Consider the following 53818-nt stretch of genomic DNA (forward strand, 5'->3'; position numbering starts at 1 on the left):
GAGGGTTTCCGGCAGATAGTCATGGGTCATGGCAACGCTCCTGGAGAACCGGGCTGCAGCCTGACCGACAGGACGTGCGCACACCGTGGTCGGGTGGCCGACCGGCGGTCTCCAGATGTCAATGCGGCGGCCGCTACAGCATTGGGTTGCCTCTCAGTCCATCTGGCCGAGAATGTGCCCACTGTCGCAGTCAGGCGGCAGCCACTGTCGCTCCGGCGACGTGTTCGATGGTTGACCGAGACGTCCGCATGTCCCAGCTTTCCTCCGCCGACCCGGCATCCGCGCAACTCGCCGTCGACGCGGCGCTTGCCCGGCTCGAGGCCGAGATGCAGGACCTGCAGCATCGCCACCGCGACCTGTTCGCCTATGCCAACGCCTGGGCGGAGCGCCATGACGCGGTGCTGGCGATGACGCCGGCGCACCTGCGTGCCGACGTGGAAGCGCGCCTGCGCCGCATCGGCGTGCGCTGGGGGCTGGTGGACGGCGTACGTACCACCACCCAGTTCCCGGCGCTGAAGCTGCCGCGCTGAGGGATCAGGGGCGCTCGACGCCCAGCAGCTCGACATCGAACACCAGCGACGCGCCCGGCGGGATCGCCCGGCCGGCACCGCGCTGGCCATAGCCGAGTCCGGCCGGAATGCGCAGCTCGCGCTGGCCGCCCACCCGCATTCCGGCCACGCCCTCGTCCCAGCCGCGGATCACCTGGCCGGCGCCGAGGGTGAATTCGAAGGGTTCGCCGCGCTCGCGCGAACTGTCGAAGGCCGCGCCGCGGCGGTCGACGGCATTCCCGTCGTACAGCCAGCCGCTGTAGTGCACGGTCACCGTGTCGCCGGCACGTGCGGTCTCGCCGTCGCCGGGGCGCAGGTCGATGCGTTCAAGGCTCGCCACGTCGCCACCGGTGTAGGGCGGCGGACCGCCGCAGGCGGCCAGCACGGCCAGGCAGCCGGCGACGAGCGCGGCGCGGAACGGGAAGACGGTCATGACGGGCTCCGGATGCGGCGCCAGAGCATGCCATGCCAGCAGTCATTCGCCCCCGAGCGCGCTGCCGGCGGCGTGCGCGCAGGCCCACGCCCACTGGAAGTTGTAGCCGCCCAGCCAGCCGGTGACATCGAGCACCTCGCCGATGAAATACAGCCCGGGCACGCGGCGCGATTCGAACGTGGCCGACGACACCTCGCGGGTATCCACGCCACCCAGCGTGACCTCCGCGGTGCGGTAGCCCTCCGTGCCACTGGCCACCAGCGGCCAGGCACGCAGCAGCGTGGCCACCTCGCGCAGCTGCGGTGCGCTGTACTGGCGCATCGGCCGGCTCGGCAGCCACACCTCGGCCAGGCGCTGGGCGAAGCGGCGCGGCAGCACCTCGGCCAGCAGCGTGCGCAGCTCGGCATCCGGGCGGTCCTGTCGCCAGCCCTGCAGCAATGCATCGATGTCGTGGTCGGGCAGCAGGTCGATGCGCAGCTCATCGCCGGGCTGCCAGTACGAGGAGATCTGCAGGATCGCCGGGCCACTGACGCCGCGATGGGTGACCAGCATGGCGTTGCGGAACGACTGGCCGTTGCAGTGGGCCTCGATGGGAAACGCCACCCCGGCCAGCCCGTCCATGCGTTCCTGGTGCTTGCCGCTGAGCGTCAGCGGCACCAGGCCGGCGCGGGTAGGCAGCAGCGCATGGCCGAACTGTGCGGCCAGCCGGTAACCGAATCCGCTGGCACCCAGGCTCGGGATCGACAGCCCGCCGCTGGCCACCACCAGCCGCGCGGCGTGCACGCGCCCGAGCCGGCAGTCGAGTTCGAAGCGCCCGTCCTCGCCGACTGCCACGATGTCGATCGCCGCCTGCGTTTCCACCCGCACGCCCGCCTGCGCGCACTCGTCGAGCAGCATGCGCACGATGAGCTTCGACGACTCGTCGCAGAACAGCTGGCCGAGCTCCTTCTCGTGCCAGGCGATGCGGTGGCGCTCGACCAGTTCGAGGAAATGCCACGGCGTGTAGCGCGCCAGCGCCGACTTCACGAAGTGCGGGTTGGCCGACAGGTAGTTGCCTGGCCCGGTCCCGGTGTTGGTGAAATTGCAGCGGCCGCCGCCCGACATGAGGATCTTCTTGCCGACCCGGTTGGATCCCTCCAGCACCAGCACGCGCAGCCCGCGCGCGCCCGCGGTCATCGCGCACATCAGCCCGGCGGCGCCGCCACCGATCACCACGACATCGGCTTCGAGCCGGCTCACGGGCGCCGGTGCGAACGGAAGGAGTGCGGCATGGCTCGGCTCGGGGACTGCGGGCCGCGCATTCTAGGCCGTGGCGGCGCCGACCACGGGCGCGCTGGCGCTTCACGCGGGCTCGCCGCGGCGCTGTCGATACTGGATTCCACACGCCAACGTGAAAGGGATTGCCATGTCCGCATGCATGAAGTCCGGTTCCGCCCTCGCCCTGCTGTTGCTGCTCACGGCCTGCCAGGACCGTGCCACCGACAGGGACACCGCGAACACCCAGGCACGTGGCGACACCGCCGCCGACACCACGATGCCCGGCGGCACCATGCCGGCGGAAGGGGCGTCGGCGGGCGCAGCGGGCGGCGCCGGTGATCGCCCACTGCTGTCGATCGCCGGCGACGGTACCGGGCCGGGCTACCTCACCGACGCCGCCGGACAGTCGCTGTACGTACTCGAAGGCAACACCGCCGGCGAGCGCTGCGATGCCGCGTGCGAGGAAGTCTGGCCGCCGGCCCTGACCGACAACGCCACCACGCCGCGGACCGACCCGCGCATCGGCCCGGGCGGCGCCGGCGTGATCCCGCGCACCGACGGCAGCCACCACGTGACCTACAGCGGCGAGCCGCTCTACCGCTACGCCGCCGATGCCGGCGCCGGCCGGACCACGGGCGATGGCGTGCAGGACCAGTGGGGCCTGTGGAAGCTCGTGCGGGTCGACGGTGCACCGCAGGGCACCAACACCGGCAACAACTGAGTCGGCCTGTGGCGGTGCGCCTTCACGGCGCACCGCCGCGCCGGACTCCTTCGCGCAGCCGGTAGGCGCCTGCCGCCGCTGGCGCAACGGCGCGGCCTCAATCGGCCAGCGAGTCCGCGCCGATCACATGCCGCCCCGGGTGCGGCGCAAGCGTGGCGTCGACCAGCGCCGCGGCGATCCGCGTGGCCGGACTGATCCGCCAGCGACGTGGCAAGACCGGCCCGAGCACGCGCAGCACCACCGACGCTGCCGCCTCGCCGGTGCGGTGCTCCTCGCGCTCGCCGCCGATCAGGCCCGGGCGCACCAGCACCAGCGACTCGAACCCCAGCGCCTCGAGGTCGCGCTCGAGTTCCCCCTTGACCCGGCTGTAGAACACCCGCGATCGCTGGTCGGCACCGGCCGCCGAGTTCAGCGCGTACACGCGCGCACCCGCCGCCTGCGCATGGCGCGCCACCTGCAGCGGGTAAGCGTGGTCGACGCGGCGGAACGCCTCGCGCGAACCCGCCTGGCGCAGCGTGGTGCCAAGCGTGCAGATCACCGCATCGACCTTCCACCAGTCGGCGGTCGCCGGCAGGGTATCGAAATCGACCACCGGGTTGACGAGCTTCGGATGCGCGACCGCAAGCGGCCGCCGCGTCGGCGCCACCACCCGGGTGGCGCGCGGATCGGCGAGCAGCCGTGCAAGGACGTCGCGGCCGACCAGCCCGGTGGCACCCACATGCAGCACGCTGGTGATGTTCATCCCCGGATCGTCGCGTGTCGGGCGTGAGCGGTCAGTCGCGCAGTGCCCGCGGCCACGGCTGCAGAGATGGTTGCACCAGCGCTTCCGACACCTGCCATAGACGCGCGGCCATCGCGCGGTCGGTCTGCGCCGCGCCCTGTGGCGCCTCGCGGAAGTCGCTCAGGTAGGCACCGTTGATGCCGGCCATTGCCGGGTGCGCGGCGGCATAGCACGGCGTCGCCGCGCCCTGGGCAGGCGTGCGTGCGTTGTCGGCATACCCCAGACCGGTGGAGCGCAGGATGTTGGTGCGGGTATGGCCGGGCGTGACGCAGTTCGAGGTCGCGCCGGTGCCGGCCAGCCGTCGCGCAAGCTCGAACGAGAACAGCCCGTTGGCAAGCTTGGAATGCGAGTAGCCGCGCCGGTACCAGCCGGCGCCGGACAGGTCGTCGAACTGGATGCCGCCCTCGGGTGCATCGCGGTGGTTGCCGCTGCCCACCACCACCACGCGGCCGCGTGCCGCCAGCATCGGCGCCAGCAGCCGGTTGACCAGCAGGAAGTGGCCGAGGTGGTTCACCGCGAACTGCTTCTCCAGCGCGCCGAGCTGCTCGTGGGTATCGAGCACGATGCCGGCATTGCAGACCAGCGCATCGATGCGTGGCGCCAGCGTCGTCACCTGCCGCGCGCACGCGACGATCGATTCCGGCTCGGTGAGTTCCAGCACGACCGGCGTCGCCCTGCCGCGTACGGAGCCGCAGGCCGCCCTGCCCCTGGCCTCGTCGCGTGCGGTACCGATCACGTGTGCGCCATTGGCGGCGAGCACGCGCATGGCCTCCAGCCCGATGCCCGAGTTGCAGCCGGTCACCACGATCGTCCGGCCTGCCAGATCGACGCCCTGCATCACCTCGTCGGCGGTGGCGCCCGCACGCGGGTGCGACCCCGGGGCGGCGCCACCCGCACGTGCCGCGCCGCGCGCTTCGTCCGCCAGCCAGGGCACCAGCAGTGCGGGCAGTGCAGCGAGCAACGTACGCCGGTTTCGGGATATGGACATGCATGCGCTCGCAGGACGGGAACACGTGATGCTAGCGGACCCGGTGTACCGGGCTGACATCGGCCGGACGCCCCGCCGCGCTGCACCGCAACGTTGTCCGCGCGTCGGCGCGGTGGAAGAATCCGGGCACCTCCCGCAAGGATCCCGCCATGACCACCTCCATCCGCGATCCGCAGCGCCGCCGCCTGCTGCAGGGGATCGCCCTGTCCACCGCCGCGCTGGCACTGCCCGCCTGGGCACGCGCCGCCACGGCGGCCGCAACGGATGCGCCGATCCTGCGTGCGATCCCCTCCAGCGGCGAGCGCATCCCGGTGGTCGGGCTGGGCACCAATGCCTACGGCGTGCAGACGGCCGAGGAGAAGGCGCCACTGCGCGAGGTGCTGCGGCGACTGGCGGAGGTCGGGAACAGCGTGATCGACACCGCACCGGCGTACCGCAATTCCGAAGCGGTCCTCGGCGAACTGATCGACGAGCTGGGCCTGCGCGACCGCTTCTTCCTGGCCACCAAGGTGACCGCGCCCGATGGCGATGTCGCCGCGGGAATCGCGCAGATGGAAGCCTCGCTGCGCAACCTGCGCACCGACACCATCGACCTGATGATGGTGCACAACCTCAACGGTGCCGAAGCGATCATCCCCACGCTGCTGGAGTGGAAGCAGGCCGGGCGCCTGCGCCATATCGGCATCACCACCTCGAACGACGGACAGCATGCCGAAGCCGCGGCGCTGATCCGCGCGCATCCGCTCGACGTGGTGCAGGTCAACTATTCACTGGGCAACCGGATCGCCGAGGACACCGTGTTCCCCGCGGCGCAGGAGCGTGGCACCGCGGTTCTGCTCAACGTGCCGCTGGGTGGCCGCCGCGGCAGCCTGTTCGGGCGGGTCAGGGACGTGCCGCTGCCGGAGTGGGCCACGGAGTTCGGCGCCACCAGCTGGGCGCAGCTGTTCCTGAAGTACAACCTCGGCCATCCCGCGGTCACCGCGGTGCTGCCCGGCACCACGCGACTGAAGAACCTTGAGGACAACCTCGCCGCCGGCCGCGGCGCGCTGCCGGACGCGTCCCAGCGCCGCCGCATCGAGGCGTTCTGGGACGCGCTGCCGGAGCAGTCCTGATAGAGATGGTTCCTCCCCTGGGAGAGAGTTCCATCCAGGCGCAGAGCATCGAGCCCGGAAGCCCGTAAGACCGGAGTCAAGCCAGTGCCAGAGCACGGGCCCGGGAGGGGCGCGGACAGCCCGCCGCGGCCACAGGGGGATGCCCAGCCGGATATCTCCGCGTCCTGCTCCCACATCCGGCCGCCGGCCATCCATGGCCGGCTCTGGACATCCCCCTGCGTCCACGGCGAGCCCCGACCGTCGTCGCGTCCCGAAGGTCAACGGCGAAGAACGTAGGCCGTCGGGGCAGTCGCCGACTTCCGGCTGCCGCTGTTGACCTCCATGCCGGAACTGCCGAACAAGCGTGGTCGTTGCAGGCGACGCCGTCAGCAACCGCCGCTTTTGGCTCCGTGCCCGGAATCGCCCCAACACACGGGAGTGGTCGTTGCGGGTCAGCCGCGCGCAATGCTCCTGCTCTGCGTACCGCAGCCGCCGATGCACGGACCCGTCGCGTGCACCGGGGGGTGTGCTCCCAGCCGGCCATGGATGGCCGGCGGCCGGCCGTGGTAGCTGGACGCGGACTCCGGCCGGGGGAGCACACCCCCCGGTGCGCGCGACGGGCGGCGCGCCTCCAAATGAAGCACTCCATCAACGCGTCCCGCACTCCGGCTTTCGCGCGAACGGAGCCACTTCAGCCATACGACATGGCCCGGAGTTGGAAGAGCGGCGCTGCTCCGGAGACGGCCGATCAACCGGGTGCCTGCAGCCACACTTGGCCGGGAGCATGCCGAATGCCGAATGCGCGTTGTCACCGCAACATGGATCGCAGCACCTGCCCCGCACGCCCCGTGCGTTCGCCCTGCTCGAACACCGGCACGCCGGCGAGGACGACGAGGTCGAAACCCTGCGCATGCGCGAATGGATCGATGTAGTCCGAACGCGCCTGCACGCGCGCCGGGTCGAACAGCACGAGATCGGCGACCGCGCCGACGCGCACGATGCCGCGGTCGGCCAGTCGCAGGATCGAGGCGGGCAACGCGGTGGCCTTGCGCACCGCTTCCTCGAGCGGGACCCCGCCGCTGGTGACGGTCCGTTCGATCCAGCGTGCGAAGGTGCCGGTGGCGCGCGGATGCCGCATGCCCGGCCCACCGTCGCTGGCGATCGCCACGTGCGGATCCTCCAGCAGCCGCACCTGCAGGCCCTCGTCCATCACGAAATGCGCGGCGCTGCCACCGCGGGGCCCGATCTCCAGCAGGGCATCGGCGAACGCCAGGCCCATCGCGTCGGCCACCTGCGCCAGCGTGCGTCCCGCATGCGGACCGCTGCCGAACAGCAGTGCCTGCGGGCCGCCGCGGCGGGTCATGCGTTCGACCAGTGCGCCGCGCAGTTCGTCGCGCCGCGTGGCCAGCACCCGGGCGTAATCGTGCGGCGGCAACGCCCAGTCCGGAAACAGGATGCCGACGCCGGTGTAGCTGGCGACATAGGGATAGGCGTCGGCGGTGAGGTCCACGCCGCCGCGCCGATGCGCGTCGAGCGCCGCCAGCAGCCGCTCCGCGCGCGACTCCCCCTGCCCGTACACGACCTTCAGGTGCGACACGTGCGTGCGTGCCGGGCGGCTGGCCTCGATGTGCTCGCTCAGCGAGGCCTCCACGCGGTCGTCGTCCTCCGAACGCATGTGGCTCATCGCAACGCAATCGCGCGCGGCCACCGCGCTGGCGAGCGCCGACAGTTCCGCGGCGCCGGCGTACATACCGGGCACGTATTCCAGCCCTGTGGACATCCCGAAGGCACCCGCATCGAGGTCGGCGACGAGCAGTTCGCGCATCCGCGCGATGCTGGCGGCATCGGGGTCGCGCCTGTCATCGGCGATGCCGGCCTGCCGGCGCAGCGTGCCATGGCCGGCGAGCGCGGCCACGTTGATGTCCGGCCCCGCGCGCTCGACCGCATCGAACCATCCGCGCAACCCGCCGGCAGCGGCGCCGGCCGGGCTGCTGCCGTCCTGGCCCAGCACCACGGTGGTCACGCCCATGGCGAGGAAGCTGGCGTACGAGGCTTCCAGCGGATTCCCATGCACGTGCAGGTCGATGAAGCCCGGTGTGAGTACGCGGCCGCCGCCGTCCACCACCCGGGCGCCGCGCGGTGCACGCGCAGCTGCACGGCCGACCTGCGCGATGCGGCCGTCGCGTACCAGCACATCGGTGGCGCGCGCCGGTGCACCCGTGCCATCGACCAGCCTTACATCGCGCAGCAGCAATGCCTGCGGCGTACCCGCACGCACCGACGGCAGCAGCGCGCAGGTCCCCACGGCGCCGAGCGCTGCAAGCAGTTGGCGACGTGACCAGCCGGATCCAGCCATGCGGTGCTTCCTGTCGAAGGGCTCCGCGCAGTATGTCGCCGGGGTGGCGGCGGCTCCAGCGTTCATTCCACCTGCCCGCGCACCCACTTCAGTGCACCGGGCGCCATGCCGTGGAACTTCGGTGCGTCCGCCAGCGGCGCCACCAGCAGGCGATGAGGCCGCCAGCGGTGCTTGACCGCGTGGTACAGCCGCGAGCGCGTGTCCCAGCTGCTCACCACGTACAGCCCCCGCGCCAGCTCGAACCCATGCGCAACCGTCTCGCCGTCCGGCGGCGGTGGGTCGAGGTGGACCAGGTACAGCGTCGGCGCTTCCATGCGCACGACCTTCGCGAAGCCCGATTCACGATCGGGTGAATCCGGTCGCACGGGTCGCGGGGGCTATCATGATGCGCTCCCAGTCCCGTCCCCGCCTTCGCGATGCATACCCTCCTCACGCCCGTGTCCATCGGCGAACTCGTCGACAAGATCACCATCCTCGAGCTCAAGGCCGAGCGCATCGACGACGAGGCCAAGCGCCGCAACGTGCGCGCCGAACTCGATGGGCTGGTGCCGCTGTGGGACGCGCAGCAATCGCGGCAGCCGGTGCTCGGCGAACTGAAGGCCCGGCTGCATGCGATCAACGCCCGCATGTGGGAGATCCAGGACGCGCTGCGCGAGTGCGAAGCCGCGCAGCGTTTCGACGACCGCTTCATCCAGCTTGCGCGCAGCGTCTACGCCACCAACGGCGAACGGGTGCAGGTCAAGAACGAGATCAACCGCGTCGCCGGCTCGGCCCTGGTCGAGGAAAAGCAGTACCAGGGCGAGTAGGCCGCGAGCGGTCGCGCGACGTGCGGTGCCTCAGGGCAGTTGCCGATCCGCCACCCGCATGCCGCCGGGTGTCGACACCACATCCAGCAGCGCGGCGGTTTCCGCATCCGGCTCGCCGGCGATGTCGGCCGGGCGGTACTTCATCTGGAACGTGCTGATCACGTCGCGCGTCGGGGCGTCGAGCTCGCCACTGTTCGGTACCCGGTAACCCACCGCCGCCAGCCGCTGCTGGAACCAGTCGATGTCCGGCACCGGCTGCACGCGGGAATCGGCCAGCCGTTGCGCCAGCTGCCGCGGGTCAGGCCACGGCACGAGGCCGGCGTCGGCCAGCTGTTTCCAAGGGAACATCGGGCCCGGATCCTGCTTGCGTCCCGGCGCGATGTCGGCATGGCCGAGCACCCGCGACGGGGCGATGTCGTGGCGGGCGACGATGTCGCGCACCAGCGTGATCACCGCATCCACCTGCGCCTGGGGGAAGGGCGCGTAGACCCGGCCATCAGGCGTGTCCACCCAGCCCGGATTGACGATCTCGATGCCGATCGACGATGCATTGAGTGCGGTCGCACCGTTCCAGTAGCTCTCGCCCGCGTGCCGCGCCATCCGTTCTTCCGGTACCAGCCGGTAGATGCGCACCGGATCGTTGCGCACCAGGTAGTGCGCCGACACGCCGCGCTCGTGGCCGGTCAGGATGTCGAGTGATTCCTCGAAGTCGGCGACCGTGTAGTGCAGCACCAGGTGCTGTACGCGGCTGGCCTGCACCGCGGCCGGATGGCTGTCGTCGATGCGCAGCGTGCCGCCGGCGCAGGCGGCAAGCAGCAATGGCAGCACAAGGGCCGGAAGGATGTACTGCGTGCGCATGGCGACACCGGGGATGCGGCAGCGCAGGGTAGCCCACGTCCGCGGGCATGGCCCAGCGCCCAACTGTTGCATGACAGCAGCTCTTCCCGCGGGGCTCCTCCACACTGTCGCCCCGGCCGCAACCGCATCATCGCCGCGGCGTCGCCACTGCATCGAGGACCTGCCATGACCCCATCCGACGAAACACCTGCCACCCGGGAGCGCTTCGCGCACGTGCTGTGGCCGGTGTTCCTGCCGTCGGCCGGTCTGGTGATCGCACTGGTGCTGCTCTCCTTCGTCATCCCCACGCGCATGGAGGCCGTGTTCCAGGGCGCGCAGGACTGGGTGGCCAACGATGCCGGCTGGTTCACCATCGCCGCGGTCGCGGGCTTCCTGGTGTTCGTGATCGCGCTTGGGATCAGCGGCTTCGGCACGCTGCGGCTCGGCCCGGAACACAGCCGGCCGGACTACAGCTACCGCACCTGGTTCGCGATGCTGTTCGCCGCGGGGATGGGCATCGGCCTCATGTTCTTCGGGGTGGCCGAGCCGATCATGCATTACGCCGATCCGCCGGTCGGCGACGAGCGCACCATCGCCGCGGCACGCAGTGCGATGCGCATCACCTTCTTCCATTGGGGCATCCACGCGTGGGCGGTCTATGCGGTGGTCGCGCTGTCGCTGGCCTATTTCGCCTACCGCCATGGCCTGCCGCTGCGCATCCGCTCGGCGCTGTACCCCATCATCGGCGAACGCATCCACGGGCCCATCGGCCACGCGGTCGACACCTTCGCCGTACTCGGCACGATGTGCGGCTTGGCGACCTCGCTCGGCTTCGGCGTCATCCAGATCAACTCCGGCCTGGCCTACCTGTTCGGGATGGAGGTCAACGTGGTGATGCAGGTCGTACTGATCGCGGTGATCACGCTCATTGCGACGGTCTCGGTGATGACCGGACTCGACCGCGGCGTGCGCCGGCTGTCGGAACTCAACATGCTGATGGCGGTGACGCTGCTTGCATTCGTGCTGCTGGCAGGGCCGACCGTGCACCTGCTGCAGGCGTACGTGCAGAACACCGGCATGTACATCTCCAACCTGTTCGCGATGACGTTCAACCTCTATGCCTACGAGCCCACCAGCTGGATCGGCGGCTGGACCCTGTTCTACTGGGGCTGGTGGATCGCCTGGTCGCCGTTCGTGGGGATGTTCATCGCGCGCATCTCGCGCGGGCGAACGGTGCGCGAGTTCGTACTCGGCGTGCTGCTGGTGCCGCTGGGGTTCACCTTCCTGTGGATGACCATCTACGGCAACACCGCGCTGCACCTGGTGATCGTCGAGGGCGTCACGGATCTGGCCAACGCGGTGCAGGCGGATACCTCGGTCGCCCTGTTCCGCTTCCTGGAGGAATTCCCGCTGGCGTCGCTGACGTCCGGCCTCGCGGTGCTGATCGTGGTGGTGTTCTTCGTGACATCGGCCGACTCGGGCTCACTGGTGATCGACATGCTGACCAGCCGCGGCGAGGAGCAGTCCCCGACGTGGCAGCGCGTGTTCTGGGCATTGCTGGTCGGGGCGGTGGCGATCGCGCTGCTGATCGCCGGCGGACTGGCGGCGTTGCAGTCCGCTGCGATCGCCAGCGCCCTGCCCTTCACCGTGGTGATGATTCTGATGTGCTGGGGCCTGCTGCGGGCGATGCAGTTGGAGATGGTGAAGCAGCGCAGCACCCGCGACGCCCGGCTGCTGCCGGCGGGCCTGGGCGGCGAGAACTGGAAGGCGCGCCTGCAGGCGCTGGTGCGCCACCCCACCCTGGCCGAGGTGCGCGCCTTCATCGATTCACAGGTACGCCCGGCGATGGAGGAAGTCGCGCAGGAACTGCGCCGGCAGGGCCTCGATGCCCGCGTGGAAACCGGTGACGACGGCCGCGTCTGGGTGGAAGTCGGCCACGGCGAGGAGATGGATTTCTTCTACTCGGTGCGCCCGCAGGCCTACGAACCGCCGAGCTTCATACTGTCCGACCCGCGCCGCCAGCAACGCGACACCGACGATGTCGACTACCGCGCCGAGGTGCACCTGCGCGAGGGCGGACAGGGATATGACGTGATGGGCTGGCGCCGCGAGGCACTGATCCACGACGTCCTCGACCAGTACCAGCGCCATCTGCACTTCCTGCAGCTGGTGCGGTAGCGCGCGCGCCGAGCCATTGCCGCCCCGCTTGCGGACGGGGCGACGGGTTCAGCCCTTGCCGAGCAGCAGGTCGTGGAGCCGCTGGAGCCAGGCGCGCCAGGTGGCGCCGTCCTCCGTGGGATCGTATTCGCAACCCATGTCGCGTGCGATGGCGCCCAGCGCGGCCTCGTCGTGGTCGTGTGACAACAGCCGTGCGATGTCTTCGGCCGCCGCCTCGACCTGCGCGGGCGACTCCGACTCACGGTAGTAGTCGATCACCCCTTCCGGCTTGCCGTGTTCGGTCTGCCAGTCCTGGTGGAAGTACGCGGCAAGGAAGTTCTCGAGGTGCGGGTAATCGCTCATCGGCTCGGCGCTCAGGGCGGTGTCGGATAACCGGTGACGATTCTATAGCCGATGTCCAGACGGTCCGACCGCTCCAGCACCAGCCGCACCGAATGGACATCGGTAGCGTCGCTGTCGCCACGTTTCACCGAGATGCCGGTGCTCGCATCGAAGCGTGCATCCACCACCAGACGGTTGCCGCCCTGTCCATCGAGCCAGGCATCGATACGGTCCTGATGCTCGTCGAGGGTGGCCGACACGAAGTGCTCGGCGGCAGGCAGGTCGACGAAGCTGGAGGCGGCACTGATGTTCTCGCGGCGCACGCGGTCCACCAGCCACTGCTCGCTCTTGCCGACGTGGCGCTCGATCAGATGCCCACCGACATCCTCGTGCGCCTCGAGGCCACCGCCCGGTACCCGGCCGGTACCATCGGGCGCGTCGGGGCCTTCGGCGCCGAGGTGTTCGCCCAGTCGCTCGATAGTGCCCTCCAGCGTCTCGCGCGTGGCGGCGTCGAGCCCGCGCGTGGACATGCCTTCGAGCGCGGCCTGGATGCGACCAAGCAGCGGATCGAGCTGTTCACCGAACACCGGCGACTGCACGGCAAGCGCAATGGCGTCATCGACCTGGCCGAGGAAGTCCGGCAGCGCGCCGCTGTCGGCAAGGTCGGCAAGATGGCGTTCGAGATCGAGACCCGACGCCGCGGCATCGAGTGCGGACATCGGCTTCATGGCCTGGAAAGGGTGCAGCGGCGACTGCGCCAGCGGATTGATCGCGTCGAGCATCGGAAGGCTCCGGATGGACGCGCAGCAGACTAGGCATCCGCGCCCGATGCCGAAACTGGGGCGGACCCGAGGTGGATCCCGGCGCACCGAACGCGCATGCGCTCCTGTGTCCAGCTGCGTCGGCGTGGCCGTGGGGAACGCGAACCGTCCCGCGCAGAACAGGACATATGTCAATGCGCTGTCACACATCCCCATGATGATTGCCGCCGACGCATCCGAGAGGGAAGGGTGCGTCGGGGCACAGGGTGGCGAGGCACGCCGCCCGCTTGGCGACGTACGCAGTCCAGGACGGGTCGCGCTTCTCCGGAGCGCAGTAGTGCGAAGCGCGCGGTTGCAGCCCCTGCGTCGCTCCCGTCCTCCAGCAACCGAGATCAGCCCCATGTCCGCACTGATGAAGACCGCGCTGTCGAGCGCGGTTATGGCCGTCCTTTGTGCATCTCCCGAGGCCTTCGCGAACGAACGCGAGCCGGTACGCGTGCAGTCCGAAGCCGGCACCGCGGCCACGACCGGCACGATCCTCGGCCGCGTATTCGATCCCGCGACCGGCGAATACCTGCGCAATGCACGCGTGCGGATCGATGGCCGCCAGACGGCACTGTCGGGCGACCGTGGCGAGTTCCGCATCGCGGGCGTGCCGTCGGGCATCAGGCGCCTGACGGTGGAGTTCACCGGCTTCGGCACGGTCGAACAAGCGGTGGAAGTCCGCGCCGGCGAGACCAGCGAACCGGTCATCGAGATGTTCAGCACCGCCACCGGCGGAAACCAAGCCGTTTCGCTGGACACGGTGCAGGTGGTCGGCGCGCGCGAAGGCGATGCGCGCGCGATCATGGAGCAGCGCGCCTCGATGAACATCACCAACACGCTGTCCGCCGACAGCTTCGGGGAGATCGCCGACGGCAACCCCGGGGAATTCCTCAAGTACATGCCGGGTGTGGACTTCGATGTGGTCGCGGACGATGCACCTCGCAACATCTCGTTGCGCGGTCTGCCCGCCAAGTACACCGGCGTGACCCTGAATGGAATCAGCCTGCCGGGCATCGATGCGAACTCGTCGAGCTCTCGCACCTTCAGCTTCGAGCAGTCCGCGCTTGCAGGCGTCGACTCCATCAACATCTACAAGACCACCAGCGCGGACATGGACGCCAACGCCCCGGCCGGCACCATCGACATCCGCACCAGGCGCGCGTTCGATGCCAGGGGACGCCGCATCACCGTGGCGGTCGGCGGCAATACCCACGCCGGCCTGTGGGACAGCAAGAACACCGGCTGGATGGAGGGCGGCTACGACAGGAAGTTCCTGCCCGCGACCACCATCAACTACGCCGACGTGTTCATGGACAACCGCCTCGGCATCGCCGCCGGCATCAGCAGCGTGACCAACCTGGTCGAGCAGGCGCAGATCACCTCGGGGCGCAACTACGTGGCCACCCCAGCCAGCCCGTATCCGTATGCGGTGACTTCGATCGCCGGCGCCGGCTACGACCGCGAGTACAACCGCCGCGTCGCCCAGCTGGCGGTGGACTTCAAGGCGACCGACGAACTGATCCTGTCGCTGGCTGCGAATGTCAGCCGCGGGGACATCGATCCGAGCACGATAACGCCGACGTTCTCGAATTCGCGCGCGTCCAGCGGCGACCCGTCGCTGGACTGGACCACGAACTATCCGGCGACTACCAACACCCTCAATACCAACTACACCTATACCTACAAGCTCGGTTACTCGCGCAACTTCGTGCCGAGCTTCGTGTGGCAGAACGAGCGGTTCAAGTTCGACGGCAACATGTTCTCCGCGCAGTCCGAAAGCCGCTACGACTCCGGCAAGAAGGGCCAGGTGTCGGACGTGCTGAACAACATCACCTCGACCGGCAACTACAGCGCGTCCCGCAGCGACTGGATGCACCAGGACTGGCAGATCCGGCAGATCAGCGGGCCGGACTGGTCGCTGCCCGACAGCTACAGCATCGGCTCGTATGCCGGCGCCCTGGGCAACTCGACGCGTCCGTCGATCCGGACCACCAGCGGCAGCCGCGCCGACCTCGATTACCGCGGCGGAAGCCTGAACTTCGAGTTCTACCAGGACATCGGCGACGTGGCGGTCACCTGGAAGACCGGTGCGAAGTCCACGCGCGGCGAGTACGAGTTCGGCAACACCTCCGACGCCAACATCTGGACCTACAACGGTCCGTTGACGAACACCGAATTCCTGCGCGCGATCCAGAGTGCCAACGACTGGCACAGCGGCGAGTCGGGCATGAACGTCACGACGCTGGGCGGGGGCGACCTGTACGTGTACAGCCTCGCCAAGATCTACGACATGATGAAGGCCGACCCGGGCCAATGGGTGCACAGCCTGACGCCGGCGCAGTGGTACAACGCCAACGTGGCCAACGCCAACGCCATGGACGAGCAGATCAACGCGCTCTACTTCATGGGCACGGCCGAGCTGACCGAAAAGCTGACGGTGCGGGGCGGCCTGCGCTGGGAGCAGACCAGGACCACCAGCCACGATTTCGACCCGCTGGGACCGGACCAGCTCGCCGCCGCGGGTTACGCCGTCAACCCCACGACCGGGCGCGCGACCACGGTCGAGGGCCTGGAGTACCAGTACTTCACCAATCCCCGCATGTCCCGGAAGGCAAGCTACGACGACCTCTTCCCCAGCGCGTCGTTCAAGTACAGCTTCAGCGACGGCTTCGACCTCCAGGCCGGATACAGCAGGACCATCCTGCGCCCCGAGGTGGGAGACCTGGCAGGCGTGTGGTCGGTCAACTACGGCGGTGACGACGGCAACGTGCTGAGCGCGCCGAACATCAACCTGTTGCCCGAGTACTCGGACAATCTTTCGCTGCGGCTGGTGAAGTACTTCGAGCCGGTCGGACTGGTCGCCTTCGGCGTGTTCCACAACACGATCAAGGACCTGATCCGCGACGTCACCATGACCCGCGAGGAGTTCGGCTACGACGGCGACGAACCGGTCGACCTGGTGTCCACCCGCGCCAACCTGCCCGATGACATCAGCGTCAACGGTTACGAGTTCGAGTTCAATCACGCCATGGACTATCTGCCCGGCGCGCTGGCCGGCCTGACCGTGCGGGGTTCCTATACGCATACCAACCCGTCGGTGGTCATGCCGCGCGTCGCCCAGCAAGTGGCCAACCTCGGCCTGGCGTGGCGCCATGGCCGCGGACGCCTGAACCTCAATACCGTGTGGAGCGACGAAAAAGATCGCGGCCTCACCGGCAACATCACCAACGCCTTCGGCGTGGTCATGAACCAGAAGCAGCCATTCGACGACTACCTGGAAGTGAACATGTCCGGCGCCTTCACCATCATTCCGAGGACGCAGGGCAACTGGCTGGGCCTGGAAGCCTATTTCAGCGTCAACAACCTCTTCGACCAGAACCGTCACACCGTCTATTCCAACGGCGAAACGGGCCTGAGCGAGAAGGGTCACCACAGCCAGATCTACATCACCAGCGGCCGCAGGGGCTCGATCGGCCTGCGCGCCCGGTTCTGAACCTGCCGGCATCTCTCGGGTGCGCCGTCTCGGCGCGCCCGGCGACCGCCTGCCTGAGAAGTGAGCGCGCATGATGAAAACCGTATCCCTCGATCGCCGGAAGTTCCTGTCGGGCGCAGGCGCGATGGCGCTGTTCGCCGGCCTCGGCCCCGTGGGCAGGTTGTGGGCCTCGCCCGCCTTCCACAGCGACCCGTTCGCCCTGGGCGTGGCCTCGGGCGATCCCCTGCCCGGCGGCTTCGTGATCTGGACGCGGCTCGCGCCCGAGCCGCTGGCGGAAAACGCCGGGATGCCAATGGTCGCCGTCCCGGTGTTGTGGGAGGTGGCCGAGGACGACCGGTTCGAGAAGATCGTGCTCCGCGGCGATGCCATTGCGCGCCCCGAGCTTGGCCACAGCGTGCACGTCGAGGTGGATGGCCTGCGGCCGCAGCGGCCGTACTGGTACCGCTTCCGCGTCGGCAGCGAGGCCATGAGCCGGGCGGGCGTGGCACGTACCGCACCGGCGGCCGGCGCCGAGGTGGACCGGCTGCGCATCGGCGTGGCGGGCTGCCAGCACTGGGAGGCCGGCTACTACACCGCCTACCACCACCTCAGCCGGGAGCCGGAACTGGACGCCGTATTCCATTACGGCGACTACATCTACGAAGGCGCGGGCAAGCCCGGCAAGTCGGTGACCGATGCCGCGGGAAACCGCGTTCCCCGGCAGCACGTCGGTGATGAGATCTACACGCTTCACGACTATCGCCGCCGCTACGCCCAGTACAAGACCGACCCGGACCTGCAGGCCGCGCATGCTGCAGCCGCCTTCCTGTGCACCTGGGACGACCACGAGATCGACAACAACTGGACGGGCGTCTACGACCAGGACGGCGTGCCGCCGGAGGTGTTCGCGCTGCGCCGCCATGTCGCGATGCAGGCGTGGTACGAGAACATGCCGGTGCGCCGCGCGCAGTTTCCCCGCACCGATGGCCTGACGATGCATCGCCGCCTCGACTACGGAAGCCTGCTGCGCGTGCATCTCCTGGATACCCGCCAGTACCGCACCAAGCAGCGCTGCGACCCCGCGCTCCTGGAGAAGAAACGGCCCTGCCGCGGGCAGGACGAAGTCGGCGAGGAGGTCATCGGCGAGGCGCAGGAGCGCTGGCTGGCACAGGGCCTGGACGGCGGATCACGGTGGCACCTGCTGGCGCAGCAGGTGATGATGATGCCGTACCGCTATCCGCAGAGCCGGCCGGCCGGGCCACTCAACACCGATTCGTGGAGCGGATACCCGCAGGCAAGGCAGCGGCTGATCGACATGATCGCGCAGCGCCGCCTGGGCAATGTCGTGGTCGCCACGGGCGACGTCCACAAGCACCACGCCGGCGTGGTTCCCTCCGATCCGGACGACCTGCTCAGCACGCCCATCGCCACCGAGTACGTCACCACCTCGATCGCCTCGGGCGGCGACGGGACCGACATACCGGACAGCTGGAAGGACACGCTGTCGGACAACCCCCACACCACGCTGGTCAACGACAGGCGGGGTTACCAGTTGTTCGAGATCGACGGCGACCGCTGGCGCACCGACGTGGTCGCGATCGACCGGGTATCCGTCGCCGGCGGGCAGAAGCACGTCGTCGCCCGGCTGGTGACCGAACATGGTCGGCCCGGAGTGGAACGGGCATGAGACCCGCGGCGCGGACAGCGCGCCGCGCGTGGAGGCGGTGCCCGCTACCCGCGCTGCTGGCGTGCGCGCTGGCGCTGCACGCGTCAGCCTCGGCGCCGGCGACGGCGGAAGGGCCGGGCCAGGCCTCCGGGTGCCCGGTGGGCGAACCCTTGCCGGCGTGGTCCCACGGCGAGCTCGACATCCACCACGTCAACACCGGTCGCGGCGACGCGCTGTTCTTCGTGTTCCCGGACGGCACCACCCTGCTCAAGGATGCCAGCGGGAAGACCGTGGAGCAGGCGCCGTTCTCGCTGCCGACCCGGCCCGACGACTCGCGTCCGCCGGGCGAATGGGTGGCCCGCTACGTCGGGCGGCTGTTGCCACCGGGCGCGGAGGGCATCGACTACGCGCTGGTCTCGCACTTCCACGGCGACCACATGGGCGCCATCGTTGCCGACTCGCCGCTGACGACGTCGGGCGGCGGCTACCGGCTCAGCGGGTTCACCCAGGTGGCCGAACTGCTGCCGATCGCGCGGTTCATCGATCGCGGCTGGCCGGACTACGACTACCCGGCGCCGATCCGCAACCCCACGGTGGACAACTACCGTCGCTTCCTCGACTGGCAGGTCCGTCATCGCGATCTGCAGGTGGAACGGTTCGAGCCGGGCCGCAATGACCAGATCCGCCTCCTGCGCGATCCCGCAGCGTACCCGCAGTTCGAGCTTCGCAACCTGTACGCCAACGGCTCGGTCTGGACCGGCGTGGGTAGCGAAACGCGCGCGCTGTTCCCGCCGATCGAAGGCCTCGCGCCCGACGAACGGCCTACCGAGAACAAGCTCAGCACCGCGTTCCGGATCAGCTACGGCAGGTTCGACTACTTCTCCGGCGGCGACCTGTCCTCAATCGACGAAACCATCGCGTCCCACCCCGCGCCCTGGCTGGACGTGGAACCGCCTGTCGCCCGGGCGAGCGGCCCGGTCGACGTGATGAAGGCCAACCACCACGGCAGCTGGGACGCGAACGGCGTCCCTTTCCTCGCGACGCTGCGGCCGCGCGTGATCGTGGTGACCTCGCGGGCCGACGGCCATCCCTCGGTGAACACCTACCGGCGCATGACGTCGGAGCGGATCTGGCCGGGCGAACGCGACATCTTCATCACCAACGTCTCGCCGGCGACCGCCAGCACGACCTACGGCATCGGCAGCGCCAGCAGCACCCAGGGCCACGTGGTGGTGCGCGTCGAGCGCGGCGGCGCGCGGTACCGTGTCTACGTCCTCGACGACGACAACGAGGACATGCGGGTCCGCGCCGTGTTCGGTCCGTACGCGTCGCGGTAGCGGCCGATGCCCACGCCTGCGCGTGGCGACCGGTGTCTGCCCGGCAGTGGGGTCCCGCGCGTCCGCCCGCCGACGACACCGCCACGCGCATGCACGGTTGAAGCAGCGGCGCGTTCACCTCGGCCGGCATAGCATCGGGCAACTTCGAGGAGGACCGGCCCATGTCCAGCAGAACCGCAATGCTTGCCCTTGCCGTGGCCCTGGCCGTCGCTGCCCCGGCCGCACTCGCCGATCCGCCGCCGCATGCGCGTGGCAAGGGGCCGCCGGCGCACGCGGGCGGGCCGCACGGCGCGCCGCCCGGCTGGGTGAAGAATGCCTGGCGCGAGGGGGAGCGCCTGCCGCTCGTGGAGCTCGACGGCTACTGGGTGAGCGATTACGAGCGCTACCACCTGCACGCACCCCCGCCAGGCCACCGCTGGGTCCGCCAGGACGACGACCGCTACCTCCTGGTGGCCGCAGCCACCGGCATCATCGTCGACATCCTGACGCGCTGACCGCCACCAGCTCCGACGCGACCCGGCCAGCGAATCCTTCGCGGTCCGGCTGGTTACAGCCTGTTGACCCGGAACTTCCGTCCCTTGATCTTCCCCTGGCGCAGGGCCGACAGCGCGTTGTCAGCCTGGCGGCGCGCGATGGCGACATAGCTGCGGGTCGCGAACACGTCGATCTTTCCGATCGCATCCTTGTGCAGCTTCGCCTCGCCGGTCAGTGCACCGACGATATCGCCGGCGCGCAGCTTGTCGGTGCGGCCGGCATCGATGCGCAGCGTGGCCATGGCCGCCGGCGGCACGTTGGCGGCCCTGCCCGACAGCGGCTGCAGCGTTTCCCACCTCAACGGCTGGCCCTGCGCGTCCTCGATCATCGTCGCGCGCGGCAGCTCGCGCGGCGTGCACAGGCTCAGCGCAAGGCCGTCGCGGCCGGCGCGCCCGGTGCGGCCGATGCGGTGCAGGTAGGTGTCGGCATCGGTGGGCAGTTCGTAGTTCATCACCGCGCCGATGTCCTCGACATCCAGCCCGCGCGCGGCGACGTCGCTGGCCACCAGCACGCTGCAGCTGCGGTTGGCGAACTGCACCAGCACCTCGTCGCGGTCGCGCTGTTCCATGTCGCCATGCAGGGCCAGCGCGGTGAAGCCGTAATGGGTGAGCGAACCGACCACCTCCACGGTGTCGGCGCGGGTGTTGCAGAACACCACCGTCGATTCCGGCTGGAAGCGCAGCAGCAGCGCCGCAAGGGCGGGCGCACGGCGCGCCGGGTCGATCTCGAAGAACAGCTGGGCAATCGTTGCAGGCTGCGCGCCGCCATCGACGCTGATCTCCGCCGCGTCGCGCAGCATCGCGTTGGCCAGGGCGCGGATCGCCTCGGGAAACGTCGCCGAGAACAGCAGGCCCTGGCGATCCTTCGGCACGCGTCTGGCGATGTCGCGGATCGCGTCCTCGAAGCCCATGTCGAGCATGCGGTCGGCCTCGTCGAGCACCAGCGTGCGCACGCCATCCAGATGCAACGCCTTCTTCTTCACCAGCTCCTGGATGCGCCCCGGCGTGCCGACCACCACATGCGGATCGTGCGTCAGCGATGCCAGCTGCGGCCCCAGTGGAATCCCACCGCACAGGATCGACACCTTGAGGTTGGGGATGCCGACCGCGAGCCTGCGCAGCTGCTTGCCGACCTGATCGGCGAGCTCGCGCGTGGGGCACAGCACCAGCGCCTGGGTCTTGATGCGTGCGGGATCCAGCCGCGTCAGCAGCCCCAGGCCGAACGCGGCGGTCTTGCCGCTGCCGGTCGGCGCCTGCGCGATCACGTCGCGCCCCTCGAGGATCGCGGGCAGCGCCTGCGCCTGCACCGGCGTCATCGAGGTGTACCCCAGCGCATCCACGCCCTGCAGCAGGGCTGGCGACAGCGCGAGTTGGTTGAACGGAAGCGATTCGGTCATGCGCGCATGATCGCAGGTTGCGAGGCCCGGCCGTGCACAATCACGGGCCCGGACACCCGAAGCCACCATGCGCGACCAGCTCACCATTGCCGTCAGCGAGCTCTACACCGGCATCCGCCACGAACACTGGCACGGCCGGACGTTCCGCCAGTTCTGGGAGTGGTTCAACGCACGCTGCATCCATATCGTCGCGGTGGCGGAGGCCGATGAACTCGGTGAGCTGGAAGTGCAGCTGCTCGACGTGCGCGCCGCCGTGGAAGCGGGCGGATATATGGTGCCGTCGGATCGGCTGGACGCGGTGATCGAGCCGGAGATGTAGGAGCGTGCACAGAGATGCGCGTTGCCGGGTGCTGGTCGCGCAGAGGAAGGCGTACGCGGCGCAGCGGCATGTCGCGGGTCGGCGGGCGCCCACCCACGTTCCGGGCTGGCACGTTCCGGCCAGTGATTGCCCGTCGTCACCACGATGAACCTGAAGACGCACCCGGAATCGCCCCGCAAACAAATTCCACCCACCGGCACGGAAGTGCGCTAAGGTGCACCCACTGTTCAAAGCGGGATCACGGTACATCGTGGCTCCGATGCGGTAGATCACAGGTTCCAGGGTCGCGAAAGCGGCCTTTCCAGACGATCCGCTCCATCGCTTCGCGTTACCCCTTGCTCGATACAGTCCGGCACCGCACACCGCGGGCCGTGCATCCTCAACTGATCCAAGGAGTAACACCATGTCTGATCGTCAAACCGGTACCGTCAAGTGGTTCAATGACGCCAAGGGCTTCGGCTTCATCACCCCGCAGAGCGGCGACGACCTGTTCGTCCACTTCCGTTCGATCCAGGGCAGCGGCTTCAAGTCGCTCCAGGAAGGCCAGAAGGTCTCGTTCAAGGTTGCGCAGGGCCAGAAGGGCCTGCAGGCCGAAGAAGTCCAGGCCGAGTAAGTTCCACTCGACCTCTACCGCGCAAGCGGTGACGAAAACCCCGGGCGAAAGCCCGGGGTTTTTTGTTGCCCCGTCGATGACCCCGGCCGCGGCATCTGCCAGACTGCGCGCCTTTCGCCACCGCCACGCCAACGCACTCCATGCGCCTGAACAAGCACATCAGCGACACCGGCTACTGCTCGCGGCGCGAGGCCGACCGGCTGATCGCCGAGGGCCGGGTCACGGTGAACGGCCAGCGTGGCCGTGTCGGTTCGGAGGTGGGCGAAGGCGACACCGTGATGATCGACGGCCAGCCGCTGCAGCAGCGCACGGCCGCACCCGGCAAGCGCCGGCACGTCTACATCGCGCTGCACAAGCCGGTGGGCATCACCTGCACCACCGAGTCATCGGTGAAGGGCAACATCGTCGACTTCGTCGACCACCGCGAACGCATCTTCCCGATCGGCCGGCTCGACAAGGATTCCGAAGGGTTGATCCTGATGACCAGCAACGGCGACATCGTCAACGCCATCCTGCGTGCCGAGAACAAGCTGGAAAAGGAATACCTGGTGACCGTGAACCATCCGGTCACCCCCGAGATCCTGCGCGGCATGGCCCGCGGCGTGCCGGTGCACGGGCAGACCACGCTGCCGTGCCGCACCGGCCCGCTGGGGAAGTTCGGCTTCCGCATCACCCTCGTGCAGGGGCTCAACCGCCAGGTGCGGCTGATGGCCGCGCATTTCGGCCTGCGGGTGAAGCAACTGGTGCGGGTGCGCATCGGGCCGGTGAAGCTGGCACACCTGAAACCCGGGCAATGGCGCAACCTCACCGACGCCGAGTTGCGCGCACTGCTGCCGGGACAGGCGGAGTTCTGAGCATCGCGGGCGTAGGTTCGCGCCCTCGCTCACCGCGGTCAGTGACCGCCCTGGCGCTTCTGCGACCTGTCGCCCTCGCCCGGGTTCGACAGCTTCCCCGCATCCTGCTCGCGCGGGGTGCGCGCCGGGGCCTTTTCCTGCTGCGACTTCTTCATGCTGTCGCGTGTCTGTGGCGTGGTCATCGCGGGTCTCCGTTGCGGCGGCTGGTCCACCGCGCACCAGCCTGCACCGCACCCGGTCACGCGGCCGTGCAGGTCAGCGGCGACGCAGCCACCACGGGGTGAAGCCGCGCGACACGCCGATGAACATCGACACGCTGCCGTCGGTGCCGGGATCGACCAGTGGGCTGTCGGTGATCGCATCCGGCAGATGGCTGTAGCGCAGCGAGCCGACCAGCGACCAGGTGGTCCCCAGCGGCCGGAAGAACGACACCCCGGCATGCGGGATGGTCACCGCGCCCGGCCGGTAGTCGACCACCCCACGCGCCACTTCCTCGCGCAACGTGCCGTAGTAGTAGTCGGCCAGGTCGCCGGACCACCAGGTCGCACCCGCGATCGGCGTCAGCACGCCACCGCCCATGCGCAGCGGATAGCCTTACTGCAGCGAGGCCTCCTGGCCGCCGCTGCGGTCGGTGGCATCGGTCAGCAGCTCCAGCTGCAGCTCGCCGGCGCGGCCGCTCCATTCCATGCCCACGCCCACATCGAGCCCGCGGTCGCGGTCCTCCAGCAGGTCGGCATCGATGCCATTGCGCGCCAGCTGCCCGCGGTCGAGGTCGTCATCGACATCGAAACCGTCGAAACGCGCCTTCGCCAGCGCCGAGAACTCGAACGTCGGCGTAACGACGAACCGCCAGCCCGCCGTCACCCCGCGGAAGTAGAACCGCTCGCCCTCGTAGGACAGCAGCGGAATCGGGATGACCCGCGTGCCCTCGCCCGCGTACGGGCTGTCGGACACCGCCGCCGCCACGCCGATGCCCCATGGCGAGCGCTCGGGCGGGGCCGCGAGCGGCGCCTGCGCCAGCGTGTCGAAGGCGAGCGCGGACAACAACACGGGCAGCAGCAGCTTGATCATGGTGGCCTGGGCGTGGGGGCAAGCGGCGACCTTACTGCAGCGCGGACGGGGCGCATGCGAAGACCACCCGTGCGCGCACGGCCCCGATCCGCAACGCGTGACCCACCGGCAGCGCGGCCCGGGAACCGTTGTCGTCCTTGCCGGTCCGCTGTGCGCACGACGATCGGTACTGCCGTGAAGCGGCCGTAGCCAGGACGTATCCTGTCCGCCACACAGGAGAGTCGCCATGGCATGGAGCTGGAGCTGGAGCTGGAGCTGGGAACTGGATCGAAGCGCAGGCAAGGCGTCGCCGGCGACGGGAACACGAGGGCAGCCGGTGAGCTTCCGGGGTGGCGTGGGTATCGCGCTGCTGGTGCTGGCAACCGCCTGCGGCACGTCGGCGCCGCATGACATCGCCTACGACGTCGAGTGGTTCGAGGAGCCGCAGTCAGCGCCCGTGTCGCGCGAAGCCATCGGATCGCTGATGGCCGAGCCGTGGGTCGACGATATCGAGGTCCGCATCGAAGCACCGGGCGAGGACCGCATGCATGCCACGCTCGGGTCCTGCAGCGACTACTTCGCGGTCGCGGACCAGCGGCCGCGCCCCATCCATGGCGCAACCACCCATGTGATCTTCCAGGCGCGCGCCCTGCACTGCCAGGCCGCGAGGCTGGCCATGGCCGCGCAGCCGGCCACGATCTCCCACCTGCGCACGCTTGCCTTCGATGAAGGTCTGCCGGATCACCTGCCCTGGCAGGTCGCGATGATCATGTCCAGCTCCGAACACCAGCAGATCGCCAGGGAACGCCCCAAGGCAACGTGGAGGGAAGCGCTGTTCTCTCCGCTGACCACGTTCTCGCCATGTGGCACGCACTGCGGCGTGTATGCCGAACCCGGGCAGACACAGTCCGTCTGGCTGCTGGCGCGCGGCGATTTCGACGGTGACGGCATCGAGGACGTGCTGCTGCAATCGTCCGATGCCGCCATCGGAGGCAGCTACCAGGCGGTACGCATGTTCGTGCTGACCCGCCGCCAGCCCGGCGCAAGGAGCGAACTGGTCCAGGAATTCGATTACTAGGCGACGCGGTTCAGACGCACTGCCTGGAGGGTGCATCGCGCCCTTGATCGACCGGTTCCGATCGGCAGCGTCGCCATCCTGGCCCGGAGCCGGACACCAGTTGCGCTGCAGCTTCCAGCCCGCCTCAGCGGCGGTGCGGGCAGCTCAGATCACCTTCCTGGCAGTCGTCCAGAGCTTCCAGCTCAGCGGCGCGCAATCTCGTTTTCGCTGCCAGACACTGACCGAGCACCATGCGATATGCGCTGCCGCCCAGGACGCCGCTGGTCTCGAATTCGCACGCGGCATCCCGGTACCGTCGCCAATGGAGCTGCATGGCCTCGAACAGCTCGCGCTGTTCCGGATCCAGTCTTTCGGCATACGCATTCCCGGCCTCGCTCTGGGCACTCTCCGCGGCCTCGAGCTCCGCGCCGGCACAGCGGTTGAGTGCCGCCTGCGTAGCGGCGTTCGCGAAACACGCATCAGCGCCGATTACCGGGACCGTGGCGAGCAGGGACAACGGGAGAATCAATGCCATGGGCAGCCTCCGCGCGATCGCTCGCCCCCCGTCAGGCCGCACCCGATCGCTCCCTGCGCGGCGACACCCACATGGTGATCAGCGCCGTGAACACCGACTCGTCGTCACGATCGCGCACGTCCACGTCGACCAGGAACTCGCCGGTCGCGGAGACGTCGAGCGGTGCGCGTGGCGTGGCCACCGCGACGAGGTCCGACTTCGCGAGCTTCAGGTACTCCACCGTCATTCCTTTCGGGATCCAGCGGTGGGTCGCCGGCACGGTCACCTCGGTCATCGTGCCGCCGGCAAGCTCGGCCATGTTGCACATGGCGATCGCATGCACCGACCCGATGTGGTTCTGCACCGCGCGCCGCCTGCGTATCGACACCCGGCACAGGCCGGGCCGCAGCTCCTCGAAGCGCGGACGGATGCTGCCGAAGTACGGCGCCTTCAGGCACAGCAGCCGGGAGAACGCCCATCTGCCGCCGGGCCAGCGCGCGAAGGACGTCCAGATATCGAGGGTGCGACGGCTCAAGACGCGCTCCGGATGCCAAGGCCGACCATCCTCGGCGCGGGACGGGCCGCGAGGCAAGCCCATTCCGGCGCCGGCGGGCGTGGGGATCGGGCCCGACAACCGCCCTGGCGCCGACGATCGGGCAATCCGCTGCAGCCGGTCCGGCTCAGCGCACACGCGGCACCACGCCGGCTTCGCGCAGGTCCTCGTGCAGGATGCGGCGGATCTCGAGGATCGCCGGTGCGGTCTCCTGCACGCTGTGCCCGGAGGTGATGATCTTTTCCGACAGCGCGCCCTCGAGGTGCGCGCTGGGATAGGGGACCAGACCGTCGTCGGACTCCGCCAGCGGCGTCTCCGCCCTGCGCCGGGCGATGATCGAGTGATAGCGCACGCGTGGCGAGATCGGCAGCTGCGCGGCCGCCTGCACGAACGGGTCGCTGCGGCTGAGGTTGTCGATGCTGTTGGGCAGCCGCGGTGGGCCGGTCGCCGGCCCGGGCTCGGCGAGGTCCTGGAGCACGTCGCCGATGCCTTCCAGCACCGTCAGCGGCAGGCGGATGAGCCCCGCCACCCAGCGCCCGAGCCGGTTGCCGGCCACCTCGGTGCCACGATGCGGCGCGGCGATGAAGATCGCGCGCTCGATCGCCGGCACCGGCTCGAAGCGCAGCACCGGCCCCAGCCGCCGCTCCACGCGCTGCCGGCGGCCATCGTCGAGGTCGCGCGCGCCGATCAGGCCATCCCACAGCGCGTCGCCGGACGAGGACACCATCAGCCGCCCGATCACCCCGCCCATGCTGTGGCCGATCAGCACCATGTCGCGCGAGGCGATGGCGGTGCCCTCGGGATCGAAATGGCGCAGGGCCTCGTCCAGGATCCTGCGGATGGCGAAGTGGTTCAGCGCGATCGGTGCATTGGTCGGGTAGTAGACCTGCCAGACCTGGAAGTTGCGCCGCAGCGTGGCGTCGCCCATGACCTCGTTGGCCACGTTGACCCAGGCCTCCGGGCTGCTGGCCAGGCCGTGGACCATCAGGATGATCCGGCGGTCGGGCTCGTAGGGCTGCATCAGGTAGAGGTGCGGGCGATCGATGCCGCCTTCCCGGCCCAGCAGGGTCCGCAGCGATTGCCGGGCGAAGCCGGAACGCGCCAGCCACAGGCCGTAGCCGGCGGTGAAGTTGGCGGCCAGCGGCACCTGCTGGCCATGCAGTTCGACGCCGGTGTCGCGGTAGGGGTCGTGCGCGCTGACCTGCACCTCGCGGGTGGACAGGATGCCGGCCAGGTCCTCGCCCGGGAACCGGAACAGCAGGGTCATGCCGGGCGAAGGCATCTCGCTCCAGCCCGGCGGACGCTGGCGACGCGCGCGGGCCCCGTCACCGGCCTGCGCGTCGGCCTGCGTGCCCAATGGCGCGTCCGACGGCGCCACCGCCGCCAGCGCGTCGTCCATGATCGCCACCATCTCCGCGCCGAAGCCCTCGCGCCGATAGGTGCTGCGAAGCCCGTCGAACGACAGCGACGTGGCCGGCACCAGCGCCTTCGGGAAGTCCACGCCCTCCGGCAGGCGCACCCCGCCCAGGTCCACGTGGATGGCCCAGCCGTCGTGCTCCAGCGTGGTGGGCGTTGGTGCACCGGTGTCGCGGCGGCGTGCCGCCAGCACCTCGAACAGCCCGATGCCGGCCTGCTGGGTGGCGTAGTTGTAGTAGTCGCGGACCTGGGTCTGGCGGTCCTCGAAGGCGCGCTCGCCGGGGCTGCGCTCGCTGAAGAACAGGTAGGCATAGGCGTGACGCGCCGTCTCCAGCCACGGATCGATGCGCGCGGGCCCGGCAGGCGCGGACGGCGCAGCCATCGCCTGCTGCAGCCACAGCTCGGAGAGCGCGGCCAGCCGGCGCTCCTGGCTGATGCCGGGCAGCGCGGCGAGCGCCGCGATGCATTCCTGCCCGGGCGCGCTGCACGCCGATGCCTCGAGTCCCGCCACGCGGATGGTCTCGGCGGTGGCGGCGCTCGGCCTGCCGGTGGTGAGCATGTCGCCGCGGCGCGAGGCGATGTATTCGCCGGCGTCCTGCGACCTGACCTCGACCATCGCGCAGCCGCCGAGGCCGAGCGTGGCCAGCGCCAGCAGCATCATGGCGACATGGCGCAGGCGGCTACTCCCCATGGGTCTGGTCGTCCTCCGATATGCCCGGCACGCCGCGCCTGATCGCGCGGGAGAACGCCAGAGGGTCATCGGCAGCGGCGTCGCTGGCAATGGCGCGCTGGTTGATATGGCCCAGCGCCTGCAGTTCCGCGTAGTCATGACCCGGGACCAGCCCGCCCTGGTCGTGGACATACCGGGCGAAATAGCCCGACAGCAGCAGGCGGTAGTCGAGCGGCAGCGTGGGCGCGATATGCCGCGCCAACCGGAAGATGATCGTGGTGCAGTTGCTGGTCAGCGTGTTGTAGAACTGCGGCGCGCGGCGCAGGTCCGCGCTGCTGTCGATGTAGCCCAGCAGCAGCGTGCGCAGCTGCTCCGGCGCCATGCGCAAACGGTACAGATACACATCCTCGCCGCGGACATTGCTGCGCGTGCGCACGATGTCGCGCTCGTCGGCGGCGATCATCACCTGCTCGAACTTCCGGAAGAAGCCACCGATCGCCGAAAAGCGCTCGTGGCGTTCCTTGCGGATCTCGAGCGAGAACACCAGCTGCTCGCCGTCGTCGAAGCCGAACGACACCAGCGTGTGCGCGATCTGCGGGCCCATCCAGTACGACAGGATCAGGTCGGCCGACTGCAGCCGGTCGAGGTCATAGCTGCGGGTTTCCCAGCGCGGCGTGTAGTCGGTTTCGCTGTGCCACTCGAAATTGCGCACGTTGTGCAGGGTTACGCGGCTGCCATCGACCTCGGCTTCGAGCAGGCGGGCGACGTCGTCGGCCCAGTCGCGCTGGTGCGATGGCGCAAGCGTGCTCCACCACCCGAGCAGCACGACGAAGGCCACTGCGAAGACCACGCCCGGCACCCGGCGGCCAGCGCGTGCAGGCCGCACGATGGCAAGCAGGCCGAGCGCACACCAGGCGGTGATTGCCAGTGCACGCAGCGGCCACGGCCAGGGCAGCTGGAACCACAACGCCAGCGCGCCCCACCCGGCCACGGCGGCGATGAGGATCGCGCGCAGCACACGCCAGAAACGTCCAACAGCTGTTGCTTTCAGTCCTGCTCTCCCGTCTGCATCCGCAAGCCTCACATCTCCTGCGTGGCCGCGGTGCGATGTTCAGGCCGGGCCGCCTGGCCGGCCAACGCACCGCCACACCATCCGCGGAGTTCAACGATGACGCCACTCGACAGACCCCTGCGCCGCGAACTGACCATCGGCGAGGACACCTACACCCTCACCATCACCCCCGAAGCCATGAAGCTGGTGCCCAAGGGCAAGCGCAAGGGGCTGGAACTGGCATGGGCGGACCTGGTCAGCGGCGATGCCGCGATCGCGAAGGCGTTGCAGGCGTCGCTGCAGGGCTGAAGGGCTGCCTACGCATCGTCCTGCGCCAGCACGTGCGCGTGGCCGGCGCCGTCGGTGTCCACCTCCAGCACCACGGTGATTGGCCGGCAGCAGACGTGGCAGTCCTCGATATAGCGCTGCGAGCCGGCGCTGCTGTCCAGCGTGAGGCTGATCACCTCGCCGCAGTACGGGCATTCGATGTCCTGGAGATCGAGCATGTGGGTCCCGGCGCTGGAAAAAAGCGGCGCGTACTGCGCATCCGCGGACCTGCACTGTACGCGCGACTGCGACAGCGGATACATACCCGCGCGCTCGCCCTGGGCAGCACGCGTCAGCGTGGTCCTCGCAGATAGGTGCCGACATAGACGATGGCGTCACCGCGTTGCGTCACCAGCAGCTGCATGTCGATGAAGGTCGCCGCGAACCAGGGCTGGTTCTGCATCCTGGACATCAGCCTCTGCCAGTTGGCCTCGGGTGCTTCCGTGTCCAGGCCCGGCAGCGCGGTGGCCGCCACCCGGCACACCGTGGCACTGCAGCGTGGCGGCGCGATTTCGAGCCCGCTGTAGCCACCGGCTTCCGCCTGCAGGAACGCCGCGATCCGCGCCTCCACTGCCTCCGCCCATGCATCGTCGCGCGCCTCGTTCTCCAGCAGGTACTGCATGTCGGCGAAGTCGGTGTCGTGCTCGCGATAAGCCGCGACCGCCGACGCGATGCGCTGTGCGCCATCGCTCGACAGCGCGCGCGGGCCCGCGCCTGCTCTGGTGGATGCGGGCGGTGGCAGCGGCGGCTGGCCACCGCTGCCGGCGCTGGCAGGGCGGTTGCCGGCGCCTTGCCCGGTTCCGGCGGACGCGGTTGCCGTGCCTTGCGGCTGTTGCCGATCTCCGGCGCCGCGGCGCCCGCCATCGGACGAACCCGCATCCGGTGCCTCGCGGTCGGCGGTTGCGACGTGCCCGTCGGCGTCATCCCGGTCGCCACCGCGACCGGCGACCAGGTACCAGGCCAATGCCGCCAGAACCGCCAGCACGACCAGTGGGACGGACAACGTTCGTGTGCGCATGCCGGGCAGTCCTTGCAGTGGGCTGGAGGCAGCCTACTCCGGGCGCGCCGACGGACGAACGCGGCTGCCGGGGGTCGGCGGTACGGGCGCGGGCCAGCGCCGGCCCACCTCCACGGATGGGGTCGGCGAGGTCGACAGGGCCGGCGGGCCGTGCGGGGGATGGCGGACTTCATCCGTGAGGTCGTGGACGCCTTCGATCAGGTCGCGGACGTCATCGATGGGGTCCGGGATATCAACGATGAGGTCGCGGACGTCACGCATGAGGTCCGGGATATCAACGATGAGGTCGTGGACGTCATCGATGAGATCGTCGACCTCACGCGTGAGGTTCCGGACGTCATCGATGAGGTCGTGGACGTCAGCGATGAGGTCTACGACGTCATGCATGAGGTCCGCGACCTCGACGATGATGTCAATGACGTCATCGATGACGTCATTGACCCAATCGTTGCAACAATTGCTCAGTCGTACTGCTCGATATCGGCCGAGAGCCCGAGCCAGTGATGCTGCCGCTCGCCGAACACGGAGACCGTGGCGGCAGGCGGGCGGGGTCGTCGAGGGTGCCCAGCGCCACCGCCACATGGTCCGGGTCGGCATCCAGGCGGAAGAACACCGTGGTGCCGCACGCGGGGCAGAAGAAGAAGCGGGCGATGCGCCCCTTGTCCCCCGCGCGGACATACGGCGTGCTCTGGCCCTCGACCGTCACGTTGCCCGCGGGAAACCGCGCCTGCACCGCGAACGCACTGCCGCTGCGCCGCTGGCAGTCGCGGCAGTGGCAGATCGAGACACGCACGGGCTCGCCCCCGGCACGCAGGGTGAGTTGCCCGCAGCTGCAGCTGGCCTGATGGATATTCATCGCGCTGTCCGGCCGGGTTGCGGAGTGGCCTGCTCAGGACTGCGGGTCGAAGCCGAACACACGCAGCTCCTGGGCACAGCGGCAGGCCCGGGCGATCCGCGCCGCCCAGGCGACGGCCTCCTCGCGGGAGGCAAGCTCGAGGATGGTGAGGCCGCCATCCAGCGCCGGCGCCCACGGGTAACCACCCTCCGCGACCGCGCCATCGGCGGACACCCGCACGGGCGGCACGGCCGCGTCGATGCCGCCGCCGAAGACGTACACGCCGGCGGCCTTCGCCTCCTCGATCACGGCATGCGAGTCGCGGACCACCGCCTCCCACTCGCCATCGGCCAAGACCATCGCCGCCGCAGGAAACGAGATCAGGTACCTGGCCATGGCATCGCCAATTGGAGACCGAGGGGTCGTGCTGCAGGTGTACGGCGGCCAGCGGCTCAGCCGGCCATGGAAGCGGCGGACGCCAGGCGCACGTCGCTGTCCGGTCCGGCGGGTTCCGCGCACGCTGCCGTCGCCGTGACCGTTGTGGCGGCAGTCCGTGCATCGAGGTGCCGCAGCGCTTCTTCCAGCACCGCCTCGTACAGCTCCAGCTGCAGGCGCATCCGCACGGCGATGACACCGATCAGCCAGGTGACCACGAGGAACGGCCCGAGTACCGCCGCCCACAGCGGAACCTCGCCCAACGCATCGAGGCCGGGCCCGTCGACCCCGCGGGCCAGCAGGAACACCGCCACCAGCACCGGCAGCACGCCAACGCGTTCCGCCCCACCTACCAGCAGGCCGAGCTTCGATGCCAGCCGCTCGCGCGCGTGCACGGCAAAATCACGGTGGGCCTGCAGTTCCCCGCGCGGATACGCGCACAGCCAGCTGCGCAGCAGCGCGAACTGCGCGAGGTCGTGGTCGGCCTGCTCGGCCAGCTTCGGACGCCAGTGCCAGAACTCTCTTCCAAGCACCCAGATCGAGCGCACGACGTACGGCAGATACGCCACCGTCACCAGCAGCGCCACACGCATCAGATGGACCATCCACATCGCGGGCTCCATCCACTGCACCAGGAACATTGGAAGCAGGCCGACAAGAATGGCGACGGTGCCGATGACGTTGAGCGGCCGCATCCAGCGCGGGGTGTCGAGCAGCGTCACCGGCCCGTCCGGCATCACGCGGATACGCGCGTCGAGGGCGGCGAAGCTCAGCGTGTGAGGCGCGGCATCCACACCATTGGCGTGTGTCACGTCTGTGATCCGGTCATCCCGCGGAGCTCCGCGATGATCTCGGTCGGCATGGCGTCATACGGGAGAACGACCCCGTATGTCTCTCCCGAGCGCAGCTGCAGCGTCAGTACGCCCGGCAGCACTGTTCTCGATATGTGGAACGACTCGATCGCCTGCCAGGGAAGGAGGAGCATTTCGTCGGACTTGACCACGAGGATGCCGCGAGGCCCGAATTCAATTTTGCGGGGGCTCAGAAGCTACACAAGATGCAGGACCACCGCCATCGCGGCGGCGATTGCCGAGGTACCAGCGGCGCGGCCCGGCAAATCCTCGAGACCGACCTTCCCCACCAGTGCGTAGACGACCAGGATCGCCGCGAAGACTCCGAACCAGACCAGGAAGCCTCGACCGAGGCGCCGCAACGAGCCCGGAAGAGACCAGGTTTGTCCGATGGATTCCCGCCACGGTTCACGCCACTTCATGTAGTGCACCACCTGAAATCGATCGTTCCCCGGAATAGAGCCGGCGTGGATGAAACTCCTGCGCCCCGTGGCGACGTCCATCGACCCGTTACGCATCCACAGTTGCGATGTCCGCACCGAACCAGCGCCGGCGTCGCCACAGCACGCTCGCCATGAGCGCCAGCAGCAACAGGGACACGCCGTAGCTGCCCCAGATGCCGGCCACGGAAAACACCGCATCCAGTGTCTCCTCCCGTACCCGCAGTCCGCGGGCCTCGCGGCTCACGGTATATGCAATGCGGGCCGCGGGGAGGTCGGCAACCACGAGTGCCGACATCGCCGCGCCGCTGAGCGCCGTGAATCCGATCGCGGCCAGCCCGATCGCTACACCCGCCGGGGCCGGGCGCGCAAGGTAGTAGAGCAAGGTCGCCCACAGCAACAACTGCGTACCGCTCAGTACGAAGAAGAGACCACCCCACCCGTGCGACGACAGGATCGCGAAATCACTGGTGGTCGAGAAACGGACCAGTGTCTCCAGGGCCTTGCCGGCACCCCAGAACGTCGTCAGCCACAGAAAGATCAGGCCCCAATCGCGGCCGCGCGAAACAGTCATGGACTTCCCCAGAGTCATCGGCCACCAACTCATGACCGGCGCGAGTATCGCAGCCGGGACCGTTGCGGGCCCAGCCCTCAAGCCTTCCCCCACCCGGCCGCTATCGACCAGGGGCCTGGGGGCTGACATGACGGGGAGACACCGATGACCGCACGACCGACGGTGCTGCTGTGCGACGACTCGCGGGCGCTGCGCATGCTGGCGGCAGGGCAGCTGGACGAAGCCGGATTCGCGGTGGCGGGCGAGGCCGGCAACGGCCTGGAGGCGATCCGCCAGTACCAGGCGCTGCGGCCGGACCTGGTGCTGCTGGACCTGGTGATGCCCGAATGCGACGGGCGCGAGGCGCTGGCGCGCATCCTCGAGCTCGACCCGCAGGCGCGGGTGGTGATCCTCAGCTCGCTGGGCGCGCAGCGCGACATCGAGGAGTGCCTGCGCATCGGCGCGCGCTCCTACCTGCAGAAGCCCATCGACACCGATGCGATGGAACGCGTGCTGCGCGAGGCCCTCGCCTGAGGGCGGGGCCGACGTTTCCCTGTAGAGGTCACACGATGGCAGCGAAATTCCTTGGCCAGTTCCTGCTGGAACGTGGCGTCATCACCGCCGCCCAGCTGCTGGCGGCGATCGAAGCGCAACGCGCGTCCAACCCGCTGCTGGGCGAACTGGCGGTGGATCGAGGCCTGCTCGACCCCGCGCAGGCGCGCCGCATCCAGCAGCGCCAGCGCGTGGAGGACCGGCGCTTCGGCGACATCGCACTGGAGCTGGGCGTGCTCGACCAGGCCCAGCTGGATGCGCTGCTCGACGCGCAGAAGGCCGGCCGGCGGATGCTCGGCGACGTGCTGCTGGAACAGGGCGCGCTCGACGCCGAACGCCTCGCTGCCGAACTCGCGCTGCACCGCGCCAGCCAGGAGGACGCCCGCCACGCGTTCGAAGCCGAGCTGGCGGCGCATCCGCTGGGCGATCTGGCCAACAGTGCGGTCGGGCTGTGCGCGCGGCTGTTCCCGCGCATGCTCGGCAGTCAGTGCCTGCCGGCCGAAGTGCTGGCCCCGGAAGAACTCGACACCTGGCCCGTGGTTGCGCATGTGCGCGTGGAAGGCGCCGCCCCGCTGGGCATCGCGCTGGCCAGCGACCTGCCCACTGCACGCGCACTGGCCTGCGCGCTGCTGCGCATCACCCCCGGGCAGTGCGATGACGAGCTTGCGCAGGATGCCCTCGGCGAAATGGTGAACGTGCTGATGGGCTACCTGGTGCACGACGTGCTGGCCGACGACGCCAGCTACCGCGCGCTGCCGCCGGATGCCTCGGTGCCGATCGCAACGCTTGCCGCCGACCGCGAGCGCAGCATCGCGATCGGCATGGGTTCACAGCTCGGCGGCTTCGTACTGCTGGTGGATCGCCCGGGCTGATCGTTGCCTGCGCCGGTGAACCGGCGCCTGTCTGGCGCGGGCCAAACCTGCCGCAGGAACAGTGCCACCTGGTCCTCGCTGGCGTAGTCCATCACCCGCTCCACGCCGGCGCGGTAAGCGCGCGGCCTGCTCAATACAAAATGAAGATGCCGCGCACCCGGAAGGTGCGCGGCATCTTCGTGTCCGTTCGGGGCGCGCCCTCGCGGGCCACGCCCGTGCGGCATTACTGGGCGTTGCCGACCGTCAGGTTGGTGGTCTGCACGTCGGTCACGCCTTCGATCTCACGCGCGATGCGGGTAGCGGTATCGATCTGCGCCTGGCTCTCGACCTGGCCCTGCAGGGTCACCACGCCGTTGAGGGTGTCGACGTTGATGTCGAGGCCCGAGACGTCGGAATCGGCCAGCAGCGAGGACTTCACCTTGGTGGTGATCCAGGTGTCGTCGACCGGCTGGTCCGAATCGCGGCCGTCGCCGATGGCGTCGGGGTTGGCATCGGTGGCGGCATCGTTGCGGTCCATGTCGGCGGCCACGGTGCCGGCCGGGGTCTGCATGGCCGGGTCGTTGGCGACGCCGTCGTCGTTGCGATCGGCGGTGCAGCCGACGGCGAACGCCAGCACGGAAGACAGCGCGATCGCCAGGGGAATACGGGTGATGTTGTTGGTCATCTGGAATCTCCAGCGTTTGGGAGTGGGCTGGAGTGTGCTCAGCAGGGTGCACACGTCGCGTGAGCGACGGGCGCCCGTTCATGGACGGGCAAGACTGTCGTGAATCGCCACTAGCACCCGCAGGTGCCGGTGCCGGAATAGCCGCGGCGGCCCTGCGGCCCGGAGATGATCACGCGCGCGCGCACGTCGAAGTACTCGCACTCCTCGCCCTGGGCGTGCTTGGGGCACGTGGCCGGCGCCGGGGAATACCGGATTTCGATCCTGCTTTCACCGTGGCCATAGGTCTCGACCCAGGAGTCGCCCGGGCCGTGGCTGAAGACATCGCTGCGGGCGGTCCAGGCGGATGCGGCAACCGCGCCCTGCCCTGCATCGAAGTGAAGCGGAGCACCATCCTCGAGTTCGTGGAAGAAGTGCGCCTCCCCCGCGGGGCAGCTGTTCCCGGCGACCACGATCCTGCAGCCACAGGACGCCGACGGCACGCAGGCCAATGGCCCCTCCCCGCCCTGCGCCCCGCCCGCGCATGCCGCGATGGCTGCCGTGGCGATCACCAGCAACACACCCACCACCCGCCGCCCACGACGCGACACGGTCAGCCGCCTCCCAGGGCGGTGGTGACCGTGTAGTGCTGCACCTGCGGCTCGAACTCCAGCAGGAAATCCGCGTCCTCCGGGAAATACCTCGCCACCAGCACGTCGTCGCCGGCGAAGGCACGGATGCTGGCCTCCGACGCCCAGTAGCTGAGCGTCATGAAATGCGTGATCTCCCCCTCGTCACGCCGCAGCACGCAGGCGCTGATGTTTCCCGGCACCGCGCGGTAGCCCGTTTGCGCGCGCTCCTCGAGCAGGGCCGCATAGGCATCGGCCTTGGCGCGGAGGGTGATGCCATGCCACATGCGACAGATCATGGGATTGCCCCGGAAGGTGGCCGACCAATCCGCAGGCTATCGCAGGGCACGCCGCAACCGGGCGGCCAGTTCGATGCGTTCGTCCCGGGTGTACGGCAGTTTCTGCCCCCCGTGCAGGCCATCACACGGAGAACGCGGGAAGACGTGCAGGTGGTAATGCCATACATCCTGATCGCCCGCCGGGCCATTGTGCTGGCGCGTGGAGATCCCTTCGCATCCGAACGCACTGCGCATCGCGTGCGCGAGGCGCCGCGTGGCACCGAAGAAGTCCTTGCCGAGTTCATCGGGAATGTGGAAGAGGTTCTCGTAGTGCTGCCGCGGCACCACCAGGCAGTTGCCGTGGATGCCGGCGTAGTGGTGCAGCGGTACCAGAGCGAAAACGTCCGGCTCGACCAGCACGACCGTCGGATCCACCGCGGGCGTCGGCAGCGATTCTGCGATGCGGCAGAAGGGGCAGGCGTAGCCGGGCGGCGCGTGTTTCATGGACTCCCCTCCAATAGGAGCGATCACTGCACATCCGTACCGGGGTGTCATCCACCCAAAGTGAATCTGAGGCCGTTAGCGCACGACTTGCAGCTGCTTATCGAAACCATCCCGCGGACCGCCGCTATAACAGTGGAGCCAGCAAAGCCTTTGCCTAACCTTTGAACCACGCACGAAGCGACTTCGGCTTGGACGCATTGCCAGGCGGCTCCATCTACCTGGCCAATTCGCCTGACACGTACTCTGAAATCTCCCGCGTATTCCTGACGAACTCCCCCTCAAGATCAACCCCGCACTTGTTGGCCAACACCATGATTGACCAGAGGCAGTCCGACAGTTCATGGCCGAGCTTGGGCTGGTGGTCACTGATCGTTCGGACGCCGGCGTTAGCCTGGATCAGCTTGGCCAAGTCGCCAACATCTCCCATCAACCCAAGGGCAAGTTCCTGAGTGCTCCAGACGCGACCGTAGCGTTTGACCTCAAGCTGCTCGTAGAGATCGTTGAGTTGGAGCGCTGTCTGTTCGAGATCGCTGAAGTTCATTTCATGCCACCTAACACCAGAATTAAGCCGTGCCGCGAAGCGGCATCGGCTTGAATGATTTGTTAGCCGCCTTCCCGATCAAGGATAACGAGTGGAGTGGCCACCCACTGCTTGAAAGCAGTGCGTGCCGAGAACACGCGCAGCAAGGATCTGCAGGGTAGCGACATCTGATCTACGACTAAATGCGTAAGCCCTTTGAAGGTGGCGACGCCAGAAACAAAATACTGGTCCGTTGGGGCGAGGGCAAACTTACCATTGTTTGCTTTGATCGTAAAAAAGGCTTCCTCACCGATAAGTTCTCGCGTTGGGTCCGCGGGTTTATGCTCGTGGGCTCCCACCACGGTCACAACTCCCGTGCTCCGGGTCAGCTTGACCTTGCTGGCAGTGAGGGTCCCCTCGACCCAGAAGTGCCCAGACGCATCGCCAAGGCTGAAATTTTCAAACTTTGGGTACTTTCCAAGATGCCCCATTAGCTCATCAAGCATTTGCAGCGTGGATATCTCGAACGCCCTGCTCTCGCTAGAGCTGCCGCCTCCCGAGAATAGAGCTAGCGACGCCGCTGCTTGCATGCTTTGTGTGCGCGTTATCCGGGTGGTTGGCGATATGTTTCGCTCCGCCTCGTAGACTCGGGATATGAACTCAGCATCAAGGTAGATTAATCTCTCAACGAGCGATTTGTCTTTCATGGTGGCTAACGCTTGAGTTAAGCCGCGCCGCGAAACGGTGTCGGCTTTAACGAATTGTTATGCGCTTCAGACGGTCGCATACACAGTCTTCTCATTCGACGCCCCTGCCTCGTCAGCCCAGTTGAGTACTACTTTGTGCTTGCTTCTGCTGCCCATGTGGATCGACGCAAGCAGTTCAACCGATTGGTGCGGCTCAAGCAGTTCCATCGGAAACTTCCGATCAACATCTGATTTGCTAACTACGTTATCGCCGTCAGGGAACGAAATGCGCACGTTGGTGGCGGCAGCCTTGCCCTTATTGAAGACGCGAAGACGGTAGTTGCTGCTTCCCAGCTTAATGAACGTGGCACCGAGATCCGCCCGCTTTTCTCTATTTGTCTCTGCCTCTTCTCTAGCGAGGAGGCGCCTATTTAGTTGCTCCTGAGTCTCTATCAGCGCGCGCTGGCGGTTGTTGAACTGGACCGTCTTCCAGGTGGCATAGGCGGAAAGCATAAGCGCTAGTACCGCCGCAGCATCTGTCAATGTGATTGAACTGCTCATCATTTGAACTTGATGAACTTGCTACCACGAAAGGCCTTTGCCAGTTCACGCTTTATGTCGCCAGTGACTTCGCGGCCAATCTCCTTGACATGCTCGTCGATGTTCTCGCGATTCGCCTTGATTAGATTCTCTCGGCTGATTTCAAGGCCGCAGGACGCACAGATCATCTCTTCGGCAGCTTCGGGGTTGCCAGTGGACTGCGAGAAGCTACTCGTCCCGCATGTCGGGCAGAGCAGTTCGATAGAGCGGTTGTACTTTTCCGGGCTCATCGTTCCTCCTCAGTGAGCGCATAACGCCTGAATTAAGCCGCGCCGCAAAGCGGCGTCGGCTTGAATGAATTGTTAGCTCCCCTGCGAGGAAAGCGGGATGACGACGCTTGAAACAGTGGAAGTCTCGTCACTCACTTTGGCCCACCGCAAACTGTTGAAGATAAGATTGATCCGAAAGCGGTCCGTCTCGATCTCCGCCTCATACATCGGGCTGCGTAGTCGATTAGCCCAGTCAGCCGCTTTTGCAGATGGCTCAATTGCCCGGATGCCCGGCCACGCCAGCGACCAGCAAGTACCCCACACATAGCCATCCGGCTCGCCCGCACCCAGCCAAGACTGGTAGTCAACGAATGCCTCTCCCCAGGACTTTGCCCATACATCGTCTGCTATGGCGGTGACGTAGCTCAACTCAGCGACATGAGTGAACTGAACTTGGTGCCGCCCGGGATCTTTGCCCATCGGGGACTCAACCAACAAGGTGTAGTCCCTGCCATGCGGGACAAAGCCATGGTCCATGACCCCAAAGTCACAGTCGGGCAACCAATCAAAGAGAGCGCCAAGGGGATGCATGTTGGGGAGCTAACGCCAGAGTTAAGCCGCGCCGCGAAGCGGCGTCGGCTTGAATGAATTGTTAGGCGACAACATGCGCGCCCTTACTTCTTCTTCGGCGCGCTCTTCTTCGTAACTGCAGCCTTGGGAAGGGCTTTCTTCTTTGCCTCACTCAACGCGACACGAAGTTCCTTCTTCTCTGCATCCTTTACCTTGCCCTTCGCCTTCTCCGCGGCAAGGCTGGCCTTAAGGGCCGCTACTTGCGCCAAGAGCCGATCCTCGCGGGGTGAGTGATTTTTGCTGCCTGGCCTGCGGCCGCCTGCGCTCTTCTTCGTTGCCATGGTTTTCCCCTGTTGTTGAACAAAACTACGGTCGATTCGCCCTGTGTTGTCGCCTAACGCCTAAGTTAAGCCGACCCGCGCAGTGAAGCGAACCACATGGCAAGCTCTTCCTGCCATGTGGGGCGCGTAACGAAGCGGGTTCGGCTTGAACGCATTGTTAGGCCCCACCGGTAGAACCCACGAGTACCAGTACAAGATAGCTGAGAAGCCCAAGTGGCAGGCAAACGCGGATACGGCGCACGAACCGTGCAGCCACGGGAGCATTAAGTTGGCGAGCCCTTGAACCGAGGGCAATCTTCACTACCTCGGCTCCGACGTTCGGATTGGCGACTCGAGGAAAGCCGGTATAGAAGAAGTCCAATGCTCCACGAACATTGACCCATTCTGGCTTCTCGGCAGCGATGACTCCATGCAGCCGAAACATCGCATGCAAGTAAAAGAATGTGCACAGGAATGCGATGACTGCTGCAATGGAGATCACGAGCTGCGCCATGTGGGGCCTAACACCTAAGTTAAGCCGAGACGCGTAGTGGAGCAAAGCACATGGCAAGCTGTACCTGCCATGTGCTTTGCGTAACGAAGCGGCTTCGGCTTGAACGCATTGTTAGGCCGCGGTGCGGATACTAGAGCCATGCCATTTGAGCCCATGCAGTAGCCATGGCGGTTAGAGCCGAGATGACGCAAACGACGACAAAGACCCCAACCGCACCTAAGAAGGCGACGGCCCCATGCTTCCAGCCGCGCGATCGAATGAAGTAGTAAGGCAACGCGACAGCCGCAAGGCCAAAGACTGCCACATTCAGAATCGGCGAGCGACGGTAGGATCTCTGGATGGCATCTGCACGAAACCAGACAAATGTGGCCATGGCGAAGAGAATGACAAGCAGAGCCTCTATAGCTTCTGACGGATTGAATGGATCGGGATACTGTGTAGCCACGCCAGAAGCTGCTGCCACTGCAGCGAGTGAGAGTAGTGCGACCGTCTTTACGTCCATGAGGCCTAACACCTAAGTTAAGCCGACCCGCGCAGTGGAGTGGACCAGGTGGCAAGCTTTACCTGCCGCCTGGGCCGCGTAACGAAGCGGGTTCGGCTTGAACGCATTGTTAGGCGGCGCGCCACAGTGCAATGCCGCCGATGACGAACAGTACCAGCCACGACAGGTGCTTGCCCCTTGTGAGAAGCAACGGCAAGAACCCTGAGGCAACGAAGGTTAGCCCGATGACCTGGAGCATGCCCGACACCGTGAGGTCGCCGCGACCCGCATGCACCAGAAGCGCAGCAAAGCCGAACCACGCGACCGTGGTGATGTGCCAGGCAAAGCGCAACGTTCGGGTCGTGAACGCCGAGCCGCCGAATAGCTTTGGCAGATCACTACGGCGAAATAGCCGGGTCAGGATGTACCGCTCACCAAGCAGCGAGTGAGCCGCGCCCAAAGCCACGGCGAGAACTGCTGCGAAGTAGAGAAGTCCTTCCATAGCCGCCTAACACCAGAGTTAAGCCGTGCCGCGAAGCGGCATCGGCTTGAACGACTCGTTAGGCCGCCGTTCCCTGGCACCTGCGCCCGACGTGCGGCAGCCCAACCCCTGAGGCGAACAGTACAACAAGCGCTGTGCCTGGTGCTGCCGAAACGCACCCTGCGCGCGGCCACGAACCCTCACCGCGCACTGCCCGAAGCCGACCCGGCAGGTCGAACCTTGCGAAGAGTCGCGCCTGTCCGAAGCCGAGCTGCTGCATGGCTGACTGCCGATGCCTGCACCGCGCGTGAGAGGTGCAAACGCTGCGGATGAGCGAGGCGCTACAGATTGCCTGGAACCCGGCGACAACAGTGCGGGAAACAAGGCCTAACGCCTTATGTCTTGAGTTTCCCCTAGCCTAAGAGCCGAGAGCCCGGCGTGCGCGCCCGATAACGCCTCGGTGTCAGCACCACCGTAATTCAGCAGGGGCCGCACGCCGGATCTCGCGCCCTGCGCCCGAACAGTTGATCGAGGTTGCCCTCGAACTGATAAGCGTGGGCCTCGGGCGCGATGCTCTCGACCGGCCAACTCTAGCGGAGAACGGGCATGCGGGCAGCAGGGATCGACGTGAGCAAGGCCAACCTGGATCTGGCCGTGGATGGGCAGCCGGGCGTGGACCGCTTCGCCAACAACCGGGCGGGGATCAACAAGGTGGTCAAGCGCCTGGAGGCAATGGACGTGCAGCGGATCGTGGTCGAGGCCACCGGCGGTTACGAAGAGCCGCTGCTCGAGGCCTGCTGCGATGCGGGGCTCTGGATTCGTAAGCTTCCCCGATCGGCAGACACCCCATAAGTAGAACTTTCTGGCATGTTTCCCCAGCCAGGAGGTTCCATGAAGAAGTCCCGTTTCACCGAGACCCAGATCGTCTCGATCCTCAAGCAGGCCGACGCTGGAGTGCCGGTCAAGGACATTTGCCGGCAGGCCGGCATCAGCGTGCCGACGTACTACAAGTGGAAGTCGAAGTACGGCGGCCTGGAGGCCTCGGAACTGCGTCGGGTCAAGGATCTGGAAGCCGAGAACGCCAAGCTCAAGCGGATGTACGCCGAACTGGCGCTCGACAACGCAGCGATGAAGGACCTGATCGCAAAAAAACTGTAGGGCCGGAGCAGAAGCGCGAGGCAGTGCGGTACCTGATCGAGGTACATGCGCGGCCGCTGAGCCGGTCCTGTGATTGCGTCGGGTTGTCGCGGGCCGCGTGGTACCAAGCGCCCCAGCATTGGACCTTGCGCGACGCCGAGATCATCGCGGCGCTGGCCGGGCAAGTCGAGAGTCGTCCGACGCGCGGCTTCTGGAAGTGTTGCAAGGTCCTGCGCCGTGCGCGACCGGACTGGAACCACAAGCGGATCTACCGAGTGTACAAGGCCATGAAGCTCAACTTGCGTCGCAAGGCCAAGCAGCGGCTGCCCAAGCGCGAACGCGTGCCGCTGTACGTGCCGCGTCTGCCAGACACCGTGTGGTCGGCTGATTTCATGGCCGATGCGCTGGCCTGTGGCCGCCGCTTCCGGACCTTCAATGTGGTCGACGACTTCAACCGTGAGGCGCTGCACATCGAGGTCGACACCTCGATCTCGTCCGCGCGCCTGATCCGCATCTTCGAGCAGCTCAAGCGCGACCACGGCCTGCCGCAGGTCCTGCGCACCGACAACGGCCCGGAGTTCCTGGGCGAGGCCTTCGTGCAGTGGGCCAAGCTCAACGGCATGGCCATCCGGTACATCCAGCCAGGCAAGCCCAACCAGAACGCCTACATCGAACGCTTCAACCGGACCTTCCGCGAGGAGGTCCTGGACCAGCACCTGTTCACCCGCCTCGACGACGTGCGCGAGGCGGCGTACTGGTGGATGCTCGAGTACAACGAGGAGCGTCCCCATGACTCGCTCGGCGACATGACGCCGGTCGAGTATCGTCAAGCCGCCGAAGGTTCTACTTTTGAAATGTCTGCTTGACGGGGAAGCTTACGCCAGCAGCTCAGGGCACGCGGCAAGTTGGGCAAGGTTGCGTTGGTGGCGTGCATGCGCAAGCTGCTTGGCATCGTCAATGCCAAGCGACGTGACGAGCTCAGGATGGAAGGCTTGGCACTGGCTTGAGCGGCACGCTTCAAGACAGTTGCTGAATTAAGCCGCGCCGCGAAGCGGCGTCGGCTTGAATGAATTGTTAGGCATCGCAGGTTAACAAAGTAAGTGCAACACCCACGCCACCCGGAAAGGAAAAGGTGAGCTGGCAGACTGGGGAGGACTTCTCCGGCAAGAGACGATCCTTCATGTACAGCCAGCTCACCCAGGGTGAAAGATACACGCTGGGCGTCCTCAATCGACACGGCCTCACCGGCCGCGCCATCGCCCGAATCATGGGCCGCGACCCGAGCACGATCAGTCGTGAGCTACGGCGCAACGCCTGCCACGCCACCGACGGCGCCTACCGACCCAGCAAGGCCCAGGAGCGAACCAACGGTCGACGGCGGCGCTCCCGGCGCGTGAAGCAGCATGAGCCCGGTATTCTCGAGGCCATCGAGGAGCTTCTGCGAAGCGAGCAGTGGAGCCCCGAGCAGATCGCGAACTGGCTGGCCGACAACAACGTCGCCAGGATCAGCCACATGACCATCTACCGCCACGTGCACAGCGACGCCAGGCGCGGTGGCACGCTCCGCAGCTGCCTGCGCCAAGGCGGCAAGCGCCGACGAAAACGCACGTTCGGCCCAGAGAAACGCGGCCGCCTGCAGGGCAAGCCCATGATCGACACCCGACCCGAAGCCGTCGAGACCCGCGACGAAGTGGGCCATTGGGAAGGAGATACCGTCATGGGCTCGGTCACCGAGCGCGACTGCCTCCTGACCCTGGTCGAACGCAGCACCGGCCTCGCTCTGGTCGCCAAGCTGCCGCATCGCACTACGACTGCAGTGAACCGGGCCGCGCTGAAGCTGATCCGCGAAAGCGGCCTGCCGTTCAAGACCATTACCTGGGACAACGGCACGGAGTTCCATGGCTACAAGGAGCTCGAGCAGGCCGCCCACATCCGTTGCTACTTCGCCTACCCGCACCGCCCATGGCAACGCGGCAGCAACGAAAATTTCAACGGGCTGCTACGGCAGTACTTTCCCAAACGAAGAAGCCTTGCAAAAGTACGGCAAGGCCACTGCGACACCATCGCCCACAAGCTCAACCACAGGCCCAGGAAACGACATGGCTACAAGTCCCCGATCGAGCGACTCGAAGAACTACTCGGGGTGTTGCACTTCGCGTGTTAATTCACCTGCCAACCCCGTCAATGTGCGCTGGCCTTGGATAGCAAGTTAAGAACAGCAACACCACTAACGATGAGACCCATGCCAACAAAAGCCCATGCATCCAATTTTTGACCATGAAGCATCCAAGCGATAGCAGCCACAAGCACAATGCCGAGTCCAGCCCACACAGCGTAGGCGATTCCCATGGGAATGGACTTGAGAGCTAGGGAAAGGAAGTAGAACGCAAGTCCGTAGCCAACCACAACAACGATAGAGGGAGCCAGCTTTGTGAAGCCATTGCTAGACTTTAAAGCCGAAGTTGCTACGACTTCGCCAAAGATAGCAATAGACAGAAAAATCCAGTTCTTCATGCGTAATCTCCTCTGCGATGTGAAGGAGAAATATTGGTAGCTACAAGGCGCTTAAAACAGTCTTGTGGGCGTAGATTTTTTGTGAGCACACGAGAAGCCAAATTTGGCATCTAACGCCTAAGTTAAGCCGAGCTGCGTAGTGGAGCCAAGCACATGGCAAGCTTTACCTGCCATGTGCTTGGTGGAACGAAGCAGCTTCGGCTTGAACGCATTGTTAGGGCTCAACTAGCTTGAACTCGACACCCGCTGTTGAGAACGTTTGACCAAGCTGGAAAGCCCCGTGCTTGTCGCGAGAGTACGGCACAAATACCTCTACTGTTTCGCCTGATACATGAGCCAGCCGGGTGCAAATTGCATCCGATTTTTGCTCTTGCCCAGGAGGAACTACGTACATATCCAAACACACACCAGCTGCCCTGATGGAGCCAAGAGCCGCCGAGTGAGCGAAAGATGATTGAAGAAACTCAACCATATCAGCCGACTTAGGCTGCTCGGTGCCGAGGCTCCCAGCTACTTGGGCTATCTTTCCGTCGGGGGTCATCGATACGCCAAATGGAATGAACTCGCCATGCGCAAGCAGCATGTACTCAGCGAACCCGAGAGCCTCATTGAACAGAGCATTGAGATCTTCGGAAGCCACAATTGAGCCCTAACACCTATTCGAAGACAAATTGGGGTGTAACCTCGCCCCGTAATCCTGCTTCCCAACGCATCATGTGGGCCGTTTCCCCAACCGGATCAATAGCTTCGACCCGCCGAAGGCGCATAACCCTGGGACATAACCCGTTGCGCTCAAACAAAGGCCGGGATCACTGCTGATGCCCGGCCCCTTGCTATCACCTGTCGTGTGCCCGGATCAGCCGCACTTCGAGTACCCGCAGTTCAGGCACGTCGCGCAGCCGTCCATCAGTACCAGCGCCTTGGTGCTGCACTTGTGGCACATGGTGGCGCTGGGCGGGAAGCTGGCGCCGTCGCCGGTTATGGCGATGTCTTCGGGGTGGTCGTTGGCGGTTTGAAGAGCGCCCTCATCCGCCCTTCGGGCACCTTCTCCCGCACTGGCGGGAGAAGGGTTCAGAGCGGCGGGCGCGCCTGCGTCAGCGTTTTTTTTTGAGCGGTCTTCGTACTGCTTGCGCTTCTCGGCGATCAGCGCGCGGGTGGCGTCGCTCATTTCCGGGTCGTGGATCATGCCGATCGACTTCAGGTGCTCTTCGACGATGAAGCCGAGTTCCGCCACCAGCGAGGGCATGTAGACGCCGCCGGCCTTGAAGTAGCCGCCGCGGGGGTCGAACACGGCCTTCATCTCTTCCACCAGGAAGGTCACGTCGCCGCCCTTGCGGAACACCGCGCTCATGATGCGGGTGAGCGCGACGATCCACTGGAAGTGCTCCATCGACTTCGAGTTGACGAAGATCTCGAACGGACGGCGCTGCTCGTGCTCGGTGTCGGCGTTGAGCACGATGTCGTTGATGGTCACGTACATGGCGTGCTCGACCAGCGGCGACTTGATCTTGTAAGTGCTGCCGATCAGCACCTCGGGGCGCTCGATGCGCTCGTGCATCTGGATGACGTCGGCGCTGGGGCGTGCAGCGGCCTCGGCGGCTTCGCTGGCCTGCGCGGCGGCGGCCGCTTCCTTCGCCTTGTCCTCGGGAAGGACGACGGCGTAACCCTTGATTTTCTTTTCGATCCTGACGGCCATTATTGATTCCGTAGTGCGGTGTTCTGGATGGGAGGGCCCTCACCCCTGCCCCTCTCCCGCGGGGAGAGGGGTGAGGAAAGGCGCTAGCGCGGCGCCTTGCGGGCGGCCTTCTTCGCGGTCTTCCTGGCAGGCGCGGTGCGCGCTGCGGTTTTCTTCGCCACCACGCGGGTGCTGGCGGACTTCGTTGCGGTCTTCCTGGTTGCGGCCTTCCTTGCCGCCACCTTCTTCGCTGCAGCTTTCTTGGCGACCACCTTTTTCGCAGCCACCTTTTTCGCAGCCGCCTTCTTCACGGCCCTGGACGGCGTGGTGGCCGCCGGCTTGCCGGTGGTGCGGCCGGCCACGCGGCCTTCGGCCTGACGGGCAGTCGCGGCCTCGGCGTTGCGGGCCACCAGCTTCTTCGCGACCACGTCGCCGGTCAGCGGCCGGTCGGTTGCGCGCCTGGCGGACGTGGCGGCTTTTTTCGTGGGTGGGGCGGGCTTCGCGCGGGTGGATGCGGCCTTGCTGGCGGTCTTCTTCGGGGCGGACCTGACGCGCTTGGCCGCTTCGCGGGCGATGGCGGCCATGCCGTCGGCGGCGTCCTGCACTTTCTCCGCCACGGTCTCTGCGGTATCGCGGATCGTCGCGGTCACTCCATTACCGTTGCTCATCGGGGTTTCCTCGTCGGGTGCGCGGGCGCTGCCCACGCGGGAGATACGGGATTGCCTTCACGTGCTGTCGTGCGGAGCGACCCGGCGCGGCGAACCGCGCCGTGCATCAGAACTTGCCGTAATACCCTTCCTTCAGAGCGTCGAACAGGTTGGCGGCGGTGTGGGTTTCGCCGTCGTATTCGATCTGCTCGTTGCCCTTCACCTCCACCACGGACCCGTCCTCGAGCTCGAAGCGGTAGGTGGTGTTCTCCAGGTCCTTCTCCTTCACCAGCACGCCCTGGAAGGCGGCCGGGTTGAAGCGGAACGTGGTGCAGCCCTTGAGGCCCTGCTGGTAGGCGTAGGTGTAGATGTCCTTGAAGTCCTCGTACGGGTAGTCGGTCGGGACGTTCGCGGTCTTGGAGATCGAGCTGTCCACCCACTTCTGCGCGGCGGCCTGCACGTCCACGTGCTCCTTCGGCGAGATGTCGTCGGCGGAGATGAAGTAGTCGGGCAGCTGCGCGTCGGCGCTTTCGGCGAACGGCATCGCCTTGGCGTTGACCAGGTGGCGGTAGGCCAGCAGCTCGAAGGAGAACACGTCCACCTTCTCCTTCGACTTCTTGCCCTCGCGGATCACGTTGCGGCTGTAGTGGTGCGCGAACGAGGGCTCGATGCCATTGGAGGCGTTGTTGGCCAGGCTCAGGGAAATGGTGCCGGTGGGTGCGATCGAGCTGTGGTGGGTGAAGCGCGCACCGGTCTCGGCCAGCTGCTCGACGAGTTCCGGCGCCACGGTGGCCACCTTCTGCATGTAGCGGCTGTAGCGCGCGTGCAGCACCTTGCCTTCGATCTCCTGGCCGATCTTCCAGCCGTCTTTCGCCATCTCCGGGCGCTTGCGCAGCATTTCCCGGGTAATGGTGAAGCGCTCTTCCATGATCGGCGCCGGTCCCTTCTCCTGGGCGAGCGCCAGGCCGGTTTCCCAGCCGGCAACGGCCATGTCGCGGGCGATGGCTTCGGTGAACTCGCAGCTCTCCTTCGAGCCGTACTTCATCTTCAGCATGGTCACGGTGCTGCCCAGGCCCAGGAAGCCCATGCCGTGGCGGCGCTTGCGCATGATCTCGTTGCGCTGCTCTTCCAGCGGCAGGCCGTTCACTTCCACCACGTTGTCGAGCATGCGGGTGAACACGCGCACGACTTCCTTGTATTCCTCCCAGTCGAAACGCGCGCGGTCGGTGAACGGGTCGCGCACGAACTTGGTGAGGTTGATCGACCCCAGCAGGCACGCGCCGTACGGCGGCAGCGGCTGCTCGCCGCAGGGGTTGGTGGCGCGGATGTTCTCGCACCACCAGTTGTTGTTCATCTCGTTGACCTTGTCGATCAGGATGAAGCCCGGCTCGGCGTAGTCGTACGTCGAGACCATGATCATGTCCCACAGGTGGCGGGCACGGACCTTGCCGTACACGCGGCAGGCCACCAGGCCGTCGTCGCGCACCACATAGCCTTCGGTCTGCGGCCACTCGCGCCAGATCACCTGCTCGGCATCGGCGAGGTCGACATCGCCCTCTTCCTTCAGCGACAGCGGGAACACCAGCGGCCAGTCGGCATCTGTCTCCACCGCCTGCATGAAGCCGTCGGTGACCAGCAGCGAGAGGTTGAACTGGCGCAGGCGGCCGTCCTCGCGCTTGGCGCGGATGAAGTCGCGCACGTCGGGGTGGCTGACGTCGAAGGTGCCCATCTGCGCGCCACGGCGGCCACCGGCCGACGACACCGTGAAGCACATCTTGTCGTAGATATCCATGAAGGACATCGGGCCCGAGGTATAGGCGCCGGCGCCGGCGACGAACGCGCCGCGCGGTCGCAGTGTCGAGAACTCGTAGCCGATGCCGCAGCCGGCTTTCAGCGTCAGCCCGGCCTCGTGGACCTTCTGCAGGATGCCGTCCATCGAGTCGCCGATGGTGCCCGACACGGTGCAGTTGATGGTCGAGGTGGCGGGCTTGTGGGCCAGCGCGCCGGCGTTGGAAGTGATGCGGCCGGCCGGGATCGCCCCGCGGCGCAGCGCCCACAGGAAGCGCTCGTACCAGTACTTGCGCTTCTCGCCGTCGGGCTCGGCATCGGCCAGCGCGCGCGCGACGCGCTGGTAGGTGCCGTCGATGTCGGCATCCACCGGTTCGCCCTGCTTGGTCTTGAGGCGGTACTTCTTGTCCCAGATGTCCGCCGACGCGGGCTGCATCGGGATGTCCGTGGTCGTGTCGTTCCTGACCGCCTCGAGGCGCACCGTGCTCATGCCTGACCTGTCTCCTGTGGTGTCCGGCGGAGTGCTTCCGCCGTGATGTTGTTTCATGGGTGGGTGTCCGGTGCCGGCGCCTGGAGGCACCGACGCCCGGAGCGCGCTGCGTGGTTACGCATCGCGATCGTGTCCGTGGTTTGTGCGTGGCCCGGGGCCGATTACCTGCACGTCCGCCTCCCCGTCAGGCGTTGCATGCCGACCTTGCCTGTCCACCAGTGCTTGGGTTATGGGCTTCATGCAGACCCCAAGATGTAGTGGACAACGCGGTCCAAGCTACGCCCGGCCGGGGGCGAAGTCAACGCCTTGACGGGGTCTCCGACGTGCGGTGCGCGGGGGTCTTCACGGGCCACGGGAGCGGCCCGCCGGGTGATCATGAACAGGCGCTTTTCAAGCAGTGGCGGGGCGCCCCGCGGGTGTGGAGCACAAGCTGACTGCGCGTTACCGTCGGGCCCCGGCGACGTGTCGCGCACCCCGCTTTCACGTCGCTGCCACCCACCCCGACAGAACAATCAACTTCACATGCGCCCATTCCCGACCCTCCTTGCCCTGATGGCCGCTGCCGCGTTCGGCGGCATGGCCGCCACCGTGCTCACCGACCTGCCACGCCAGGCGCGCGCGGCCGAGCCCGCGGTGCCGGCGCCGGCCGGCGTGGTCACGTCGGGGCTGCCGTCGATCGGCGGCCAGCCGCTGCCGTCGCTGGCACCCATGCTCGAGCAGGTGATCCCGGCCGTCGTCGGCGTGCACAACACCCGCCGCGTGCAGGTCAGCCCCTTCGGCAACGACCCGTTCTTCCGCCGCATGTTTCCCGAGATGAGCCAGGAGCGGCTGGACCAGTCGCTGGGCTCGGGCGTGGTCGTGGATGCCCAGCGCGGCCTGGTGCTGACCAACCACCACGTGATCGAGGGCGCCGACGAGGTGTCGGTGACGCTGTCGGACGGGCGCACGCTGCCGGCCGAGTTCCTCGGCTCCGACCCGGAGACCGACATCGCGCTGATGCGGGTGGAGTCCACCGACCTCACCGCGATCCCGCTGGCCGACAGCAGCACGCTGCGGGTCGGCGATTTCGTGGTCGCGGTGGGCAACCCGTTCGGCTTCAGCCAGACGGTGACCTCCGGCATCGTCTCGGCGGTCGGCCGCAGCAACGTGCCGGGCATCGGCTTCCAGAACTTCATCCAGACCGACGCGTCGATCAACCCCGGCAATTCCGGGGGCGCGCTGGTCAACCTGCGCGGCGAGCTGGTCGGCATCAACACCGCCAGCTTCAACGTGCGTGGCAGCATGGCCGGCAATATCGGCATCGGCTTCGCGATCCCGTCGAACCTGGCCGGCAGCGTGATGCGCCAGCTGGAGAACAGCGGCACGGTGCGCCGCGGCACGCTCGGCATCGACACCCAGACGGTGGATGCGCGCATCGCCCAGGGCCTGGGCATCGACGAGCCGCGCGGTGCGGTGGTGACCCGGGTGCACGAAGGTGCGGCCGGTGCACGTGCCGGTCTGCGCACCGGCGACGTCGTGGTCGCCGCCAACGGCCAGCGCGTGGACAACGCCGAGGCGCTGCGCAACATCCAGGGCCTGCAGCCGGTGGACGCGCCGATGACGCTGTCGGTGCTGCGCGACGGCCGCACCCTCGAGATCTCGACGCGCCTGACCGAACTGCCGCGCGACGGCGCCTCGTACGACCCGCGTCTGGCCGGCGCCACCCTGTCCGACCTTCCCGAAGCATTGCGCCGCCAGACCGACCGCATCAGCGGCGTGCTGGTGGAGCGTGTCGAGCCCGGCAGCGCGGCGGCCCGCAACGGCCTGCGCGCCGGGGACCTGATCCGCGCCGCCACCGGTGGCCAGTTCCACGACCTTGCCGGCTTCCGCGCCACCCTCGCCGGCCAGCCGGACGCACTGGTGCTGCTGGTGGTCCGCGGTGGCCGCCAGTACCAGCTGCGCCTGCAGTAGTTCCGCCCCACCCCTCACCCAACGGAGAACGACCATGAGCACCACCCCGACCAATACCCTCAAGCAGGACCTCGGTGACTGCGGCGGCTCGCTGAAGCAGGCCGCCACCGATGCCAGCAGCGCGCTGCGCAATGCCGCCGCGGCTGCCGCCGAAGAGCTGAAGGCCGGCCAGGCCAATCTGAAGGCCGACCTGTCCGATGGCGCCTCCGCCGGCATGTCGGCGCTGGGTGGCCTCAACGAAGCGGGCCGCGAGCAGGTCGACGAGCTGCTCGACAAGGGCAAGGACCTGGTCGACAGCGCGGCCGACATGATCCGCGAGCGTCCGCTGGCGTCGTTCGGCGTTGCCTTCGCTGCCGGCTGGCTGATCGCCAAGCTCGGCCGCTAACGTCCAGTCCTGCCACGGGGAACAGCCTTGAAACCTGACGACCAAGCCCCCCGGGACGCCACAGGCGGCGCTGCGCCCGAACCGGGCAAAGCGCCGCACGTGGACGAAAGCGTCCGTCGCATCGGCAAATCCGGGCGTGACACCGCGAAGTCCGCACTGGACACCGGGCGTGCGCTGCGACGGCTGATCTCGGCCGACTTCGCGCTCGCGCGCAGTGCCACCGGCCGTGCAATGGCCTGGGTGGCGATCGGGGTGGTGTTCGGCGCGTCGGCGTGGCTGCTGCTGATGGGCGCGCTGATCGTGCTGCTGCAACGTATCGACGGGATCTCCTGGCTGGCCTCGTTCACGATCACCGCGCTGGTCAGCCTGGTGGTCACCGGGCTTGCCGGCTGGCGGGCCTCGGTGTTCTTCGATTACGCGGGCATGCACGCCAGCCGCCGGCAGTTGCAGCGGCTGGGGCTGTTCAGCGAGGACGACGAGGATGACGAGGAGTCGTCCGCCGCCAAGGGCACCCAACCCCCGATGCCCTCGGAGGCGGCGGGTCCGCAGCGTGACGGACTGGCCGGTCCGAAGCCACCGGGGACGGAGGCGCCATGAACTTCGAACAACTGAAAAAGCGCGTGGAGCGCAGCGAGCAGGTGGTGGACGGCCGCATCCTGCAGACCCGGCTGTCGTGGAGCGGGCTGCAGACCAACTGGAAGGAAGGCTGGACCCCGCCGCGCATCATCATCGTCGGTGCTTTGCTGGGCTTCATCAGCGGCAAGGCACAGCCGGCGCGGGCGATGCGCCACGTGGGCCAGTTCGCCAACCCGAAGATGATGCAGCTGGTGACCTCGGTGGCGGGGCTGGTGGCCTCGGTGCAGTCGAGCTTTGCCGCCAGCAAGGCCCAGACCGCCGCCGACACCGCGGATGACGCCGCGACCACGGCCGACGTGGCCGCGACCACCGCGGATGCAGCAGCGGGCGGTGCCGCCGGTGGCGCGGCTGCGGACGCGTCCATGTCTGCCGCGCGTGTGGCGGCGGGCTCCACGGCGACGATGCATCCATTCGATGCGGATCGGCCACGCAGTGATCGCAGCCGGCCGGACCCGCAGTGGGATCGCCAGCCGTCACCGGCCGAGGCCGCCACCGACCTGTCAGAACGCTAGCGGCATGGTCGCCAGCGCCGAGACCGTCGACAGCGAGCTGCCACCGGCGCCCGCCCCCCGCCCACGCGCGCCGGTCTCACTGGTGGTGCTGGCCACCCTTGCCGTGCTGGCCGCCGCCTGGGCGGCGCAGGGGCTGATCCTGCC

At 67.4% G+C, this 53818-nt stretch carries 65 protein-coding genes and 2 pseudogenes (2 of these 67 cut by a window edge); 26 read left to right on the top strand and 41 right to left on the bottom strand.

Annotation, left to right across the window (positions count from 1 at the left end):
- Nucleotides 1–30, bottom strand: the start of a protein-coding gene (locus tag ERL55_RS12785) for a thioredoxin family protein (RefSeq protein ID WP_129136754.1). The gene continues 309 nt to the left of window position 1, outside the view; only the first 30 of its 339 coding nucleotides appear in the window; the start codon lies at nt 28–30; the stop codon falls past the left edge of the window.
- Between the two features lie 218 nt (nt 31–248).
- Here ERL55_RS12785 and ERL55_RS12790 point away from each other — a divergent pair, with 218 nt between their 5' ends.
- Nucleotides 249–530: a hypothetical protein gene (locus tag ERL55_RS12790; RefSeq protein WP_129136755.1), complete on the top strand. Its 282-nt coding sequence runs from the start codon at nt 249–251 to the stop codon at nt 528–530.
- A 4-nt stretch (nt 531–534) separates the two neighbouring features.
- Here the strand turns inward: ERL55_RS12790 and ERL55_RS12795 are convergent, their stop codons facing one another.
- Nucleotides 535–981 carry an FKBP-type peptidyl-prolyl cis-trans isomerase gene (locus tag ERL55_RS12795; RefSeq protein ID WP_129136756.1) on the bottom strand — a complete coding sequence of 149 codons (447 nt, stop codon included), beginning with the start codon at nt 979–981 and terminating at the stop codon, nt 535–537.
- Between the two features lie 42 nt (nt 982–1023).
- Complete coding sequence (locus tag ERL55_RS12800) at nt 1024–2220, bottom strand: NAD(P)/FAD-dependent oxidoreductase (protein ID WP_129136757.1); 1197 nt, start codon at nt 2218–2220, stop codon at nt 1024–1026.
- Between the two features lie 178 nt (nt 2221–2398).
- On the opposite strand from ERL55_RS12800, the gene ERL55_RS12805 reads away from it, so the two are divergent.
- Nucleotides 2399–2959, top strand: a complete 561-nt coding sequence (locus ERL55_RS12805) for a hypothetical protein (protein WP_164972195.1) — start codon at nt 2399–2401, stop codon at nt 2957–2959.
- A 97-nt stretch (nt 2960–3056) separates the two neighbouring features.
- Here ERL55_RS12805 and ERL55_RS12810 read toward each other — a convergent pair whose 3' ends face one another.
- Together ERL55_RS12810 and ERL55_RS12815 are read right to left on the bottom strand one after the other, a co-directional pair.
- Nucleotides 3057–3701: an NAD-dependent epimerase/dehydratase family protein gene (locus ERL55_RS12810; RefSeq protein ID WP_129136759.1), complete on the bottom strand. Its 645-nt coding sequence runs from the start codon at nt 3699–3701 to the stop codon at nt 3057–3059.
- Nucleotides 3702–3732: 31 nt separating this feature from the next.
- Complete coding sequence (locus ERL55_RS12815; RefSeq protein ID WP_164972196.1) at nt 3733–4728, bottom strand: SDR family NAD(P)-dependent oxidoreductase; 996 nt, start codon at nt 4726–4728, stop codon at nt 3733–3735.
- Between the two features lie 149 nt (nt 4729–4877).
- On the opposite strand from ERL55_RS12815, the gene ERL55_RS12820 reads away from it, so the two are divergent.
- Nucleotides 4878–5840, top strand: coding sequence for an aldo/keto reductase (locus tag ERL55_RS12820; RefSeq protein WP_129136761.1), 963 nt, complete (start codon nt 4878–4880; stop codon nt 5838–5840).
- 787 nt (nt 5841–6627) lie between these two features.
- On the opposite strand, the gene ERL55_RS12825 is transcribed toward ERL55_RS12820, so the two are convergent.
- Both ERL55_RS12825 and ERL55_RS12830 read right to left on the bottom strand, forming a co-directional pair.
- The gene (locus ERL55_RS12825; protein ID WP_164972197.1) at nt 6628–8175 is read right to left on the bottom strand and encodes an amidohydrolase family protein; all 1548 of its coding nucleotides are present in this window, start codon (nt 8173–8175) and stop codon (nt 6628–6630) included.
- 62 nt (nt 8176–8237) lie between these two features.
- Nucleotides 8238–8489, bottom strand: a complete 252-nt coding sequence (locus ERL55_RS12830; protein ID WP_129136763.1) for a hypothetical protein — start codon at nt 8487–8489, stop codon at nt 8238–8240.
- Nucleotides 8490–8591: 102 nt separating this feature from the next.
- On the opposite strand from ERL55_RS12830, the gene ERL55_RS12835 reads away from it, so the two are divergent.
- Entirely contained in the window at nt 8592–8981 is a 390-nt protein-coding gene (locus ERL55_RS12835; RefSeq protein WP_129136764.1) for a DUF6165 family protein, read from the top strand.
- 30 nt (nt 8982–9011) lie between these two features.
- Here ERL55_RS12835 and ERL55_RS12840 read toward each other — a convergent pair whose 3' ends face one another.
- A complete protein-coding gene (locus tag ERL55_RS12840) occupies nt 9012–9839 on the bottom strand; it encodes an N-acetylmuramoyl-L-alanine amidase (RefSeq protein ID WP_129136765.1) in 828 nt (275 codons plus the stop codon).
- Nucleotides 9840–10004: 165 nt separating this feature from the next.
- Between ERL55_RS12840 and betT the strand changes: the two genes are divergently transcribed.
- Nucleotides 10005–11996 carry a choline BCCT transporter BetT gene (gene betT / locus ERL55_RS12845; protein WP_129136766.1) on the top strand — a complete coding sequence of 664 codons (1992 nt, stop codon included), beginning with the start codon at nt 10005–10007 and terminating at the stop codon, nt 11994–11996.
- Between the two features lie 48 nt (nt 11997–12044).
- Here the strand turns inward: betT and ERL55_RS12850 are convergent, their stop codons facing one another.
- Entirely contained in the window at nt 12045–12338 is a 294-nt protein-coding gene (locus ERL55_RS12850; protein WP_129136767.1) for a contact-dependent growth inhibition system immunity protein, read from the bottom strand.
- An 11-nt stretch (nt 12339–12349) separates the two neighbouring features.
- Nucleotides 12350–13099: an RNase A-like domain-containing protein gene (locus tag ERL55_RS14960; RefSeq protein WP_164972198.1), complete on the bottom strand. Its 750-nt coding sequence runs from the start codon at nt 13097–13099 to the stop codon at nt 12350–12352.
- Nucleotides 13100–13478: 379 nt separating this feature from the next.
- Between ERL55_RS14960 and ERL55_RS12860 the strand changes: the two genes are divergently transcribed.
- From ERL55_RS12860 to ERL55_RS12875, 4 genes are all read left to right on the top strand, one after another.
- Nucleotides 13479–16616, top strand: coding sequence for a TonB-dependent receptor (locus ERL55_RS12860; protein ID WP_164972199.1), 3138 nt, complete (start codon nt 13479–13481; stop codon nt 16614–16616).
- A gap of 73 nt (nt 16617–16689) precedes the next feature.
- Nucleotides 16690–18282 carry an alkaline phosphatase D family protein gene (locus ERL55_RS12865; protein WP_164972200.1) on the top strand — a complete coding sequence of 531 codons (1593 nt, stop codon included), beginning with the start codon at nt 16690–16692 and terminating at the stop codon, nt 18280–18282.
- 137 nt (nt 18283–18419) lie between these two features.
- Nucleotides 18420–19598, top strand: coding sequence for a hypothetical protein (locus ERL55_RS12870; RefSeq protein WP_129136771.1), 1179 nt, complete (start codon nt 18420–18422; stop codon nt 19596–19598).
- A gap of 161 nt (nt 19599–19759) precedes the next feature.
- Complete coding sequence (locus ERL55_RS12875) at nt 19760–20092, top strand: RcnB family protein (protein WP_241685771.1); 333 nt, start codon at nt 19760–19762, stop codon at nt 20090–20092.
- A gap of 53 nt (nt 20093–20145) precedes the next feature.
- Here the strand turns inward: ERL55_RS12875 and dbpA are convergent, their stop codons facing one another.
- Nucleotides 20146–21528, bottom strand: coding sequence for an ATP-dependent RNA helicase DbpA (gene dbpA / locus ERL55_RS12880; protein ID WP_129136772.1), 1383 nt, complete (start codon nt 21526–21528; stop codon nt 20146–20148).
- Nucleotides 21529–21595: 67 nt separating this feature from the next.
- On the opposite strand from dbpA, the gene ERL55_RS12885 reads away from it, so the two are divergent.
- The 3 genes from ERL55_RS12885 to ERL55_RS12895 all read left to right on the top strand — a co-directional run bounded on the left by ERL55_RS12885 (nt 21596) and on the right by ERL55_RS12895 (nt 23314).
- The gene (locus ERL55_RS12885; RefSeq protein WP_129136773.1) at nt 21596–21847 is read left to right on the top strand and encodes a hypothetical protein; all 252 of its coding nucleotides are present in this window, start codon (nt 21596–21598) and stop codon (nt 21845–21847) included.
- A 403-nt stretch (nt 21848–22250) separates the two neighbouring features.
- Nucleotides 22251–22460: a cold-shock protein gene (locus ERL55_RS12890; protein ID WP_100321765.1), complete on the top strand. Its 210-nt coding sequence runs from the start codon at nt 22251–22253 to the stop codon at nt 22458–22460.
- A 140-nt stretch (nt 22461–22600) separates the two neighbouring features.
- Nucleotides 22601–23314 (top strand): pseudouridine synthase, encoded by a 714-nt coding sequence (locus ERL55_RS12895; RefSeq protein WP_129136774.1) that lies wholly within the window; start codon nt 22601–22603, stop codon nt 23312–23314.
- A gap of 38 nt (nt 23315–23352) precedes the next feature.
- Here the strand turns inward: ERL55_RS12895 and ERL55_RS14965 are convergent, their stop codons facing one another.
- Both ERL55_RS14965 and ERL55_RS15205 read right to left on the bottom strand, forming a co-directional pair.
- On the bottom strand, nt 23353–23496 hold the full coding sequence (locus ERL55_RS14965) for a hypothetical protein (RefSeq protein ID WP_164972201.1): 144 nt from the start codon (nt 23494–23496) through the stop codon (nt 23353–23355).
- A 73-nt stretch (nt 23497–23569) separates the two neighbouring features.
- Nucleotides 23570–24613 (bottom strand): annotated as a pseudogene (locus ERL55_RS15205) (MipA/OmpV family protein).
- Here ERL55_RS15205 and ERL55_RS12910 point away from each other — a divergent pair.
- Entirely contained in the window at nt 24612–25442 is an 831-nt protein-coding gene (locus ERL55_RS12910; protein WP_164972203.1) for a hypothetical protein, read from the top strand. The pseudogene ERL55_RS15205 and the gene ERL55_RS12910 sit on opposite strands and share 2 nt — an antisense overlap.
- 124 nt (nt 25443–25566) lie before the next feature.
- On the opposite strand, the gene ERL55_RS12915 is transcribed toward ERL55_RS12910, so the two are convergent.
- The 4 genes from ERL55_RS12915 to ERL55_RS12930 form a co-directional block, all read right to left on the bottom strand.
- Nucleotides 25567–25956 carry a lysozyme inhibitor LprI family protein gene (locus tag ERL55_RS12915; protein WP_129136778.1) on the bottom strand — a complete coding sequence of 130 codons (390 nt, stop codon included), beginning with the start codon at nt 25954–25956 and terminating at the stop codon, nt 25567–25569.
- Nucleotides 25957–25987: 31 nt separating this feature from the next.
- The gene (locus ERL55_RS12920; RefSeq protein WP_241685772.1) at nt 25988–26470 is read right to left on the bottom strand and encodes a hotdog fold domain-containing protein; all 483 of its coding nucleotides are present in this window, start codon (nt 26468–26470) and stop codon (nt 25988–25990) included.
- Between the two features lie 145 nt (nt 26471–26615).
- Nucleotides 26616–28595 carry an alpha/beta fold hydrolase gene (locus tag ERL55_RS12925; RefSeq protein WP_129136780.1) on the bottom strand — a complete coding sequence of 660 codons (1980 nt, stop codon included), beginning with the start codon at nt 28593–28595 and terminating at the stop codon, nt 26616–26618.
- On the bottom strand, nt 28585–29592 hold the full coding sequence (locus ERL55_RS12930) for a DUF4105 domain-containing protein (protein ID WP_241685773.1): 1008 nt from the start codon (nt 29590–29592) through the stop codon (nt 28585–28587). Before ERL55_RS12930 ends, ERL55_RS12925 begins: the two co-directional genes overlap by 11 nt.
- A 150-nt stretch (nt 29593–29742) precedes the next feature.
- On the opposite strand from ERL55_RS12930, the gene ERL55_RS12935 reads away from it, so the two are divergent.
- Complete coding sequence (locus ERL55_RS12935; protein ID WP_129136781.1) at nt 29743–29934, top strand: hypothetical protein; 192 nt, start codon at nt 29743–29745, stop codon at nt 29932–29934.
- Between the two features lie 8 nt (nt 29935–29942).
- Here ERL55_RS12935 and ERL55_RS12940 read toward each other — a convergent pair whose 3' ends face one another.
- Together ERL55_RS12940 and ERL55_RS12945 are read right to left on the bottom strand one after the other, a co-directional pair.
- Nucleotides 29943–30131, bottom strand: a complete 189-nt coding sequence (locus ERL55_RS12940; RefSeq protein WP_129136782.1) for a CPXCG motif-containing cysteine-rich protein — start codon at nt 30129–30131, stop codon at nt 29943–29945.
- Between the two features lie 113 nt (nt 30132–30244).
- On the bottom strand, nt 30245–30970 hold the full coding sequence (locus tag ERL55_RS12945) for a hypothetical protein (RefSeq protein ID WP_164972204.1): 726 nt from the start codon (nt 30968–30970) through the stop codon (nt 30245–30247).
- 159 nt (nt 30971–31129) lie between these two features.
- Here ERL55_RS12945 and ERL55_RS12950 point away from each other — a divergent pair, with 159 nt between their 5' ends.
- Nucleotides 31130–31474 carry a hypothetical protein gene (locus ERL55_RS12950; RefSeq protein WP_129136784.1) on the top strand — a complete coding sequence of 115 codons (345 nt, stop codon included), beginning with the start codon at nt 31130–31132 and terminating at the stop codon, nt 31472–31474.
- Here the strand turns inward: ERL55_RS12950 and ERL55_RS12955 are convergent.
- The 5 genes from ERL55_RS12955 to ERL55_RS12975 all read right to left on the bottom strand — a co-directional run bounded on the left by ERL55_RS12955 (nt 31404) and on the right by ERL55_RS12975 (nt 34105).
- On the bottom strand, nt 31404–31826 hold the full coding sequence (locus ERL55_RS12955; protein WP_241685774.1) for a GFA family protein: 423 nt from the start codon (nt 31824–31826) through the stop codon (nt 31404–31406). The genes ERL55_RS12950 and ERL55_RS12955 overlap by 71 nt on opposite strands.
- A 33-nt stretch (nt 31827–31859) precedes the next feature.
- Nucleotides 31860–32201 (bottom strand): transcription initiation protein, encoded by a 342-nt coding sequence (locus ERL55_RS12960; protein ID WP_129136785.1) that lies wholly within the window; start codon nt 32199–32201, stop codon nt 31860–31862.
- A 56-nt stretch (nt 32202–32257) separates the two neighbouring features.
- Nucleotides 32258–33052: a hypothetical protein gene (locus tag ERL55_RS12965; protein WP_129136786.1), complete on the bottom strand. Its 795-nt coding sequence runs from the start codon at nt 33050–33052 to the stop codon at nt 32258–32260.
- Nucleotides 33053–33288: 236 nt separating this feature from the next.
- Entirely contained in the window at nt 33289–33594 is a 306-nt protein-coding gene (locus ERL55_RS12970; protein WP_129136787.1) for a hypothetical protein, read from the bottom strand.
- A gap of 7 nt (nt 33595–33601) precedes the next feature.
- On the bottom strand, nt 33602–34105 hold the full coding sequence (locus ERL55_RS12975; protein ID WP_129136788.1) for a hypothetical protein: 504 nt from the start codon (nt 34103–34105) through the stop codon (nt 33602–33604).
- 144 nt (nt 34106–34249) lie between these two features.
- Between ERL55_RS12975 and ERL55_RS12980 the strand changes: the two genes are divergently transcribed.
- Nucleotides 34250–34618, top strand: a complete 369-nt coding sequence (locus tag ERL55_RS12980) for a response regulator (protein WP_129136789.1) — start codon at nt 34250–34252, stop codon at nt 34616–34618.
- 35 nt (nt 34619–34653) lie between these two features.
- Nucleotides 34654–35508 (top strand): chemotaxis protein CheX, encoded by an 855-nt coding sequence (locus ERL55_RS12985; protein ID WP_129136790.1) that lies wholly within the window; start codon nt 34654–34656, stop codon nt 35506–35508.
- Nucleotides 35509–35731: 223 nt separating this feature from the next.
- Here the strand turns inward: ERL55_RS12985 and ERL55_RS12990 are convergent, their stop codons facing one another.
- The 12 genes from ERL55_RS12990 to ERL55_RS13050 form a co-directional block, all read right to left on the bottom strand.
- Complete coding sequence (locus ERL55_RS12990; protein ID WP_129136791.1) at nt 35732–36172, bottom strand: BON domain-containing protein; 441 nt, start codon at nt 36170–36172, stop codon at nt 35732–35734.
- A 110-nt stretch (nt 36173–36282) separates the two neighbouring features.
- Nucleotides 36283–36726 carry a hypothetical protein gene (locus tag ERL55_RS12995; RefSeq protein ID WP_129136792.1) on the bottom strand — a complete coding sequence of 148 codons (444 nt, stop codon included), beginning with the start codon at nt 36724–36726 and terminating at the stop codon, nt 36283–36285.
- 35 nt (nt 36727–36761) lie between these two features.
- A complete protein-coding gene (locus ERL55_RS13000) occupies nt 36762–37076 on the bottom strand; it encodes an antibiotic biosynthesis monooxygenase (protein ID WP_129136793.1) in 315 nt (104 codons plus the stop codon).
- A gap of 36 nt (nt 37077–37112) precedes the next feature.
- On the bottom strand, nt 37113–37559 hold the full coding sequence (locus tag ERL55_RS13005) for an HIT domain-containing protein (RefSeq protein ID WP_241685775.1): 447 nt from the start codon (nt 37557–37559) through the stop codon (nt 37113–37115).
- A gap of 214 nt (nt 37560–37773) precedes the next feature.
- A complete protein-coding gene (locus ERL55_RS13010) occupies nt 37774–38100 on the bottom strand; it encodes a nucleotide pyrophosphohydrolase (protein ID WP_129136794.1) in 327 nt (108 codons plus the stop codon).
- Between the two features lie 62 nt (nt 38101–38162).
- A complete protein-coding gene (locus ERL55_RS13015; RefSeq protein WP_129136795.1) occupies nt 38163–38786 on the bottom strand; it encodes a hypothetical protein in 624 nt (207 codons plus the stop codon).
- Between the two features lie 66 nt (nt 38787–38852).
- Nucleotides 38853–39326, bottom strand: coding sequence for a hypothetical protein (locus tag ERL55_RS13020; protein WP_129136796.1), 474 nt, complete (start codon nt 39324–39326; stop codon nt 38853–38855).
- The gene (locus ERL55_RS13025) at nt 39326–39595 is read right to left on the bottom strand and encodes a hypothetical protein (RefSeq protein WP_129136797.1); all 270 of its coding nucleotides are present in this window, start codon (nt 39593–39595) and stop codon (nt 39326–39328) included. Before ERL55_RS13025 ends, ERL55_RS13020 begins: the two co-directional genes overlap by 1 nt.
- A gap of 72 nt (nt 39596–39667) precedes the next feature.
- Nucleotides 39668–40054, bottom strand: coding sequence for a hypothetical protein (locus ERL55_RS13030; RefSeq protein ID WP_206733323.1), 387 nt, complete (start codon nt 40052–40054; stop codon nt 39668–39670).
- Between the two features lie 194 nt (nt 40055–40248).
- A complete protein-coding gene (locus ERL55_RS13035; RefSeq protein WP_129136799.1) occupies nt 40249–40485 on the bottom strand; it encodes a hypothetical protein in 237 nt (78 codons plus the stop codon).
- A 157-nt stretch (nt 40486–40642) separates the two neighbouring features.
- Nucleotides 40643–40978, bottom strand: a complete 336-nt coding sequence (locus ERL55_RS13040; protein ID WP_129136800.1) for a hypothetical protein — start codon at nt 40976–40978, stop codon at nt 40643–40645.
- A gap of 611 nt (nt 40979–41589) precedes the next feature.
- Complete coding sequence (locus ERL55_RS13050; protein WP_129136802.1) at nt 41590–41961, bottom strand: hypothetical protein; 372 nt, start codon at nt 41959–41961, stop codon at nt 41590–41592.
- A gap of 606 nt (nt 41962–42567) precedes the next feature.
- Here ERL55_RS13050 and ERL55_RS13055 point away from each other — a divergent pair.
- The 4 genes and pseudogenes from ERL55_RS13055 (at nt 42568) to ERL55_RS13070 (ending at nt 45241) form a co-directional block, all read left to right on the top strand.
- Nucleotides 42568–42792 carry a hypothetical protein gene (locus ERL55_RS13055; protein WP_129136803.1) on the top strand — a complete coding sequence of 75 codons (225 nt, stop codon included), beginning with the start codon at nt 42568–42570 and terminating at the stop codon, nt 42790–42792.
- Nucleotides 42793–42831: 39 nt separating this feature from the next.
- Nucleotides 42832–43943 (top strand): IS3 family transposase gene (locus tag ERL55_RS13060; protein ID WP_164972237.1). Its coding sequence is split into 2 segments (ribosomal slippage): nt 42832–43084 and nt 43084–43943, totalling 1113 coding nucleotides; the frame shifts between segments, so codons are not numbered across the junction.
- A gap of 15 nt (nt 43944–43958) precedes the next feature.
- A pseudogene (locus tag ERL55_RS13065) lies at nt 43959–44084 on the top strand (IS110 family transposase); the annotation flags it as partial.
- Nucleotides 44085–44257: 173 nt separating this feature from the next.
- Nucleotides 44258–45241, top strand: a complete 984-nt coding sequence (locus ERL55_RS13070; protein ID WP_129135522.1) for an IS30 family transposase — start codon at nt 44258–44260, stop codon at nt 45239–45241.
- Nucleotides 45242–45258: 17 nt separating this feature from the next.
- On the opposite strand, the gene qac is transcribed toward ERL55_RS13070, so the two are convergent.
- From qac to ERL55_RS13095, 5 genes are all read right to left on the bottom strand, one after another.
- Nucleotides 45259–45591, bottom strand: a complete 333-nt coding sequence (gene qac, locus ERL55_RS13075; protein ID WP_129136804.1) for a quaternary ammonium compound efflux SMR transporter QacL — start codon at nt 45589–45591, stop codon at nt 45259–45261.
- A gap of 214 nt (nt 45592–45805) precedes the next feature.
- Nucleotides 45806–46231 carry a hypothetical protein gene (locus ERL55_RS13080; RefSeq protein WP_129136805.1) on the bottom strand — a complete coding sequence of 142 codons (426 nt, stop codon included), beginning with the start codon at nt 46229–46231 and terminating at the stop codon, nt 45806–45808.
- A gap of 216 nt (nt 46232–46447) precedes the next feature.
- Entirely contained in the window at nt 46448–47287 is an 840-nt protein-coding gene (locus tag ERL55_RS13085; RefSeq protein WP_129136806.1) for an NrdJb, read from the bottom strand.
- 83 nt (nt 47288–47370) lie between these two features.
- Nucleotides 47371–47916: a histone H1 gene (locus ERL55_RS14975; protein ID WP_164972205.1), complete on the bottom strand. Its 546-nt coding sequence runs from the start codon at nt 47914–47916 to the stop codon at nt 47371–47373.
- 124 nt (nt 47917–48040) lie between these two features.
- Entirely contained in the window at nt 48041–50191 is a 2151-nt protein-coding gene (locus tag ERL55_RS13095) for an adenosylcobalamin-dependent ribonucleoside-diphosphate reductase (protein ID WP_129136807.1), read from the bottom strand.
- A gap of 522 nt (nt 50192–50713) precedes the next feature.
- On the opposite strand from ERL55_RS13095, the gene ERL55_RS13100 reads away from it, so the two are divergent.
- The 5 genes in view from ERL55_RS13100 to ERL55_RS13120 are tightly spaced (at most 34 nt apart) and all read left to right on the top strand, a layout consistent with a single transcriptional unit that may run on beyond the window.
- Nucleotides 50714–52141: a Do family serine endopeptidase gene (locus ERL55_RS13100; protein WP_129136808.1), complete on the top strand. Its 1428-nt coding sequence runs from the start codon at nt 50714–50716 to the stop codon at nt 52139–52141.
- A gap of 34 nt (nt 52142–52175) precedes the next feature.
- Nucleotides 52176–52526, top strand: coding sequence for a hypothetical protein (locus tag ERL55_RS13105; RefSeq protein ID WP_129136809.1), 351 nt, complete (start codon nt 52176–52178; stop codon nt 52524–52526).
- A 27-nt stretch (nt 52527–52553) separates the two neighbouring features.
- Nucleotides 52554–53123, top strand: coding sequence for a phage holin family protein (locus tag ERL55_RS13110; protein ID WP_241685776.1), 570 nt, complete (start codon nt 52554–52556; stop codon nt 53121–53123).
- Nucleotides 53120–53674, top strand: a complete 555-nt coding sequence (locus ERL55_RS13115) for a protein sip-5 (protein ID WP_129136810.1) — start codon at nt 53120–53122, stop codon at nt 53672–53674. The genes ERL55_RS13110 and ERL55_RS13115 overlap by 4 nt, the downstream gene beginning before the upstream one ends.
- Before the next feature lie 4 nt (nt 53675–53678).
- A protein-coding gene (locus tag ERL55_RS13120) for an AI-2E family transporter (RefSeq protein ID WP_129136811.1) crosses the window boundary here: on the top strand, nt 53679–53818 show its 5' portion. The gene runs 952 nt beyond the window's last position; 140 of the gene's 1092 nt are visible here — the first part of the coding sequence; the start codon lies at nt 53679–53681; its stop codon lies beyond the right edge, outside the window.

Origin of the sequence: Luteimonas sp. YGD11-2, assembly GCF_004118975.1 — a bacterium.
In the GTDB taxonomy this organism is placed as follows: Bacteria; Pseudomonadota; Gammaproteobacteria; order Xanthomonadales; family Xanthomonadaceae; genus Luteimonas; species Luteimonas muca.

Bases quoted from the DNA above. Each gene is read 5' to 3' on its own strand.
- ERL55_RS12790 (WP_129136755.1), top strand. From the start codon at position 249: ATGTCCCAGCTTTCCTCCGCCGACCCGGCATCCGCGCAACTCGCCGTC.
- ERL55_RS12795 (WP_129136756.1), bottom strand. From the start codon at position 981: ATGACCGTCTTCCCGTTCCGCGCCGCGCTCGTCGCCGGCTGCCTGGCC.
- ERL55_RS12805 (WP_164972195.1), top strand. From the start codon at position 2,399: ATGAAGTCCGGTTCCGCCCTCGCCCTGCTGTTGCTGCTCACGGCCTGC.
- ERL55_RS12810 (WP_129136759.1), bottom strand. From the start codon at position 3,701: ATGAACATCACCAGCGTGCTGCATGTGGGTGCCACCGGGCTGGTCGGC.
- ERL55_RS12815 (WP_164972196.1), bottom strand. From the start codon at position 4,728: ATGTCCATATCCCGAAACCGGCGTACGTTGCTCGCTGCACTGCCCGCA.
- ERL55_RS12820 (WP_129136761.1), top strand. From the start codon at position 4,878: ATGACCACCTCCATCCGCGATCCGCAGCGCCGCCGCCTGCTGCAGGGG.
- ERL55_RS12825 (WP_164972197.1), bottom strand. From the start codon at position 8,175: ATGGCTGGATCCGGCTGGTCACGTCGCCAACTGCTTGCAGCGCTCGGC.
- ERL55_RS12830 (WP_129136763.1), bottom strand. From the start codon at position 8,489: ATGGAAGCGCCGACGCTGTACCTGGTCCACCTCGACCCACCGCCGCCG.
- ERL55_RS12835 (WP_129136764.1), top strand. From the start codon at position 8,592: ATGCATACCCTCCTCACGCCCGTGTCCATCGGCGAACTCGTCGACAAG.
- ERL55_RS12840 (WP_129136765.1), bottom strand. From the start codon at position 9,839: ATGCGCACGCAGTACATCCTTCCGGCCCTTGTGCTGCCATTGCTGCTT.
- betT (WP_129136766.1), top strand. From the start codon at position 10,005: ATGACCCCATCCGACGAAACACCTGCCACCCGGGAGCGCTTCGCGCAC.
- ERL55_RS12850 (WP_129136767.1), bottom strand. From the start codon at position 12,338: ATGAGCGATTACCCGCACCTCGAGAACTTCCTTGCCGCGTACTTCCAC.
- ERL55_RS14960 (WP_164972198.1), bottom strand. From the start codon at position 13,099: ATGCTCGACGCGATCAATCCGCTGGCGCAGTCGCCGCTGCACCCTTTC.
- ERL55_RS12860 (WP_164972199.1), top strand. From the start codon at position 13,479: ATGTCCGCACTGATGAAGACCGCGCTGTCGAGCGCGGTTATGGCCGTC.
- ERL55_RS12865 (WP_164972200.1), top strand. From the start codon at position 16,690: ATGAAAACCGTATCCCTCGATCGCCGGAAGTTCCTGTCGGGCGCAGGC.
- ERL55_RS12875 (WP_241685771.1), top strand. From the start codon at position 19,760: ATGTCCAGCAGAACCGCAATGCTTGCCCTTGCCGTGGCCCTGGCCGTC.
- dbpA (WP_129136772.1), bottom strand. From the start codon at position 21,528: ATGACCGAATCGCTTCCGTTCAACCAACTCGCGCTGTCGCCAGCCCTG.
- ERL55_RS12885 (WP_129136773.1), top strand. From the start codon at position 21,596: ATGCGCGACCAGCTCACCATTGCCGTCAGCGAGCTCTACACCGGCATC.
- ERL55_RS12890 (WP_100321765.1), top strand. From the start codon at position 22,251: ATGTCTGATCGTCAAACCGGTACCGTCAAGTGGTTCAATGACGCCAAG.
- ERL55_RS12895 (WP_129136774.1), top strand. From the start codon at position 22,601: ATGCGCCTGAACAAGCACATCAGCGACACCGGCTACTGCTCGCGGCGC.
- ERL55_RS14965 (WP_164972201.1), bottom strand. From the start codon at position 23,496: ATGACCACGCCACAGACACGCGACAGCATGAAGAAGTCGCAGCAGGAA.
- ERL55_RS12910 (WP_164972203.1), top strand. From the start codon at position 24,612: ATGGCATGGAGCTGGAGCTGGAGCTGGAGCTGGGAACTGGATCGAAGC.
- ERL55_RS12915 (WP_129136778.1), bottom strand. From the start codon at position 25,956: ATGGCATTGATTCTCCCGTTGTCCCTGCTCGCCACGGTCCCGGTAATC.
- ERL55_RS12925 (WP_129136780.1), bottom strand. From the start codon at position 28,595: ATGGGGAGTAGCCGCCTGCGCCATGTCGCCATGATGCTGCTGGCGCTG.
- ERL55_RS12935 (WP_129136781.1), top strand. From the start codon at position 29,743: ATGACGCCACTCGACAGACCCCTGCGCCGCGAACTGACCATCGGCGAG.
- ERL55_RS12940 (WP_129136782.1), bottom strand. From the start codon at position 30,131: ATGCTCGATCTCCAGGACATCGAATGCCCGTACTGCGGCGAGGTGATC.
- ERL55_RS12945 (WP_164972204.1), bottom strand. From the start codon at position 30,970: ATGCGCACACGAACGTTGTCCGTCCCACTGGTCGTGCTGGCGGTTCTG.
- ERL55_RS12950 (WP_129136784.1), top strand. From the start codon at position 31,130: ATGGCGGACTTCATCCGTGAGGTCGTGGACGCCTTCGATCAGGTCGCG.
- ERL55_RS12955 (WP_241685774.1), bottom strand. From the start codon at position 31,826: ATGAATATCCATCAGGCCAGCTGCAGCTGCGGGCAACTCACCCTGCGT.
- ERL55_RS12960 (WP_129136785.1), bottom strand. From the start codon at position 32,201: ATGGCCAGGTACCTGATCTCGTTTCCTGCGGCGGCGATGGTCTTGGCC.
- ERL55_RS12970 (WP_129136787.1), bottom strand. From the start codon at position 33,594: ATGGACGTCGCCACGGGGCGCAGGAGTTTCATCCACGCCGGCTCTATT.
- ERL55_RS12975 (WP_129136788.1), bottom strand. From the start codon at position 34,105: ATGACTGTTTCGCGCGGCCGCGATTGGGGCCTGATCTTTCTGTGGCTG.
- ERL55_RS12980 (WP_129136789.1), top strand. From the start codon at position 34,250: ATGACCGCACGACCGACGGTGCTGCTGTGCGACGACTCGCGGGCGCTG.
- ERL55_RS12985 (WP_129136790.1), top strand. From the start codon at position 34,654: ATGGCAGCGAAATTCCTTGGCCAGTTCCTGCTGGAACGTGGCGTCATC.
- ERL55_RS12990 (WP_129136791.1), bottom strand. From the start codon at position 36,172: ATGACCAACAACATCACCCGTATTCCCCTGGCGATCGCGCTGTCTTCC.
- ERL55_RS13000 (WP_129136793.1), bottom strand. From the start codon at position 37,076: ATGATCTGTCGCATGTGGCATGGCATCACCCTCCGCGCCAAGGCCGAT.
- ERL55_RS13005 (WP_241685775.1), bottom strand. From the start codon at position 37,559: ATGAAACACGCGCCGCCCGGCTACGCCTGCCCCTTCTGCCGCATCGCA.
- ERL55_RS13010 (WP_129136794.1), bottom strand. From the start codon at position 38,100: ATGAACTTCAGCGATCTCGAACAGACAGCGCTCCAACTCAACGATCTC.
- ERL55_RS13015 (WP_129136795.1), bottom strand. From the start codon at position 38,786: ATGAAAGACAAATCGCTCGTTGAGAGATTAATCTACCTTGATGCTGAG.
- ERL55_RS13020 (WP_129136796.1), bottom strand. From the start codon at position 39,326: ATGAGCAGTTCAATCACATTGACAGATGCTGCGGCGGTACTAGCGCTT.
- ERL55_RS13025 (WP_129136797.1), bottom strand. From the start codon at position 39,595: ATGAGCCCGGAAAAGTACAACCGCTCTATCGAACTGCTCTGCCCGACA.
- ERL55_RS13030 (WP_206733323.1), bottom strand. From the start codon at position 40,054: ATGGGCAAAGATCCCGGGCGGCACCAAGTTCAGTTCACTCATGTCGCT.
- ERL55_RS13035 (WP_129136799.1), bottom strand. From the start codon at position 40,485: ATGGCAACGAAGAAGAGCGCAGGCGGCCGCAGGCCAGGCAGCAAAAAT.
- ERL55_RS13040 (WP_129136800.1), bottom strand. From the start codon at position 40,978: ATGGCGCAGCTCGTGATCTCCATTGCAGCAGTCATCGCATTCCTGTGC.
- ERL55_RS13050 (WP_129136802.1), bottom strand. From the start codon at position 41,961: ATGGAAGGACTTCTCTACTTCGCAGCAGTTCTCGCCGTGGCTTTGGGC.
- ERL55_RS13070 (WP_129135522.1), top strand. From the start codon at position 44,258: ATGTACAGCCAGCTCACCCAGGGTGAAAGATACACGCTGGGCGTCCTC.
- qac (WP_129136804.1), bottom strand. From the start codon at position 45,591: ATGAAGAACTGGATTTTTCTGTCTATTGCTATCTTTGGCGAAGTCGTA.
- ERL55_RS13085 (WP_129136806.1), bottom strand. From the start codon at position 47,287: ATGGCCGTCAGGATCGAAAAGAAAATCAAGGGTTACGCCGTCGTCCTT.
- ERL55_RS13095 (WP_129136807.1), bottom strand. From the start codon at position 50,191: ATGAGCACGGTGCGCCTCGAGGCGGTCAGGAACGACACGACCACGGAC.
- ERL55_RS13100 (WP_129136808.1), top strand. From the start codon at position 50,714: ATGCGCCCATTCCCGACCCTCCTTGCCCTGATGGCCGCTGCCGCGTTC.
- ERL55_RS13105 (WP_129136809.1), top strand. From the start codon at position 52,176: ATGAGCACCACCCCGACCAATACCCTCAAGCAGGACCTCGGTGACTGC.
- ERL55_RS13115 (WP_129136810.1), top strand. From the start codon at position 53,120: ATGAACTTCGAACAACTGAAAAAGCGCGTGGAGCGCAGCGAGCAGGTG.